This window comes from Pseudomonas sp. SR18 (assembly GCF_023701505.1).
In the GTDB taxonomy this organism is placed as follows: Bacteria; Pseudomonadota; Gammaproteobacteria; order Pseudomonadales; family Pseudomonadaceae; genus Aquipseudomonas; species Aquipseudomonas cyclaminis.
The window spans coordinates 106,392-164,062 of the sequence record NZ_JAMQAU010000007.1; the positions used below are offsets into that span (position 1 = coordinate 106,392).

Genomic DNA, 57,671 nt, shown 5'->3' on the forward strand with positions numbered 1-57,671 from the left:
AGAGGCACTTTTGTACCAAGTGGCAGCAGTTCTTCGCACTCCCGGCCTTAGAAAAATAGCGTTCAACCGCAACTTTGGGGCAAACTCCCGGTTTTTCCGTACTTGGCCAAGGCATGCCCATGACTCCCGCGTCGTCAGTCGATGAAAAGAGCTTTCGTACCCTCCTGAGCCGAAACGTGGCATTACCGCTGGGTGTGGGTGTGCTCAGCGCCGTGTTTTTTGTGTGCCTGATCACTTATTTGCTGACGGTGATCAAGTGGGTGGAGCACACCGATCGGGTGATCAATAACCTTAACGAGTCCTCCAAGCTCACCGTTGACCTGGAAACCGGCATGCGCGGGTTCCTGATCACCGGTGACGAGCATTTCCTCGACCCGTACGAAGTGGCCAAGCCGCGCATCATTGCCGACCTGCGTAACTTGCAGGAGTTGGTGGCGGATAACCCGCAGCAGGTCGACCGCCTCAAGCGCTTGGAGGCCATGCAGGGTGAGTGGAACAATTACGCCCAGTCGATGATTGATATGCAGCGCCAGAGCGGTGATTACCGCAGCGCTGTGAAGGCTGGCCGAGGCAAGCGCCTGACCGATGAGATCCGCAAGGAATACGACGACGCGGTGGCGATGGAGCAACAGTTCCGTCTTTCCCGCAATGAGGATGTCACACGTACCACGATAATCAGTGTCACCCTGTACCTGGCGTTCGTACTCGGCTTGAGTGGTTTTCTGGCGTATATCGGCAGGAAGAATCTGCTTTCTCTGTCAGAGAGCTACGCCACAACCCTCGCGTCACAACAGAAGATTGCACGCCGCCTCGAACAGCAGGCCTGGCTGCGCAACGGGCAGACTGAACTGGCCGAACAAGTGCTGGGCCAACTGACCCTGAACATGCTCGGGCGCAATATCCTGCAGTTTTTTGCCCAATACATGGGCTCGGCCGTTGCGGCGCTGTATGTGCGCGAGGAACACGGCGGCCTGAAACGGGTGGCCACTTATGGCTTCTCCCGCGAGCAGGAGCAACTGGAGCAATCAATCTACAGCGACGAAGGTATCGTTGGGCAGGCCGCGCAACTGGAGCGTCTGATCCGCCTGGATGATGTGCCGGTGGATTACTTCAAAGTCAGCTCCGGCCTCGGCGAAGGCCCTACACGCAGCGTGCTGGTGATGCCGACCAGCGATGACGACCGCGTCAACGGCGTGATCGAACTCGGCTTCCTGCGCCCGCTGGATGACCGCGACATTGAATTGCTGGAGCTGATCGCCGGCAACATCGGCACCTCCATCGAGGCCGCGCGTTATCGCCAGCGCCTGCAAGAAGTACTGGCCGAGACCCAGCAGCTCAACGAAGAGCTGCAAGTGCAGCAGGAAGAACTCAAGACCGCCAACGAAGAGCTGGAGGAGCAGTCACGCATCCTCAAGGAATCCCAGGCCCACCTGGAGACCCAACAGGCAGAGCTGGAACAGACCAACGAACAATTGGCCGAGCAGACCCAGACCCTGGCCGACCAGCGCGACGCGATGGACCGCAAGAACATCGAACTCAATCAGGCCCAGGTGGAACTGGAAGATCGCGCCGAAGAGTTGCAGCGTTCCAGCAAGTACAAGTCCGAATTCCTCGCCAACATGTCCCACGAGCTGCGCACGCCGCTCAACAGCTCGTTGATCCTGGCCAAGTTGCTGGCGGAAAACCCCCAGGACAACCTCAGTGCCGAACAGGTCAAGTTTGCCGAGTCGATCTATTCGGCCGGCAATGACCTGCTTAACCTGATCAACGACATCCTGGATATTTCCAAGGTCGAAGCCGGCAAGCTGGAAGTGCGCCCGGAAAACTCCAGCGTGGCGCGTCTGGTCGACGGTCTGCGCGGGATGTTCGAACCCCTGGCTGCGGACCGCAAACTGGGCTTCCAGGTGGAGGTCCAGGCCGACGCGCCGGCGATGCTGTTTACCGACCGCCAGCGCCTGGAGCAGATCCTCAAGAACCTGTTGTCCAACGCGGTCAAGTTCACCGAGCAGGGCCAGGTCAGCCTGTCGGTGTCCCGCGCATCGGAGGAGGGCATTGCCTTTACCGTGCGCGATTCCGGGATCGGTATTGCGCCGGACCAGCAGGAAAGCATCTTCGAAGCCTTCCGCCAGGCCGACGGCACCACCAACCGCCGTTACGGCGGCACCGGCCTGGGCCTGTCGATTTCCCGCGACCTGGCAACCTTGCTCGGTGGCTACATCAGCGTGACCAGTGAACCCGGCAAGGGCAGCGTGTTCACCCTGATATTGCCGGAGCAGTACCTGGAGCGTGCCGACGACGCGCCGCCGATCGAGCAACCGCGCCACGCCGTGGTAGTGCCTGCCCCGACACCGATCAAGGTGTCGCCGCTGCCGGTCGCCGATGCTGACTTGATCCCGCGCTTTGCCGATGACCGCGACAAGGCACCGTTCACCACCCGCTGCATCCTGGTGGTGGAAGACGAGCCCAACTTCGCCCGGATCCTGTTCGACCTGGCCCACGAACTGGGCTACCACTGCCTGGTTGCCCACGGGGCAGATGAAGGCTACAGCCTGGCCGAGGAGTACATTCCCGACGCGATCCTGCTGGACATGCGCCTGCCGGACCATTCCGGGCTGACCGTGCTGCAACGCCTCAAGGAGCACGCGAGTACCCGTCATATCCCGGTGCATGTGATCTCCGTGGAAGACCGCGTCGAAGCCGCCATGCACATGGGCGCCATCGGCTATGCGGTAAAACCCACCACCCGCGAAGAGCTCAAGGACGTGTTTGCACGTCTGGAAGCCAAGCTGACCCAGAAGGTCAAGCGCGTCCTCCTGGTGGAGGACGACGACCTGCAACGCGACAGCATTGCCCGCCTGATCGGCGACGATGACATCGAGATCACCGATGTCGGCTTTGCCCAGGCCGCGTTGGACCTGCTGCGCACCAACGTCTACGACTGCATGATCATCGACCTCAAGCTGCCGGACATGCTCGGCAATGAGCTGCTCAAGCGCATGGCCACCGAGGACATCTGCTCGTTCCCACCGGTAATCGTCTACACCGGGCGTAACCTCACCCGCGATGAAGAGGCCGAGCTGCGCAAGTACTCGCGCTCGATCATCATCAAGGGCGCACGCTCGCCGGAGCGCCTGCTGGACGAAGTCACACTCTTTCTGCACAAAGTCGAATCCCAGCTGTCCCATGACCGTCAGAAGATGCTCAAGACCGCCCGCAGCCGCGACAAAGTGTTCGAGGGGCGCAAAATCCTGTTGGTGGACGACGATGTGCGCAACATTTTCGCCCTCACCAGTGCGCTTGAGCACAAAGGCGCTGTGGTGGTGATCGGGCGTAACGGCCGCGAAGCCATCGACAAACTCAATGAAGTCGACGATATCGACCTGGTGCTGATGGACGTGATGATGCCGGAGATGGACGGATACGAGGCCACCGCCTTGATCCGCCAGGACCCGCGCTGGAAGAAGCTGCCGATCATCGCGGTGACGGCCAAGGCCATGAAGGACGATCAGGAGCGTTGCCTCGCGGCGGGCTCCAACGATTACCTGGCCAAGCCGATCGATCTGGACCGTCTGTTCTCACTGATTCGCGTATGGCTACCGAAGATGGAACGCATTTAAGTGGAGCACGTTTTTTTGGACAAGAGCAGCGACATCGAGCTGCGCCTGCTGATTGAGGCGATCTACCTCAAGTACAGCTATGACTTTCGCGACTACTCCGGTGCGTCGGTCAAACGCCGCGTGGCGCACGCACTGCGCCAGTTCGACTGCGCAACCATCTCGGCCTTGCAGGAGCGTGTGCTGCACGATCCGGCGGCGTTCATGCAACTGCTGCAGTTCCTGACGATTCCGGTGAGCGAGATGTTTCGCGACCCGTCGCACTTTCTGGCCATCCGCCAGGAAGTGGTGCCGCTGCTGAAGACGTATCCGTCGATCAAGATCTGGATCGCCGGTTGCAGCACGGGGGAGGAGGTCTACTCCATGGCGATCCTGCTGCGCGAAGAGGGCCTGCTGGAACGCACGATCATCTACGCCACGGACATCAACCCGGCCTCGCTCGATAAAGCCAAGCAAGGCATCTTCTCCCTGGAGAACGTGCGCGCCTACACCGCCAATTATCAGCAGGCCGGTGGGCAACGTTCATTTGCCGACTACTACACGGCGGCTTACGATTACGCCATCTTCGACAAGACGCTACGCGAGAACGTGACCTTTGCCGATCACAGCTTGGCGACCGATAGTGTATTCTCAGAAACTCAATTAATTTCGTGCCGTAACGTACTGATTTATTTCAATAAAAAGCTGCAGGACAGGGCGTTTGGATTGTTTCACGAGTCGCTGTGCCATCGCGGCTTTCTGGTGCTGGGCAGCAAGGAAACCCTGGATTTTTCGGCCTACAGCAAGCAATTCGAACCCTTGGTCAAGCAGGAACGGATCTACCGCAAATCATGAACGAAGCGCCAGCCAGCCCGATTCGCGGGATTGAAGCCATTGTCGTCGGCGCGTCTGCCGGCGGTGTGGAGGCATTGCTGAGTATTTTTGGCGAGCTGCCTGAGGGCTTTGGCTTGCCCATCATTGCGGTGCTGCACCTGCCGGATGAGCGTCGCAGCCAGTTGGCCGAAGTGTTTGCCCGACGCCTGCGTATCCCGGTGCATGAGGCGCGTGACAAAGAGCAGATCAAGGCAGGCGCTCTCTATTTCGCTGGCCCTGGTTATCACCTCTCGGTGGAGCTTGATTACAGCCTGTCCCTGAGCCAGGAGGACCGCGTGCATCATTCCCGACCCGCCATCGATTACCTGTTCGCGTCGGCCGCCGATGCCTACGGCAAAAATCTGCTGGCGATTCTGCTGACCGGCGCCAACCAGGACGGCGCGCGTGGTCTGGCCCACGTCAAGCGCTCCGGTGGCATCACCGTCGTGCAAGACCCGGCCGAGGCGCGCATCTCCGTAATGCCCCGTGCGGCCCTGGCCCTGCATACCCCCGACCATATTCTTACGCTGAGCCAAATCGGCTCGTTACTGGCTTTGCTGGAATCTTCCCCATGTTAAGTACTGTCCAGGCCAAACTGCTGATCGTCGACGATCTGCCGGAGAACCTGCTGGCCCTCGAAGCGCTGATCAAGCGTGAGGATCGCCAGGTCTTCAAGGCATTGAGCGCCGATGAAGCCTTGTCCCTGTTGCTGGAGCACGAATTCGCCATGGCGATTCTCGACGTGCAGATGCCCGGCATGAACGGTTTCGAACTGGCCGAGCTGATGCGCGGCACCGAAAAAACCAAGAACATCCCGATTGTGTTCGTCAGCGCTGCTGGCCGCGAACTCAACTACGCCTTCAAGGGCTACGAAAGCGGCGCCGTGGATTTCCTGCACAAACCGTTGGATATCCACGCGGTGAAAAGCAAGGTCAATGTGTTTGTCGACCTCTATCGCCAGAGCAAGGCCATGAAGCAACAGGTCGAAGCCCTGGAGCGCAGCCGCCGCGAGCAGGAGTTGCTGCTGAACCGCCTGCAGGCCACCCAAGCCGAGCTGGAGCAGGCCGTGCGCATGCGTGACGACTTCATGTCAATCGTCGCTCACGAAGTGCGTACGCCCCTCAACGGGCTGATCCTGGAAACCCAACTGCGCAAGATGCACCTGGCCCGGGACAACGCCGCCGCCTTCACCCTGGACAAGATGCACGCGATGGTCGACCGCGATGAGCGACAGATCAAAAGCCTGATTCGCTTGATCGAAGACATGCTCGACGTGTCGCGTATCCGTACCGGCAAGTTATCGATACGCCCGGCGCGGTTTGACCTCGCACAACTGGTCAGCAACCTGGTGGAAAACTTTGCGCCGCAAGTGGCGGCCGCCGATTCGTCGATGCAATTGGTTGCAGACGAGCCCGTCGAAGGCAGCTGGGACGAGTTCCGCATTGAACAGGTGGTCACCAACCTGCTGACCAACGCCCTGCGCTACGGGGCCAAGAGCCCGGTTGAAGTGCGGGTGTACAGTGAGCACGGCGAAGCACGGGTAGAGGTGCGTGATCACGGTATCGGCATCAGCGAAGAGAACCAGAAGCGTATCTTCCAGCAGTTCGAGCGCGTGTCCGCCAGTCAGGTAGCAGCGGGTCTTGGCCTTGGACTGTTTATTTCCGAGCAGATCGTTGCGGCCCATGGTGGCACCATCGAGGTCGAAAGCCAGATAGGCGAGGGCGCGCTGTTTCGGGTGTGCCTGCCCCTCGATACGTCGGCGTGAAATCAATCGTCACTTCGACGCAACCTTCTGCGTGACCCTATGGTCGTACATGCAGCAACTGACCGGACAAAGGCTTCCCATGAGTGAAGATGCACAAGATGTCGTACTGATTGTCGAAGACGACGAATCCATTATGTTTGTGCTGGGCGAATACCTGGCAGGCCTCGGCTATCGGGTGTTGAAGGCGATCAACGGCAAGGAAGCGTTTGAGATTCTGGCGACCAAACCGCACCTGGACCTGATGGTCACCGACTATCGGCTGCCGGGTGGAATATCCGGTGTGCAGATTGCGGAACCTGCGATCCAGTTGCGGCCGGAATTGAAGGTCATCTTTATCAGCGGTTACCCGCAGGAAATCCTCGATTGCAACAGCCCGATCACGCGCAATGCACCGATCCTGGCCAAGCCGTTTGATCTGGATACGCTGCAGGAACATATCCAACGCCTGCTGGCCTGAAACGAAAGGGCCGGCGCAGAGATATCTCGGGCCGGCAAGACCAGCTTCAGTCGATCAAATCAAATACCTCACGCTTCTCGCCTGCAGTAAATTGCTTCACCGGATGGTTGCCCTCAATCAGCTTGAATGTCCCGTCAGGGTGCACATCAATGCCACTGGCAGTAGTGATGGAGATCGAGTCCGGATGCCGGGTCGCAAGGTCCCGCAGCAACGTTTGGCCCTTGTGCTCCTGACTGAGTACCGATGAGAGCCCATAGGCGCTTCTAGTGTTGTCGCCGCCAACGAGGATGAGTTTGGCGCCGCCGTCTCCAAACGCAGTTTGTGCGTCTTTCAATGCGTTGGCTTGCAGATCGTTCAGCGCGCTGCCGCGCAGGTGCATCAGGGTCCGTTTCTGGTAGATGCCTTCCTTGAGATCCGAAAGGATCACGATCGCCGAACAGTCACTGATACCGCGGGTGTTGAGCAGCGTACTGGTGTCTCGGACCGTTGCCGAATCGAACTCGGGGACGAACATGGATTCGGGTTTGCTGGCTGTCGGTGCCGCGACGGGTGCCGCAGGCTGAACGTTAGGGCGCGGCTTGGGTGTGGGAAATAGAGAGTCTGCGTACAAGTCGGTCACCGACTGCTTGTTGACGCTTGCTTTGGTGGCCCATGAATGGTCTTGCACCGACACCTTGAATTCGAGTTTGTTCGGGTTGGTGCTATGGGTGGCGTATTGAACCGGCAGTTTTTTATCGGTGAATATTTTGGTCAAACCACGCTTCATCGTATCGGCATCTGGGAAGGGCACCAGACCGTAGTTGGCATCAAACAGAAAAAATTCTTTCTTGGCGCCAGTGACCCGTACGCCGGCCGTAATTGCGTGATCGGGTGTGCTTAGCATCAGGAATTTGGTTTTGGTCGCGTCGGTCAACTCTGGAACAATATCCAAATAAGAGATTATTCGAGGATTTGCCGTTCCGTGAAACAAGGTCTGACTCGTGACTTGCTTTTGGGTATCGTTCAATGCATCCACAAATTTGCGTGATGCCGGCGTCGCCGGATTGGCAGCTGCCTCGAACAGGTTTCCGATCAGCTTCATTTCCTTGCCATCCTTGATGGCTTCAGCCATGGCATGTGAAAGCGCTGCGCACTGGCCTTGGCTAAGGGGACTGACCTGGCTGAGGTACACCACCTGCGGACAGGGAATCAGCGTCGCGCCGACGGAACTGACGTTTTCGGAAAACCGGCTGGCGCTGTTCAAGCCATGTTGGACAGCCAGCCGTTCGCTCTGTCGAGCAAGTGTGCCCAGCTCTTGTGGCGTCAGCGTGGTTTTGTTGATAGCCAGCGATATGACCTGATCGGACATCATTTTCGACGAATAGCCCGCAATATCGGAAGGGCTGCCGGTGTTGTACCCGTTTTCAAAAGCCGCCTTGTCCGGCCCACTTTTTGTATCCTCAAGCAACTGCTGCCATTTTCTCTTGTTGGCTATGGATTCCGCTGACTGTGGAGCAGACAGGGTCTTCCATTTCTCCAACCCACGGGGATTGGCGCTGACGGCAGGGAGAAAATCATTCAGAGGTGCTCCATAGGGTTGCCGTGCAATGGAGTCATAGCGATACCATTTTCCGTTTTGCGTAACGGCGGCCGATTCCAAGATTTTCCCATTTGACTTGAAGGTGCCTGACGAGGCCTCACCAAAACGCGCGCTGGCTGATGTAAGGTCATAACTGGCTGCGGCCCCCCTGAGCCGCCTTACGCCTTTGGTCACTTTGTTGATGCCTGTACCCGCCAGCTTCGCCCCGCCTTTGACCAGGTCGCCAATGCCATCCAAAGGGTTGAGCATGCTCACGGCTGCCCGCCCTACAATTTTAACCAGGGACAGGGCCCTGGCAGCGATTGCTCCATTCTTTGCAACTTTTGCTGCAACGGAGGCGCCCGCGGTTACGAACCCTAGAATATCCAGGGTTAGGTCACCTATACCGGATGCAAAGTCGCCTTTTGAAAAACTCACAATTGCTGAGCGCAAAGGGATTAAATTCAGCAGGAACTCGCGGTATAGGACATATTCTGGAACTTCGCTCTCGAATGTCGTAGCACCTTTTGAGTAAGCCCTGAGTTTCTCTGAAACACCGGAATACACGTTGTCCGTTACAACGTTGGCGATGGCGCGAGTGCGTGCGCAATTATAGGTGTCATGAGCATTTTGACCGCGAGAAGGGGGGAAGTTAGCTACTTTTGTCGTATATCTAAGATTGCTTGACAGCCTGCAATAGTGGGCCACCTCAATAGGGTCTGCGTCGTCGCCTAAAACAACATCTTTTCTTTGGGAATGCCCCACTAAAAAATTATTTTCCAGATCGTTTCGCCTCTCTATATAGCCTTTCTGCGGATTTATTTCATAGAACCTCACCTCTGATCCGATTTTGCAGCGTGCGACCAACGGTTTGTTGTTGACTGGCTGGCGTCGAGACAAATACCTGCCGCCCGGGTTCGGGTCGTAGATGAGTTCCTCACGGTAAAAGTCAATTTCTCCTCGATCAATAAACTTTAAGTCATCTGCCGGAAGGCGAGAAACAAGGTATTTTACGGTTGTTCTAGTGCCGGCCTTTAAGTTCTCGATGTGCGATTCTATTTTATTTGAATATTCTGTCGAAACGTCAGCAAAACCAGCAGACTTGGAGAAAATGTCCGTGAACTTCAGGGCGCGCACACTTGAGAACCATTCGTTCTTATCGGTTTGTTGCACCACCCTCCCGCGCCTCACAGAGGGTGCGTTGAACAATCGCTTTGAAATATGTAAATCCAATAGCGAGTACGGCCCCGGAAAGTCTTTATGGGGGATGGCGAGCTCTATGAATTTGGTATTGATGAAATCATAAAAATCAGCCTTATCTCCATGCTCCTTGCGATATTGCTCCGTGCTTGCCCCGGGAATTCCAAGCTTGCCCATAAGTGCCTCAAAATAGGGCCGATTCTCGCTAAAACCAAGCGCCTCAAAGAGCTGCTCTGCTCCGACGTCCTTGCGCATAGGCAGGGGGGATTGTTTGGCCTCCAGCGCCTGAAGGAGCTCCTTCATTTGTTTCTGAAACGCCTCCAGCACCAACGTCCTTTGACCCGCGCTGTAATCATCTGAAGGGCTTAACGTGATGAGGCTATTGGCAACCCCCCAGTCCATGAGTGCCTTAAACTTAGTCGCCTGCTCTATCTGTCGTTGCTCAGTGGTAAGGGGGACAATATCGCCCCGACGCAAGATATCCGCGTAGCTCATCATAGAAGTGGCGCCAGGCGTTTCAGCCTCTATGCGCCCCACGGCAGTGCTTAACGTCAGCCACGCCTGTGAGCCGTACGTTACGCTATCGGGAATGTCCTTGATCAAAAACTCCGGCGCCCGCTTTGACAGAAGCAGGTACGCAGCGACCGGGGCCATTTCGCGCGTGACTCTCGAATGGCCGGTGCCACTGGTTGCCCCGAGCAAATGGTCCGCAAGTCGTTGAACGATAGCGGAGGCCGTAAGGCCCGAGTTGCCTGGTTGGGCTAGCTCGAAACCCGCCACTGACGTTCTTGAGGGTACAAGTTTTAGTTCAAAGGCTGCATGGATAGCAGCCAACAGGTAATCGTTGGCACTGGTAGGCGTCGATGCTCCCCGACAGGTTATCTGTAACCCTTCACCCAGTTCTTTCGCTTTAGAGGAACCGAGTATCTGCCCAATGATGAGTCGTGGATTACGCAATTGACTGGGCTCCCAGCGTCGATTGCCGCTCAAATAACCCAACAGCCCACCGGGCCCTGGCTTTACGCGGCCTAGCACAACGATGTAGGGATTGCGCGCTGCATCACTGTCTAGAGGCGTCGGCCAGCTCAAGGCACCGCCAAAATCGCCGTGCGAGGGTGAGCTTGGCTTAGGAGTCGACAGCGCGATCAACAGGTCTTCCAGCTCTTCAGCAGTGCTGGGTAATTGCCAGTTCTGATCGCTGATGTAGTGTTTAAGGCTCACAGTCCTCGCTGAGCTCGTTGATTCGACCTGACCATGCTCCGATGCTGAATGTCTGCTGAAAGTTGTCGTTTCCAGAAAGTCGCCCAGTGCTTGCGAGCCGTCTTTCGGGAATGTGTTCAAGAGCCGAGTCACTTCCTGTTTATTATTCAGGTCGGCGAGTTGATTCAGGTTTAACTTAAGTTCGGCGTCAGAACGTGAGCCACTTTGACTGAAGCCGCTGAAGGCAGTGCCGTCCTCCAAGTTGGCCGCCTGCGTCCGAACTCTGTCTTTAAGGGTGTTGGTCGCGTCCTGTTGAGGCACCGTGATGCCATAAAATTTCGCGATATCGCTCAAAGACGCGGATTTTGGATTGTAGGTGGTGTCGGACGTGGGACTTAAGGCTTCAGCGACCTTCAGGAGAAGCGGGAAGGCTTGAAAGTTGGCAAAAGGGAAGTGAACCGCCTTCCCTGAGACCATGGCGATAATGCATTTATCTTCTGGAGAAATGGTTATCTTGTTCGAGAGGTCGACTTTGTTTTTTGCGGCCCACTGGATGACATCAGGAGTATTTAATATTTTTCCTATTAAAGATCGCCACTTGCCGAATGCTGAGTGTTCCGGGATATCGCGAATCACCTCGTTAAAGGGTTCAATGCCGGACTCACTATTTGCGTAGCGCAATAAAACTGTACGATAAAGCTGGGCCAGCCGTTTGTCAGCCTCTTCAGTGCTGTTAGTGCTCGCCCAATTAAAGGCATGTGTCGAGCCGTCACCGTCCGTGCTCGCCATTACATCGCGTCTGGAAATGGTTTCACCCGTATGCTTCGGGCGCGGTGTGGGCAAGGACGTGCTTTGAATAATCGGCAGGGTTGTCATGAAAACTCTCGACGAATGTAAGTGAGTCGTCTGATTAGATAGACGGCAACTTGTTCTGTGGCGAGAGATGTAGTTAAGGTCCCTGTGCGTATGTTTGAAGTGTTACAAAGCATTAGAAGAGCCACTAACAAGTTACCCTGCATAACTTGCGCCCCCCCCATTATGTTGGGAGGGGTTATGCTCGAATCATCTCCCTGACCTTCGCCGTCAATAGATCGAACGTGAACGGCTTGGTGATCAACTGCATGCCAGGGTCCAGGAACCCGCCGCGTACCGCCGCATGTTCAGCATACCCCGTGATGAACAACACCTTGAGATCCGGTCGAAGCTGCCGGCCGATTTCGGCCATCTGCCGGCCATTCATACCTGGCAGGCCGACGTCACTGATCAGAAGATCGATGCGTTGGTCCGATTCAATGATCGGTAATGCCGTATTGGCATCCCCGGCCTCAACAAAGCCATAACCCAACTCCTTGAGTACTGCGCAGACCAGCACGCGTACGGCGGGGTCGTCTTCGACGATCAGCACGGTCTCCCCCGAATTGGCCAATGGCAGCAGCGCAGGGTTGAGCGGGGCCGCCAGCACGGTTTCACCCAGAAAACGCGGCAGGAACAAGCTGACGGTCGTCCCCAGGCCCACTTCGCTGTGCAGGGTCACGTGGCCGCGGGACTGACGGGCGAACCCGTAGATCATCGACAAACCAAGGCCCGTGCCCTGGCCGATCGGCTTGGTGGTAAAGAACGGGTCGAACACACGGCCAATCACGCTTTCGGGAATGCCGCAGCCGTTATCGCTGATGCTCAACTCAACGTAGTCGCCTGGGGGCAGGGTGCCAAAGGCGGCGGTAAACACGCTGTCCAGATGCCGATTGGTGGTTTCCACCACCAATTTGCCGCCATTGGGCATGGCATCGCGGGCGTTGAGTACCAGGTTGAGCAGGGCGCTTTCCAGTTGATTGGGGTCGGCTTCGGCCGTCCACAGCTGGTCCGTGAGGTGCATCTCAAGGGTGATGCTTTCATTGATGCTGCGTTGCAGCAGTTCGCCCATTGAGCTGACCAGCTCGTTGATATTGACCGGCTTGGAATCCAGCGACTGGCGGCGGGAAAACGCCAGCAACCGGTGGGTCAACCCGGCTGCGCGGTTGGCCGAGGTGACGCCCAGGTCGATCAGGCTGTCGAGGTCGTCCAATTTGCCACGGGACACGCGCCTTCGCAGCAGCTCCAGGCTGCCGATGATCCCGGTGAGCATATTGTTGAAGTCATGGGCGATGCCGCCGGTCAATTGGCCGACGGCTTCCATTTTCTGTGATTGGCGCAGGGCCTCTTCGTTGTGACGCAGTTGGGCCGTGCGCTCCTCGACTTGCTGTTCGAGGGTTTCCAGGGTGCGTTGCAGGCGCAGCTCGCTTTTGCTCAAGTCGATCAGGCGGTCACGCGCCTCATACTGCCGGCGACGGCCGCGCAGGGCAGTGCTGACCAGGCTGATCAGCGTCACGGGGTGGAAGGGCCGCTCCAGGAAGGTGACGTTGCCGAGCAAGCCGCTGAACTGGGAGGAGCCATTCTGCTCGCTGCCGCCATGGTGGGTCATCAGCACGATGGGCATGTCCGACCAGGCCGGCTGCTGGTGCAAGTACTCCAGCAGGGGCTCAAGGTCGACACCGCGCAATGCTTCGGCGGCGATGATCAGCAGGCCTGCACCCTGTTCCAGCGCGTCGCACAGCATTGGCAGGTGGGTCGCGACGATGCCGGTGTAACCGGCCTCGTTGAGCATCATCAGCGCCAGCGAGCTATCGCGCCCTACGGGCGCCAGGATAATCGCGCGCTCGGAGACGCCAGGTAGAGTGGGCACTATCCCTCATCCTTGAGCAGAGGGGAGCCGGCACCCATGTAGGTCGGGATGCCGCGCAGTACGCCCTGGAAGTTGTCCAGAGGCTCGCCAACGGTAAGGCCACGGCTGCCGATGCGGTATTCACGAATGGTTGATTCGTGGGCGCCGGTACGCTTCTTGATGATCGAAATTGCGCGGCGGACTTTGCCCAGGGCTTCGAAGTAACGCAGCAGAATCACCGTGTCGGCCAGGTAGGTGATGTCGACCGGCGCTTGCATATCGCCGACCAGCCCGTGTTGGGCGACGGTCATGAAGGTGGCCGCGCCTCTACGGTTGAGGTACAGCAGCAGTTCGTGCATGTGCAGGATCAGCGCGTTTTCCTCCGGCATTGCTGCCTGGTACCCGTTGATGCTGTCGATCACCACGGTCTTGATGCCTGCTTCGTCGACGGCGCGGCGCACCCGGTGGGAGAACTCGCCGGGGGACAGCTCGGCAGCGTCCACTTGTTCGATCATCAGGTTGCCGGTGGCCTGCAGCGCTTCGAGGTCGATGCCCATGTTTTTCATGCGCTCGAACAGCAGCCCCAGCTCTTCGTCGAAAATAAACAGCGCAGCCTTCTCGCCCCGTGACACGGCGGCGGCGGCAAAGATCATCGAGATCAGCGATTTACCAGTACCGGCTGGGCCGAGGATCAGGCTGCTGGAGCCGGTTTCGATGCCACCACCCAACAATGAGTCCATCTCGCTGATGCCACTGGTGAGCGTCTGGCGGTTGTAGCCACCGCGGTGTTCGGCCGCCACCAGGCGAGGGAACACGTGCACGCCGTCCTGCATGATGGTGAAGTCGTGGAAACCGCCGCGATACTTCTGACCACGGTATTTCACTACCCGCACTCGGCGGCGTTCGGCGCCGTAGTTTGGCGTCAATTCTTCCAGGCGGATCACGCCGTGGGCCACGCTGTGCACGGTTTTATCCAGGGATTCGGTGGTCAGGTCGTCCAGCAGTAATACGGTGGCGTCGTAACGTACGAAGTAGTGCTTGATCGCGAGGATCTGCCGGCGGTAACGCAAAGAGCTCTGCGCCAGCAGGCGGATCTCGGAGAGGCTGTCGACGACCACACGGGTGGGCTTGACCCGCTCCACCACCTCGAAAATCTGCCGAGTGGCTTCGCCCAGTTCAAGGTCAGAGGAATACAGCAGGCTCTGCTGGTGCTCTGCATTGAGCAGGCTTTCCGGTGGGGTCAGCTCGAAGATATGGATGTTGTCGTCCAGGTCCCAGCCGTGGGACTTGGCGCCCTGGCGCAGTTCGTGCTCCGTCTCCGACAAGGTGATGTACAAGGATCGCTCGCCGTTTTTCGCCCCGGCCTGGAGGAAATGCAGCGCCACGGTAGTTTTACCAGTGCCGGGTTCGCCTTCCAGCAGGAACAAGTGGCTGCGCGATAGACCTCCGGAAAGAATGTCATCAAGACCTTCGATGCCGATGGCCGCCTTTTCAGTGAACAGCTCTTTGGATGTAGACAAGAAGTGCCCTCGGGTCACGTACAAGTAGAAGGGCATGTCCGTTGCGACACGCCATGTTTACTTGACCGTGGCACTTTGCAACCGTTCCACATTTGCTTCAATTTGTAAGCTCAGGACGGCTCTACAGACCTTGTTGCAACGCTGGATCATCCGGGTTTTGTTGCTCAAGCTGAGCCAACAGCACCTGGACATTCTGCAACTGCCCGCTCTCTTTCCAGTAGTTGACCAGCAACACTCGCGCCTTGCGATTGGAAGGGTGACGCTGGACGATTTCCTCCAATTGGCGTTGCGCTGCTTCCAGTTCCTGCTGGTCGTGCAGGGTGGTGGCCAGGTCGTAGCGGTAATCCTGATTGTCCGGCTCCAGCTCCACTGCCTTGGACAGGCCGAGCAGCGCATAAGGCCGCTCGCCGTGGTGCAGCAGCCACATGCCGAGGGCGTGTTGCAGGTAGGCGGATTCGGGGTGCGCCGCCAACTGTCGGGCCAGTAATTGGCGGGATTCGTCAGTCTTGCCTTGTTTATCCAACAGCTCGATCTGCGCAACCACGGCTTGCAGGTTGTCCGGCTGCAAACGCATCGCCTGCTCCAGGGCATGTTGCGCCTCAGGCAGCAGGGCGCTGTGGATGTACAGGCGTGCCAGCTGAATCCAGCCCTCGGCGGTTTCGGGCTGAGTCTTGAGGTGCTTTACGAATTCATCCAGTACCTGTTGCAACGGCCCGAAGTACAGGCCAAGGGTGTCCGGCGACAGGCCGAGCAAGGCATTGGCGGCGGCAAAGCGCACGCTTTGTTCGGGGTCATCCAGCGCCGGGCCGAGCAACAGGGTGCGCTGGCCTGTGGGAACCAGGCCGACAATGCTGTGGATCGCCGCTTCGCGGACCACGGGCGAGTCATTGCCCAGGTCCTTATCCGCCAGCTTCAGGGCCTGGGGGCTCGGGTAGTTGTGCAGTTCGGCATGCAGCGCAGCGCGGCGCTCATCAGTCAGGTCCGGGCGGCCCAATTGCTGATACAGCACGCGGGCGGCGCCCGGTTCGCCGTTACGCGCCTGCTTCAGGGCCTTGGAATAACCATGGGCAATGGCAGGCGCCACCGCCACTGGGGCGGAGCGCGAGAAATACCAAGTGATCAGCACAATGAACAACAGGGCGCACAGGCCGACGATGGCGTAACGGCGTGACTTTGGCATGCAGGCGTCCGAAAGCTTGAGCAGCTATTACAAAGGCCGTCAGCTTCGGTCAGACCAGGGCAGGTGTCAAACCGGCTTCAGGTCAGTTGGGTGGCGCAGGCCATCAAGTTAGAAGCTGGCGGGGAGGGCGTCCAATCGCTTGGGCCAACGGCCTGAATGGTGCGGTCTATGATCAATGCACTCTTGGCCAAACCAGTCAGCCATGTTGAAGGCTTTGACCATTGCCGCTGTGCAGCGCGCAAGGGACTATTTGGTCAATACGCTCGCTACTTGGTCCATCGTTCAAGGAAACAATGATGCAGATTGAAAACAAGGTTTTTCTGGTCAGCGGCGGCGCCTCAGGCCTTGGCGCGGCCACCGCTGAGATGCTCGTCGCCGCTGGCGCCAAGGTGATGCTGGTGGACCTGAACGCCGAGGCCGTGGCGGCCAAGGCCCTGCAGTTGGGTGATAACGCTCGCAGCAGCGTGGCCGATATCAGCCAGGAAGCGGCTGCCGAAGCAGCCGTGCAGGCCACCGTCGCGGCGTTTGGCGGTTTGCACGGGCTGGTCAACTGCGCTGGTGTGGTGCGCGGCGAAAAAATCCTCGGCAAGAACGGCCCTCACGGTCTGGCGAGCTTCGCCCAGGTGATCAACGTCAACCTGATCGGCAGCTTCAACCTGTTGCGCCTGGCCGCCGCCGCCATTGCCGAGACCGAAGCGAATGCCGACGGTGAACGCGGCGTCATCATCAACACCGCTTCCGTCGCTGCGTTTGACGGGCAAATCGGTCAAGCCGCGTATGCGGCGTCCAAGGGCGCAATCGCCAGCCTCACACTGCCCGCCGCACGTGAGTTGGCGCGTTTCGGCATTCGCGTAATGACCATCGCCCCCGGCATCTTCGAAACCCCGATGATGGCCGGCATGACCCCCGAAGTACGCGACTCCCTTGCCGCCGGCGTGCCATTTCCGCCACGCCTGGGCAAGCCTGCCGAATACGCCGCACTGGTGCGGCACATCATTGAAAACAGCATGCTCAATGGCGAGGTGATCCGCCTCGACGGTGCCTTGCGCATGGCTGCCAAGTAAGGAGTGCTTCATGACTGATCCCATCGTGATTGTCAGCGCCGTACGCACGCCCATGGGCGGGTTCCAGGGCGACCTCAAGGGCTTGACCGCACCTCAGCTCGGCGCGGCCGCGATTCGTGCGGCGGTCGAGCGTGCCGGTATCGCCACCGACGCCGTGGATGAAGTGCTGTTTGGCTGCGTACTCCCCGCTGGCCTGGGCCAGGCGCCGGCGCGGCAAGCGGCGTTGGGCGCCGGGTTGGATAAGTCCACCCGCTGCACCACCCTTAACAAGATGTGCGGCTCGGGCATGGAAGCGACGATCCTGGCCCATGATTCACTGCTGGCCGGCAGCGTCGATGTGGTGATTGCCGGCGGTATGGAGAGCATGTCGAACGCGCCGTATCTGCTCGACCGCGCCCGCAGCGGCTACCGCATGGGCCACGGCCGCGTCCTGGACCATATGTTTCTCGATGGCCTGGAAGACGCCTACGACAAGGGCCGCCTGATGGGCACCTTCGCCGAAGATTGCGCGCTGCATAACGGCTTTACCCGCGAAGCGCAGGACGCTTTCGCCATTGCGTCGCTGGCCCGCGCCCAGGAAGCGATCACCCACGGCAACTTCGCGGCCGAGATCGTGCCGGTGCAGGTCACTGTCGGCAAAGAACAAAAAACCATCCTGCACGACGAACAACCGCCCAAGGCCAGGCTGGACAAGATCGCCAGCCTCAAACCCGCCTTCCGTGAAGGCGGCACGGTGACAGCGGCGAACTCCAGCTCGATTTCCGACGGCGCCGCGGCGCTGTTACTGATGCGCGAGTCCCAAGCGCACCAGCGTGGGCTCAAGCCGTTGGCGATCATCCACGGGCATGCCGCCTTCGCCGATGAGCCGGGGCTGTTTCCGGTAGCGCCGGTGGGCGCGATTCGCAAGCTGATGAGCAAGACCGGCTGGAGCCTGGATGACGTGGATCTGTTCGAGATCAACGAAGCCTTCGCGGTGGTGAGCCTGGTGACCATGAGCAAGCTGCAAATCCCCCACGCCAAGGTCAATATCCACGGTGGCGCGTGCGCGCTGGGCCATCCGATCGGCGCCTCCGGCGCGCGCATCCTGGTGACCTTGCTCTCGGCCCTGCGCCAAAAGGGCCTCAAGCGAGGCGTTGCCGCAATCTGTATCGGCGGTGGTGAAGCCACGGCCATGGCCGTTGAATGCCTGTATTAAGGACTGCCCCCCATGCTGCCCAATGACGAACAACTGCAAATCAGCGACGCGGCCCGGCAATTTGCCCAGGAACGCCTCAAACCCTTCGCCGCCGAGTGGGACCGCGAGCACCGTTTTCCCAAGGAGGCCATCGGCGAAATGGCCGAACTGGGCTTTTTCGGCATGCTGGTGCCGGAACAGTGGGGCGGTTGCGACACTGGCTACCTGGCCTACGCCATGGCGCTGGAAGAAATCGCCGCCGGTGACGGTGCCTGTTCCACCATCATGAGCGTGCATAACTCGGTGGGTTGCGTGCCGATCCTCAAGTTCGGCAACGACCAGCAAAAAGCCCAGTTCCTCACGCCGCTGGCCAGCGGCGCCATGCTGGGAGCCTTTGCCCTGACCGAACCCCAGGCCGGCTCTGACGCCAGCAGCCTGAAAACCCGCGCCCGCCTGGACGGCGATCACTACGTGTTGAATGGCTGTAAACAGTTCATCACCTCCGGGCAAAACGCCGGGGTGGTGATTGTGTTTGCCGTCACTGACCCCGCAGCGGGCAAACGCGGGATCAGCGCGTTCATCGTGCCCACCGATTCGCCGGGCTACAGCGTGGCGCGGGTCGAGGACAAGCTGGGGCAGCATGCGTCGGACACCTGCCAGATCCTGTTTGAAGACCTGAAGGTTCCGGTGGCCAACCGTTTGGGCGAGGAGGGCGAAGGCTACAAGATCGCCCTGGCCAACCTTGAAGGCGGCCGCGTGGGCATCGCCTCGCAATCGGTGGGCATGGCCCGCGCCGCATTTGAAGCGGCCCGGGACTACGCCCGCGAGCGCGAAAGTTTCGGCAAGCCACTGATCGAACACCAGGCCGTTGCCTTCCGCCTGGCCGACATGGCCACGCAAATTGCCGTGGCCCGGCAAATGGTGCATTACGCCGCCGCCCTGCGCGACAGCGGCAAGCCAGCGCTGGTGGAAGCGTCCATGGCCAAGCTGTTCGCCTCGGAAATGGCCGAGAAAGTCTGTTCGGCTGCCTTGCAAACCCTGGGCGGTTACGGTTACCTGAGCGACTTTCCCCTGGAGCGGATCTACCGCGATGTGCGGGTCTGCCAGATTTACGAAGGCACCAGCGATATCCAACGCATGGTCATCTCACGCAATCTCTAAGGAGCCGATACATGAGTTACGAAACCATTTTGCTCGACGTCCAGGGCCGCGTCGGACTGATTACCTTGAACCGTCCGCAAGCCCTGAACGCGCTGAATGCGCAACTGGTCAGTGAGTTGAACCAGGCGTTGGATGGCCTGGAAGCCGATCCGCAAATCGGCTGCATCGTGCTGACCGGTTCCAAGAAAGCCTTTGCGGCCGGCGCCGACATCAAGGAAATGGCCGAGCTGACCTACCCGCAGATCTACCTCGATGACCTGTTCAGCGACAGCGACCGCGTGGCCAACCGCCGCAAACCGATCATTGCCGCCGTGAACGGCTTTGCCTTGGGCGGCGGTTGCGAACTGGCGCTGATGTGTGACTTCATCCTGGCGGGCGACGGCGCCAAGTTCGGTCAGCCGGAAATCAACCTCGGCGTCCTGCCGGGCATGGGCGGCACCCAACGCCTGACCCGGGCCGTGGGCAAGGCCAAGGCTATGGAAATGTGCCTGACCGGGCGCTTTATCGATGCGGTGGAAGCAGAACGTTGCGGCATTGTTGCACGCATCGTGCCGGCCGATGAGCTGTTGGATGAAGCCCTGAAAGTCGCCACCCTAATCGCCGGCAAGTCAGTGCCGATCAGCATGATGGTCAAGGAAAGCGTCAACCGTGCGTTTGAAGTGAGCCTGTCCGAAGGCGTGCGCTTTGAGCGTCGGGTGTTCCATGCGGCCTTCGCGACGCTGGATCAAAAGGAAGGCATGGCGGCGTTTGTGGCCAAGCGTGCGCCGGAGTTCAAAGACAAATAAGCGTGTGGGGGCGGACGTATTGACACCCTGCGATCTGCGGGGCGCCAACGCAGCCTCGCTTGCGCTCGACAGCTGCTCGCCCGGTGAGAGCAGAGGACTCTCAAAGGCTTATACATAACTCTGTGGTGAGCGGGCTTGTCCCGCGCTGGGCTGCGCAGCAGCCCCAAAACCAGGCAACTTGGTTTTTCTGAAAAAATGCGGTGGCTTTGATGGGGCTGCTTCGCAGCCCAGCGCGGGACAAGCCCGCTCACCACAACAGCCCAGTTGCCATAGATTCAGCATCCACGGGAAGTTATGTAGATACCTATGCCGGTGAGGGTGCGTGAGTCGGTCAGAGCTGGTAGTGCTTGAGCTCCCTGGCAATCACCATCCGCTGAATCTCGCTGGTCCCTTCGTAAATCTGCGTGATCCGCGCATCCCGGTAGTAACGCTCCACAGGGTAATCCTCCAGGTAACCGTACCCGCCATGTATCTGCATGGCTGACGAGCAGACCTTCTCCGCCATTTCCGAGGCAAACAGCTTGGCTTGTGACGCTTCCGACAGGCACGGCTTGCCGGCACTGCGCAGGCGGGCGGCGTGCAGGATCAGCAGGCGGGCGGCGTTGAGGCGGGTTTGCATGTCCGCCAGCAGGTTGGCCACGCTCTGATGTTCAATGATCGGCTTGTCGAACTGCACCCGGTCTCGGGCGTAGGCCAGCGCCGCTTCAAACGCCGCGCGGGCGATACCCAGGGCCTGGGCGGCGATACCGATGCGTCCACCTTCCAGATTCGACAGCGCTATCGCCAGGCCTTTACCGCGTTCGCCCAGCAGGTTGGCTTCCGGGATCGTGCACTGGTTGAGGGTCACCGCGCAGGTGTCAGACGCACGAATACCCATCTTGTGTTCGGTACGGTCCACCACAAAACCCTGGGTGTCGGTGGGCACCAGGAAGGCGGAGATGCCTTTCTTGCCCAGGCTCGGGTCGGTCACGGCAAAGACGATGGCCAGCTTGGCGCGTTTGCCGTTGCTGACGAATTGCTTGGCGCCGTTGATCACCCACTGGCCTTCACGCAGCTCAGCGCGGGTGCGCAGGTTATGGGCTTCGGAACCGGCCTGGGGTTCGGTCAGGCAGAAGCAACCAATCGCCTGGCCACTGGCAAGCTGGGCCAGCCAGGTTTCCTTCTGCGCAGTTGTGCCGTAGTTGAGGATCGGCCCGCAACCTACTGAATTGTGGATACTCATCAGCGCGCCGGTGGCGCCATCGCCGGCGGAAATCTCTTCGACTGCCAAGGCATAGGCCACGTAGTCGACGTAGGTGCCGCCCCATTCTTCCGGGACCACCATGCCCAACAGGCCCAGTTCGCCCATCTTGGCGACCAGGTTGTCGTCGATCCAACCGGCTTTTTCCCAGGCATGGGCATACGGGGCGATTTCACCCCGCGCAAAGTCGCGCGCCATGTCGCGAATCATCACTTGTTCTTCTGTGTATTCAATGTCTTGCATGATTTATCTCGCAACCTGCTCGAACTGTTGGAAGAAGCTTTCGACATGGGCCGCCGCCAACCCATGCAGGGTGGGCGGGTTCCAGCGTGGGGTCTTGTCCTTGTCGATGATCAGGGCACGCACGCCTTCGATCAGGTCGCCGCGCTCGAACCATTGACGGTCCAGGTGCAACTCAAGGGCAAAACATTGTTCCAGCGTCAGCCGGCGGCCCTTGCGCAGCATTTGCAAGGTGACGGCCATGGCCAGGGGGGACCGGGTCTGCATCAGGTGGGCGGTGTTGAGCGCCCACTCATGGCTGTCGGCAACAGTGACGGCTTGTAATTGCTCGACCATGCTGGGTACATCCGGCAAGCCGAAGAAGTGGTCTATCGCCGGGCGCAAGGCCGCCAGCGGCGCATCGGGCAGTTGCTGCACCGCAAGCTTTGCCAGCAGGCCTTGCAAGTCTTTGAGGGGGGAGTCGTGCCAGCGCAGGTGGTCAAGTTTCTGGTCCAGTTCGTCCAGCTTCGCGCTGTCGAGGTACCAGTCGGCCAAGCCGCAATACAGCGCATCGGCAGCACGGATCTGCACGCCGGTAACGCCGAGGTAGATCCCCAGTTCGCCCGGAATGCGCGGCAGAAAATAGCTGCCGCCCACGTCGGGGAAATAACCGATGGCCACTTCCGGCATGCCCAGCCGGCTGCGCTCGGTGACCACACGCAAATCCGCACCTTGCACCAGGCCCATGCCGCCGCCCAGGACAAAGCCGTCCATCAGGGCGAGTACGGGCTTGCGGTAATGGTGGATCGCGAGGTCGAGGGCGTATTCCTCGACGAAGAACTCTTCGTGCAGGGTGTCGCCGTTCTTGAAGCTGTCGTACAGCGAGCGAATATCGCCACCCGCACAGAAGGCCTTGTCGCCAGCGCCGCGCAGGACCACGGCGTACACCGAAGGGTCGTCTGACCAGGCCTGCAGTTGCCGGGTCAGGCTGCGAACCATGTCCAGGGTTATGGCGTTTAAACCGGCGGGGCGGTTGAGGGTGAGGTGGCCGATATGGTTGCGGACGTCGGCGAGTACCTCTTCCTGAGGTGTGTCGGCACGGCTTGCTTCGGATGAAACCTGAGCAGTCATCTCTAACTCCCTGCTTTTATTGTTCTTTATCAAGATGTTCGCGGACGAACCTTCTCGCGATCCTACCAGCGCAAATTTGCGCAGTACAACCCGGAATCATGCAGGTGGTTGTTGCATTTATGCAGGGTGGCTGTGGCCTCGGTCAGGGCGTGCGATTGGCCAGCACTTCGCCGATGCTGCGACGGCGCGCGTGGGTTTCGGCCGCGTGAATCAGTTGCTCAAGCTCTGCAGGTGCCACATCGTAGAACTGTTCCATTTCGGCGAGGGCCAGCTTCAAGTCGACGGCGGTCACGGCAGGGTCCGGAGCCGCATTGGCGTTATTCAAAACGATTGACGGTGACTCGACAGCGCCCTTGGGATAGCGCGTGCGCGTGGCATTGTTATAGGCCAGGGCACAGGCCAACAGCGCGCCGGCGCCGAGCAGCACGGCGCCCAACTCATGCCAGCCCAGCGCCGCAGAGGCCGGGTCGGCCAGCACCAGCGTCATGGCCAGGCCACCGCCGGGTGGGTGCAGGCAACGCAGCCAGCACATCAATACCACCGACATGCCCGCCGCCAGGCAAGCGCCGCCCAATGTGCGCCCGAGCACGCGCGCAACCAGCAATGCCACAACGGCGGCGCACAGGTAGCTGCCGATGATCGACCAGGGCTGCGCCAGCGCACCGGACGAGACCGCAAACAACAGGACTGCCGAGGCCCCCAGCGGGCCAAGCAGGTGCAGTGCGACCTCCATGCCAAACACCTGGGCACAGAGCCAGACACTGAACAGTGTGCCCAGGGCCATGCCAATGGCAGCACGGCTCCATTCGGAGGGACGGGTATTGATTGCAGCGGGGAACCAGCGAGCGAGCATTGAACAGGAATCCATAAACGGCGGGCAAAAAAAAGGCTTGTCTGGTTGCCCGGAAAAGCCCTCTGAAAGTTCCTGCATTTGGGGGAGGAACCTGCGCAGTGTGCCGTGCCCTATAGCGCAGCGCCAATGCATATTAGTGAGGTTTTAATACAAAAATAATGAACTAGATGCGAATGCACTGGGTATTGGGCTTGCCCAGAACGCGGTTATCGGTGTCTTCATTGAACAGCTGCTTCTGCAGGTTTTCCTGCATGCCAGGTTCACCGGCCAGGGGGCCTTTTAGAGCGACGAGGGCATTGCGCAGCGCCATCAGTCGATCCAGCGGCGGAATCGGCAGGTAGCCGATATGCACTTCATCGCGGACCAATGAGGCAGGGGTATTCAGTAAATGATGATTTGGCACGGCATTGTCCTCTCACGAAGCGAGCCGCAGCAGGCGCTGCGCCTTCTAGCGTCCTTGTAGTTATTCATGGCCAGTGGCGGTAGATACTTAACGCACCTGGCGATCGAGTTTAACGTTGGGGTTCGGACGTAGGAAAGTGATATGACACCAGCCTTTACGTATAGGTGCGTAGGAGGTTTCCGCGTGGCAACTCAAGGCTGCGTGGGTTTGACCAGGTGCAGCAGCACATAGGGATTGCGGTCGAACTCACCGGTCAAGGTCGGCGTGAGAGTGGCAAAGCGCGGATCTTTGAGACCTTCAAAGTCCACCTGACTCATCACCAGCCAGGCCGGGCCTTGCAGGGGCGTCAGGTCGGCCGCCTGTTGGGTGAACAACGGCACCTGGTCGCAGTCAAGGTTGACCATGTATTTAATGGCCTTGGCGTCTTTGCCCAAGCCGTGCAAGACCACGGGGGCGCGCTGTTGCATCACCTGTTGGTGAACCCGCAAGGTAAATGTGCGGGTGTCATAGACACTGCGCTCCAGCGGTTCGACCACCAGAATGTACGTGGACCACACTGCCAACACCGCCGCAATGGCCGGACCCACCGGTCGCAGGCGAGGCACGCACCACGCCGACAGTGCCACTGCCTGCAGGACGCCCAGCACACCTAACATCAGCCCCAGCTGGCTCATCTGTTCCGGGTAGCGTGGGCGGGCGAACAGCAGGCCGGCGATCAACAGCGCGGGCAATAGCGTCCATATAACCAGCATCAGCCCGCGCAACCAGGCAAACAGCCGCCCGTGCGCGGTAGAGAAGGGATACGCCGCAATAATCGCCGCCATGGGCAGCATCGGCAGTACATAGCGCGCCTTCTTCGCCTGGGGAATCGACAGGCCAAGCAACACCAGCAAGCCCGCTGCGGCGCAGTACAGCACCAACTGCACGGCCGGGTCAGGTGTGCGCCGCCCGCTGATTGCTACAGCCAGCAGCACCAATAATGCCAATGGGTAGGCCAACGCGTAATTGCCCAAAGAGCTGGTGAAGTAATACAGCACGCCGCTGGAACCTTCGCTGCCATCCATGCGCCCGAGGAACTGCATGCGGATCACGTCCTGCATGAAGCCCTCACCGCCACTGAGCTTGGCCATCAGCAACAGCAGGCCGACACACGCCACCAACAGCGCCAGGGCCACCAGGCCGAAGCTCACCAGTTGGCGCCATTGCCGATTGATCAGGTAATAGCTGCACAGCACGCCGGTAGGCACCACCAGGCCAATCGGGCCGCGTATCGCAAACCCCACGATCAAGAGCAGGAACAGCCAGTGCAGGCGCTTGTCGGCAGCGAAGTGGTCGTGGGCGTAACCGAGGTAGAACACCGTCAAGGTGATGGCGGCGAGCATCTGGTCCAGGGAAACGGCGCGGGTTTCGCTGATAAACGTGGTGCTCAACAGCAACACCGCAATGCTCAACAGGCCCCAGCGCTGGGAGTAGGGCGCCGTCAGGCGATACACCAGAATGACGATCACTGCCGAGGCCAGCGAAGTCGGCAGCCAGGCGGTGAGGCTGGTGACCTGGCCCAAGGGCAGCGACAACAGCCAGGTCATCAGCGTCGAGGTGGCCAGATAATCGGCATACGGCTGGCCGTAAGTGGTGGGGAAAAAGCCCGGCCCATGGCGCAGCATTTCCTGGGCGAACAGCACGAATCGTGAGTCGAACCCGATAATCGCCTGGTGCCAACTGCCGGCGATAAACAGCAATAACGCCAGCAATCCCAAACCGAGGGATTGGCGGCGGATCGTGGTACTCAGCAAAGGCAGTTGGGCTGTGTTCACGTATCAGGCTTCCACGACCTGCGGCACCCACTGCTGCTGCGGAATCGGCAACTGGCACGAGTCGCCCCGGCCAATCGGGAAATACTGGAAGCCCTTGCGCGACAGGCGTTCGCCGTCGTACAGGTTGCGGCCGTCGAAGATCACCGGGGTTTTCAGGCGCTGGTGGATCAGGTCGAAATCAGGGGCCTTGAACTGCTGCCATTCGGTGCACACGATCAACGCATCGGCGCCCACCAGGGTGGACTCCGGCGTACCCATCAGCATCAGCCGCTCTTCGTCGCCGTAGAGGCGCTGGGTTTCCTGCATCGCTTCCGGGTCGAAGGCGCGTACGTTGGCGCCCGCCGCCCACAGCGCTTCCATCAGCACGCGGCTGGGGGCATCGCGCATGTCGTCGGTGTTGGGCTTGAAGGCCAGGCCCCACAGGGCGAAAGTCTTGCCGCGCAGGTTGCCCTGGAAGAACGCATTGATGCGCTCGAACAGCTTGCTCTTCTGGCGTTGGTTGATGGCTTCCACGGCTTCCAGCAGGTCGCTGGAGCAGTTGGCCTGTTTGGCGCTGTGGATCAAGGCGCGCATGTCCTTGGGAAAGCATGAACCGCCGTAGCCGCAACCGGGGTAGATAAAGTGATAGCCGATGCGCGAGTCGGCACCGATGCCCAGGCGCACGGCTTCGATGTCCGCCCCCAGGTGCTCGGCCAGCTCCGCGATCTGGTTGATAAAGCTGATCTTGGTGGCCAGCATGCAGTTGGCGGCGTACTTGGTGAGTTCGGCGCTGCGCAGGTCCATGAAGATGATGCGGTCATGGTTGCGGTTGAACGGCGCGTACAGGTCGCGCATGACCTCGCGGACTTCTTCGCGCTCGCAGCCGATGATGATGCGGTCCGGGCGGCGGCAGTCAGCAACCGCCGAGCCTTCCTTGAGGAATTCCGGATTGGAGACGATATCGAACTCCAAGTGGCGACCCGCGACGTGCAGGGCTTTTTCGATGTGGGCGCGCAAGGTGTCGCCGGTGCCCACGGGGACGGTGGATTTTTCCACCAGAATGACCGGGGCCACCCGATGACGAGCCACGGCATCACCCACCGACAGCACGTATTTCAAGTCGGCCGAGCCGTCTTCATCCGACGGCGTGCCGACGGCGATAAACAGCACTTCACCGTGTTCGACGGCGAGCTTTTCATCAAAGGTGAAATGCAGGCGCCCGCTTTCCAGGTTCTCCTTGACCATCGCGGCCAGCCCCGGCTCGAAGATGCTCACATGGCCTTGCTGCAGCAGCTTGACCTTGTTTTGATCGACGTCCATGCAGATCACATCATGACCGACTTCGGCTAATACGGTGGCCTGTACCAGGCCGACGTAACCACTACCAAATACACTGATTTTCATGGGGCATTCCTGGGGCTTGTAGCACTGGCACGACGAGAGTTGATGATCAGCACACCGAGGATGACAAGCGCCACCCCCAGGGTTTTTGAAACGGAAAAATGTTCGTTGAACACCGGCAGGCTGGCCGCCAGCAGGTACACCAGCGCGTAGCTGATGCTCAGCAGCGAATAGGCGCGACCCAGTGGAAGGTGCTTGAGTGCGCCGAGCCAGCAGAGCATCGACAACGCATAGGCGCAGATCGCCAGGCTCACCACGCCGAGGGCGCCCGGATCAATGCGGGCCGTGAGCCATTCGTTGGGCAGCGGCAAGCGCGTCATGCTCCAGCGCATCCCCAACTGGGCGGCGCTGACCAGGCCGACGCTGCCCAGGGCCAGGGCGAAGCCTTGAGCCCGGCTCATACCTGGCGCCCCAGCAGCACGACGCCGGCAATCACCAGCAGCACACCCAGCCAGTGACGACGGTCGATGGTTTCATGGAACACAAACCGCGCCACCAGGGTGACCAGCACGAAATTCAGGCTGAGCATGGGGTAGGCGATGCCGACTTCCAGGCGCTGCAACACCAGCAGCCACACCAGCAGCCCCAGGCCGAGGCACACCAGCGCCGCCCACAGCCACGGTGAGCGCAGTTTCAGTGCCCAGCCGTCGGGCTGGTCGCGCCAGCCTTCTACAGCAAATTTCTGTGAAACCTGGCCCATACAGGTGAGCAGGCAGGCCACCAGTAACAACAGCAGGGTGATCACGGCGCCACCTGCGGGAAGATCAGAATCATCAGATTGCCTTGCTCATAGCGCTGACCGTCAGTGGGCAGCAATGCAACTTCGGCAATTTCATCGTCACCTTTAACGCGCATCACCACACCCACCGCACCTTTTTTGCGGGCGTCGCTCATCCACTGCTGGACTTGCCGGGTATCCACCTTGTGATGGGCTGCATCCGGATAAGCGAGGCCGTACTTCACTTCGCCGATTGTGTTGTAGAGCGTCACGTCCGGCCGCTGCAAGCGCCACGACAGCGCCGAGGCCGCACCCAGGTCATTGCTCAGCAACGCGGTGGCCGGCTGCAGCTCCTGCAGGTGATCGATGATGAATTGATCCGGCGTCTTGTTGTAGACCACCGAGTGCGGCAGTGCGGCCGGCAGCAGGGCAACCATCAGCCAACTGCCCAGCGCCGGTGCCGCCCACAGGTGCAGCGGCCGTGCGGCCTGCAACAGGTTGACGATGATCCAGCTGAACAGAAAGGCAAACACCAGCACCAGGCTGAGGGTTTCCTCGCCGTGTGCGTACACCGGCTTTTTCAGTTGAACCCACGTCAGCGCCAGTAATACCGCGACGCCAATCAGCAGGTTCAGCCAACCGTTGATCCGCAGCACACGGCCACGGCCGGCAGCGAGTTTGTCCGCCAGGGTCGAGCCCATCAGCAGGGCCAGGGGCAGCAGGCACGGCATGATGTAGGACGGCAGCTTGCCTTTGGCCAGGCTGAAGAACGCCAAAGGCATCAGCAGCCACAGCAGCACGAAGCCGATTTTTGCACTGCGCTTGTCCTGCCACGCCTGTTTGAGCGTTGACGGCAGCAGGGCCACCCAAGGCAGGCAGAACGCGACCAGCAGCGGCAGGTAATACCAGAACGGCTCGGCGTGCTGGGCATCGTCGCCGGCAAAGCGCTGGATATGCTCGTGCCAGAAGAAGAAATTCCAGTAGTCCGGCTCTTGCAGGTGCACAGCCAGCGCCCAAGGCAGGCTGACCACAATCGCCACCACCACGGCAACCACGCCGAACTTGAGTAACTCGCCAAAGCGTTTCTGCCAGATCGCGTAGGGCAGGGCGATCAACACCGGCAGCAGCCACGCCAGGAAACCCTTGGTCATAAAGCCCATGCCACAGGCAAAGCCCAGCAACGCCCATGAACCCAGGCGGCCATTACGGGTGGTGCTGGCGAAGCAGAACCACAAGGCCACGCCGGTCAGGTTGACCCAGAAGGTGAACTGCGGGTCGAGGTTGGCATAGCCGCCCAACGCCGCGATGCTGACAAAACTCATGTACAGCACGCTGCTGACCAGGCTCTTGTGCGGGTCATTCCACAGCCGACGCGACACCAGGTACACCAGCAGGATGCTCAGGCCGGTACTCAGGGCCGAGGCGAAGCGAACGCCAAACAGGTTCTGCCCGAAGATCGCCTGGCCCAGCGCGATCATCCAATACCCGGCGGCGGGTTTTTCGAAGTAACGAATGCCCATGAAGTGCGGCGACGCCCACTTGCCGGTCAGCAGCATTTCCTGGCTGATCTGCGCGTAGCGGGTTTCATCCGGAATCCATAAGCCATGGGTGGCCAGCGGCAGCAGGTAAAACACGCCGAATGCCAACAGGAGCAGGGGCAAGGCCCAGCGGCGGATCATGCCTGCTGTACTCCCAGCCAACCCTCGCGGCCGCTCAACGCGCCGCGTACCAACTGTTGCTGGGGCAGGGTGGTCACGTCCGCAGGCAACAAATCGCCCAGGGGGGTGAAGTGGATGCCGCGCTGCCCAGCCTGGGCAAGCAACTGGCGAAAGTCATTGGCCATCAGAATCCCTTCTACTTCTGCGTGGATTGTGTAGACGTTGAGCTTCGACTCGGCAAACCGGTCGAGGATGAAGCCATTGAAGTCTTTGGCAGCCACCACCGGCCCGACGACTTCGTCGAAGGTCGGCAGGTCCACCGGAATTTGTGGGGTGCCCGCGCTGCCATCGGCCAAGGTCGGTCGAAACAGGCTGGTACCCCGGCAATCGCTGTTATAGCGAAAGTTGAAACCTTGCTTGGCTTGCACCACGCGCTCATCGGCACGCCAACCGGCGGCCGCCGAGCAATCGACGCGTTCACCCAGAATGTCGCTCAGGGTGTCGACGCCACGCCGGATCTGCTCGACCAACTGTGCCTCGCTCCAACGCCCGGTATTGGCCTGCCAGCCGTGGTGATCCCAGGCGTGCAGGCCGACTTCATGCCCGGCGGCCTTGGCCTGGCGCATCAGGTGCCCCAGGTCACGGCCAATCGGCTTGCCTGGCCAGGCGGTGCCGGCCAGCAGAATATCCAGGCCATACAGGCCAACGGCGTTGGAACGCAGCATCTTCCACAGGAATTGCGGGCGGATCAGGCGCCACAAATGGCGCCCCATGTTGTCCGGCCCGACACTGAAGAAGAACGTCGCCTTGACCCCGGCTTCATCCAGGGTTTCGAGCAGCTGCGGCACACCTTCACGGGTGCCACGGTAGGTGTCGACGTCAATGCGCAAGCCAGCCTTCATTACTTTTTGTCCGCGATTTCGAGCATGGCTTCACGCAGGAAGAAATCCAGGGTGTTGCCGATGGTTTCGCTCATTTCCACGGTCGGCTCCCAGTTCAGCAGGCGCTTGGCGTTTTCGATGCTTGGCTTGCGGTGTGCCACGTCCTGGTAACCGGTGCCGTAGAACGCCTTGCTCTCGACGTCGCGGAAACCGGCGAACGGCGGGAAGTTGCCGCGCAGCGGGTGAGCTTCGAACTGACGCAGCAGCTCTTCGCCCAACTGGCGGATGCTGGCTTCGTTTTCCGGGTTGCCGATGTTGATGATCTGGCCGTTGCACGCATCGTTGTCGTTATCAATGATGCGGGCCAGGGCTTCGATGCCGTCGGCGATGTCAGTGAAGCAGCGCTTCTGCTCGCCGCCGTCGAACAGACGGATCGGCGTGCCTTCCACCAGGTTCAGGATCAGTTGGGTGATTGCACGGGAGCTGCCGATACGCGCCGAATCCAGGCGGTCGAGGCGCGGGCCCATCCAGTTGAACGGACGGAACAGCGTGAAGTTCAGGCCCTTGGCGCCGTAGGCCCAGATCACGCGGTCCAGCAGTTGCTTGGAGACCGAGTAGATCCAGCGCTGTTTGTTGACCGGGCCGACCACCAGGTTGGAGGTGTCTTCATCGAAGTACTGGTCCTGGCACATGCCATAGACTTCGGAGGTCGACGGGAAGATCACGCGCTTGTTGTACTTGACGCAGTAGCGCACCAGCTTGAGGTTTTCTTCGAAATCCAGCTCGAACACGCGCAGCGGGTTGCGGGTGTATTCGATCGGCGTGGCGATGGCCACCAGCGGCAGGACCACGTCGCACTTCTTGATGTGGTACTCGATCCACTCGGTGTGGATGCTGATGTCGCCTTCCACGTAGTGGAAGTTGGGGTGGCTGCGCAGGCGCTCGATGGCGTCGGAGCCGATGTCCAGGCCGTAGACTTCGTAACGGTCGTCACGCAGCAGGCGCTCGGACAGGTGATTACCGATAAAGCCGTTGACGCCCAGGATCAGTACGCGGGTGCGGCGCGGCGTGCGGCCGGACTCGGCGCCGCGCAGCACGGAGCCGTCCACCAGGCCCAGTTCATTGGCCAGTGAAGGGCCGGCCAGGTACAGGCCGTTGTCGTTGCGCTGGCCAAACTTGACCACCAGGGAGTCTTCACCGCAAGCGATGCGCAGCGGGTTGACACTGATCACACGGCCCGGCGCCAGGCCTTCGTTGCCCTTGACCACCTCGGCTTGCCACACGATCAGCTTGTGCTCGCCCACGGCACAGAAGGCGCCCGGATACGGTTGGGTCACGGCGCGAACCAGGTTGAACAGGGTTTCGGCCGGTTGTTTCCAATCCAGCTTGCCGTCTGCCGCGGTGCGGCGTCCGAAGTAAGTGGCTTGGCTTTCATCCTGTGCGGTTTCGCTCAGCTTGCCTTGGGCCAGTTGCGGCAAAGCATCGCGCAGCAGGTTGCTGGCTGCTTCACGCAGCTTGGCGTGCAGAGTGAGGCCGGTGTCGCTGCGGTCAATGGTGACTTTCTGTTGGGCGAGGATCGCGCCGGCATCGGCACGCTTGACCATGCGGTGCAGGGTCACGCCAGTTTCGGTCTCGCCGTTGACCAGTACCCAGTTGGCCGGAGCACGACCACGGTATTTGGGCAGCAGCGAGCCGTGCAGGTTGAACGCGCCTTTGCTGGCGGTGGCAAGCAAAGGCTCGCTCAGCAGGTTGCGGTAGTAGAAGGAGAAGATGTAGTCCGGGTTCAGCTTGGCGATGCGCTCAATCCACAAGGGATGGTTGGCGTCTTCCGGGGCATGTACCGGGATGCCATTGCGGGCGCAGAGTTGGGCGACGGAGCCGTAGAAGTTGTTTTCCTTGGGGTCGTCGGCATGGGTAAACACGGCAGCAATTTCGTAGCCGGTATTGAGCAGCGCTTCAATGCCTGCACACCCAATATCGTGGTACGCGAATACAACAGCTTTTGAACTCATGACTGGACCTGATCGGCAGAAGTGGAAGTATGGGAAGACGCCAGGCCGTCAACGACGACCACGGGAGCCGGTGCTGCCGGTTGGTTGCGCAGCACTTTTTCGATAAAGAAACGCGGGCGGGCGCGCACATCGCTGTACATGCGGCCCAGGTATTCACCCAAGAGGCCCATGCCAATGAACTGGCCGCCGGTGAACACGAACAGCACTGCGAACAGCACGAACAGGCCGTCGCCCGCCCAGTCGGCACCGAAGGCCAGGCGCAGGACGATCAGCGCGAAGGCGAACAGCATGCCCAGGGCCGCCAGGCTGAAGCCGACAATGGACAGCAGGCGCAAAGGGGTGGTGGTCATGCAGGTCAGCAGGTCGAACATCAGGCTGATCAGGCGCATGGCGCTGTATTTGGACTCGCCGTGTTCACGCTCGGCGTGGTGCACCAGGATTTCGGTGGTGTGGCGCGCGAAACCGTTGGCCAGGATCGGGATAAACGTACTGCGCTCGCGGCAGGCGAGCATGGCATCGACGATGGTGCGGCGGTAGGCGCGCAGCATGCAGCCGTAGTCCGTCATGGCCACGCCGGTGGAGCGCTGCACGGCAAGGTTGATCAGGCGTGACGGCCAGCGGCGAAAGGCCGAGTCCTGGCGATTGTTGCGCACGGTGGCCACCACGTCGTAGCCGAGGGCGGCTTGTTCCACCAGGCGCGGGATTTCTTCGGGCGGGTTCTGCAGGTCGGCGTCGAGGGTAATCACCACTTCGCCCCGGCATTGTTCGAAACCAGCCATGATCGCCGCATGCTGGCCGTAGTTGCGGTTGAGGATCACGGCCACTACGTGGCTGCCGTCTTCAGCTGCAGCGTCTTCGAGCAGTTGGGCAGAATTGTCACGGCTACCGTCATCCACCAGGATGATTTCGTATTCGTAGGCCAGTTGCTTGCAGGCTGCGGTGGTGCGACGCAGCAATTCGGGCAGGCTTTCTTCTTCGTTGTAGACCGGGATAACGATCGACACGCAATGAATAGGGTAGGGTTTCAAAGAATCATGACCTCGGGGTAAGTACAACTTGGCGCGTGAAAACAGCAGCAATCATTGGGCGAAAAGGCAGCCCGCTGATAAAAAGGCGGCGCTAAAGATGAAGCATAATCAACAGGTTAGTCGCTAATGCGCGGATTGCCATGAAGTGCTGTGTTTAAGATTAAGCGTAAAAATGTGGAACAGATATGAAAGGCAGATGAAAAACTCGTTTATTTGACAGGCAGACAGCTAGGGTTCAGCTAGTCAACTAAGGTGGGCTGGGGCGATATCGGAACTGTCTGTAAGGCGTTTGGTTCCGGTGTGACACGCACATCCCGGCGTGGCGTTTTATTCAACAATCTTCTCTGCAATACCCGCCAAGTGCCGGTAAAGTAAGCGCTCTCTTGCCAGGGTGATCGGATGAATAGCGTGCAGCTTTTACGCGGCCAGTTGCGGCCGGTATTGATGGGGTTGTTGATGAGCGTGGCGTGTGCCGCGAGCGTACGCGCCGATGAAGGCGTCGCGCTGACCAGCATCGATCAGGTGCCGGAGGGCGTGGAAGTGCGTGGCAAGCAGATCGCCGCCTATACCTGGGACGACCGCCAGGGCAAGAACCTGCTGGTGCTGGCTGAACAGGTCAGCGAGCGGGATGACGACGGCACCCAGTCGGCCTTTGTGTATGCCGCCCAGTACCTGATTGACGGCAACCGGCCCAAGCGCGTGTGGATGCTCTACGACGATGTACAGCATTGTGAGTTCGACGCCTCCCTGCGCTTCGATCAGGGCGCAACCAAGGTCACCGACCTGGCCGGCGATGGCATCACCCAGGCCACTGTGGGCTATTCGCGCACCTGCACCAGCGACGTCAGCCCCAATGAGTTCAAGCTGATCATGCACGTGGGCAAATCGCAGAAGTACCGTTTGCGCGGTGTCGACCGCTACGGCGCCGCGTGGTGGGATGAAGAGGCCGGGGCACTGCGCGGTATGCCGCTGCCCAAGGATTGCAGCATCGCCGGGCAACAAGCGCTGGTCAGCCAGTACAAGGAGCAGGGCACCGAATTGCCATTGCCGGGTTGCTATGGCGATGAGAAGGATTTCGCCAAGGCGCCCGAGGCGTATCTCACGTTCATGCGCCAGCATTGGTTCGCACTGATGCAGAAGCAGGACGCCGAGTGGAGCCAGGCCCAGACCCAGCCCCAGGAACCCACCGAGGATGAAGAAACCGCCCCGTGATTTGGTAAGAGGGGCCGCCCTGCGCTAGACTCGACCCTCGCCAATTCACTAAATACCTCGATTAAACAATGGCTTGTTCGAGGTATTTAATCCAAAGGCTGATCTATTTTGTCTGAGTCTATCCGCAACCCACTGACCCTCTACCTCACCCGTTTGGCACCTTCCAGCCAACTGACCATGCGCTATGTGCTGCAGGACGCTGCCGACCGCCTGGGCTTCGAGGACATCAACCTTGAAGACATCGACTGGCACCTGCTGCAACCTGAACATGTCATCGCCCTGGTGGCGGCCTTGCGCGAAGACGGCTACGCGCCGAATACCTCATCGTTGTACGTCAACGCGGTGCGCGGGGTGATGAATGAAGCCTGGCGCATGAGCCTGATCAGCCAGGAACATTTGTTGAAAATGCGCACGGTCAAACCCGCGCCCGGTACACGGCTGGGCCAAGGCCGCAACCTGCGGCGCACGCTGATCCGCGAAATGATGGAAGTCTGCGCCGCTGACCCTCGACCACAGGGGCTGCGTGATGCAGCGGTGATCGGCATTCTCTACGGCTCTGGGATGCGCAAGTCGGAATCGGTCAACCTTGACCTGTCACAGATCAATTTCGACGAACGCAGTTTGCGGGTAATCGGCAAAGGCAACAAAGAACTGGTCAAGTACGCGCCGGACTGGGCTTTTGCCAAGCTGCAGGCGTGGTTGGCGTTTCGGCGCGAGCAACTGAAAGAGGGTGAGCAGGACGACAGTTTCCTGTTCAATCGCATCCGTCGGGGCAGCCATATCACTCGGGAACGCATCACCAAACATGCGATTTACTACATTGCCCGGCAACGCGGGGAGCAGGTGGGGGTCAAGATCATGCCCCACGATTTTCGCCGTTCGTTCATCACGCGGGTGATCGAGGAACATGACCTGTCGATTGCGCAGAAACTGGCGCATCACACCAATATCCAGACCACCGCCAGCTACGACGTGCGTGACGACAACGAACGCCGTCGAGCCGTAGACCGGTTCGACCTGTAGTGAGCGGGCTTGCCCCGCGCCGGGCCGTGAAGCGGCCCCAAAACCTACCGACGCGGTTCCACTGAACAATCTCGGCAGCTTTAGTGGGGCTGCTTCGCAGCCCGGCGCGGGGCAAGCCCGCTCACCACAGCAAGCTCTCCCTCACCACAAGGATCATGGTCGGCCTTAGAGGATGGGTTTGCCCCCAGTCACCGCATAGCGTGAACCGGAGATGTAGCTGGCTTCATCCGAAGCAAGCAGCACATATATCGGCGCCACTTCCACCGGTTGGCCCGGACGGCCCAGCGGGGTTTCCTCGCCGAAGTGCTTCACATCGTCATCGGTCATGGTCGCCACGATCAACGGCGTCCAGATTGGCCCTGGCGCGACGCTGTTGACACGAATGCCTTTGCTGCCCAGAAGCTGAGCCAGGCCACCCGTGAAGTTGGCAATCGCGCCCTTGGTGGCGGCGTAGGCCAGCAGCGTCGGTTTGGGCATGTCGGAGTTGACCGAGCTGGTGTTGATGATCGAACTGCCGGCCTTCATATGGGGCAGGGCGGCCTTGCAGATGCGAAACATCGCCGTGATGTTGATATCGAAGGTCTTCACCCATTCCTCGTCCTCGATCTCTTCGAGGGTTTCGTGGGTCATCTGGAACGCGGCGTTATTGACCAGCACATCGATGCGGCCGAACTGTTTGACGGTGTTGTCGACCACTGCCTGACACTGGGTTTTCTGCGCAAGGTCGCCGGGCAGCAACAGGCACTGTCGACCGGCTTCTTCCACCCAGCGGGCCGTTTCCTTGGCGTCTTCGTGTTCATCCAGATAGGCGATGGCGACATCGGCACCTTCGCGGGCAAACGCAATGGCAACTGCGCGACCGATGCCGCTGTCGGCCCCCGTAATCAGCGCGATCTTGTTGGCCAGTCGGCCGGAGCCTTTATAGCTTTGCTCGCCACAGTCGGGGTACGGGTCCATTTTCTTCTGAGCGCCGGGGACCGATTGGGCTTGGGGGGCGAAGGGCGGACGTGGATAGTCAGTCATTTCAATCTCCATAGGTTCCTAAGGGTGCTATAGAGTTAGTAATTTCGTGGCCGGCGATAGTTGTGCCGGATCCCGCCCAAGCCCGACGAATGGTTGGCGCCGAGCCCTGCCGCAGGCCATCAGGCGGAGGGTGGGGCGCTCGCCAGGTGGGCGGGCAAACGGCGCAATGTCCAGATAACCGTGAGCATCGCCGCGACCGCGCAGAGCGCAATGCCGATGATCATTGGCGCCGGCGTGTGGTCGGCAAAGACACCGACCAGTGTCATGGACACAGCGCCCGTGATCATCTGAATCGCGCCCAGCAAGGCAGAGGCCGAACCCGCCACGGCGCCGTGATCTTCCAGCGCCAGAACGCCGGCCGCCGGCAACAGCAAGCCAAGGAAGCCGAAGCCGATAAACAACAGGGTCATCATCAAGGCCAGGCTATCCACCCACAACGTGGTGAGCGCCAGCAGGAGCATGACAGCCGCCACCGCGGTGACCGACCCGCGAATCAACGGCACCAGGCCGAAGCGGGCACTCAGGCGTGCGGTCAGTTGGCTCATGGCGAAAAATGACGCTGCATTCAGGGCAAAACACAGGCTGAATTGCGTGGGCGTCAGGCCGAAATACTCGATGTACACAAAGGGTGCGCTGCCGATAAACACAAAGAAGGTAGCCAACCCGAAGCCGCTGACCACCGACAAACCGATAAACACTGGATCACGCAGCAGTGTCCCGTAACTGCTGAAGGCGTTGCCCAGGGTCTTGCCCAGGCGACGCTCGGGCGGGTGCGTTTCGGGCAATTGCACCGCCGTCATGACCATGCACAACAAGGACACCACCGCCAGCACGGCAAACACTTCGCGCCAACTCCAGAGCGCAATCACCACGCTGCCGGCCAGCGGGGCGAGGATTGGCGAGACACTCATCACCAGCATCAGCAACGACATGAGGCGCGCTGCTTCATGACCGGTGTACAGGTCGCGCACGATGGCCCGTGGGATCACCATGCCGGCGCAGGCACCAAACGCTTGCAGCGCCCGAAAACCAATCAGCACTTCGATGGTCGGCGCCAGGGCGCAACCGATACTGCCAATGGCAAAAATCAGCAGGCCGGCATATATCGGTGGTTTACGGCCGAAGACATCGCTGATCGGCCCGTAAAACAGTTGGCACACACCTACAATCACGAAGAACACAGTGAGGCTCATCTGCACGGCGGCGGGCGAAGCGTGCAGGCTGGCACCCAGGGTTGGCAACGCGGGCAGGTAGATGTCGATGGCGAACGGGCCGACGGCGGTGATCAGGCCCAGCAGCAGGGCCAAATGGGCAATACTTCGAGACATGGGCAGTTCCGGGCGGAGCAAGGGACGGCCAGCTTAAGGGATCCGTGCAGATCCGCAAACTTAGGCTTCACTAACCAGCAACTGTTGCCGATAACGTTCATAGCGGTTGGGCTCCCAACCGGCGGTCCAGGTATGGGGATACCCGCATGACGATCAAATTACGCTTGATGCTGTTGATAGCGACCGGAATGCTCACTGCCCTGGTCATGAGCCTGGCCAGTTACCTGGGCAACGCGCGCATGGGCGAGGCGGTGCAGGCCAACGAAGTGAGCATGACGGTGCTGCGCAACCATATGGAAGCCGACATGATGCACGACGCCCTGCGCGCCGACGTGCTGTCGGCCATGCTGGTGGGCTTGGGGAAAAGCACCAGCACCAAGGCCGAGGTCACCAGTTCGCTCAAGGAGCATGCCGAGCACTTTCGCCAGGTACTGGGCGACAACCTCAAGCTGCCGTTGGATGAAGCTCTCAAAGCCAGCCTGGAAAAAATCAAACCCAGCCTGGATACCTACGTCAGTGCCGGTGAGCGCATCGTCGCGCTGGCCTTGGAAAATCCCGAAGCCGCTCGCGCAGAACTGGACAGTTTCAACACCGCGTTCAGCCACTTGGAAGACCAAATGGCGGCCCTGAGTGAACTGATCGAAACCAAGACCCAGCAGACCGGCGAGGGCACGCGTCAAACCATCAGCACCGCCAACTTCACCCTGGGCACGGTGTTGATTGCCAGCCTGTTGCTGTTGTTGGCTCAAGGCCGCTGGGTCATCCTGAGCATCATGGGGCCGCTGCAAACGGCTAGTCGCATCGCGGCGAGTATCGCCAGGGGCAACTTGAGCGAACCGATTGTCGAACCCAAGCGCAAGGATGAAGCCGGCACGCTGATTCTGAGCCTCGCCACTATGCAGCGAGACTTGCGCGGCATGATCGAAGTGGTGCGCAGCAACGCCCACGGCGTCAATGGCATGAGCGAACAATTGAGCCACGGCTGCCATGAAGTCGCCGGCAGCAGCCAGCAACAAAGTGCGGCCGCCAGCACCATGGCGGCAGCAGCCAGTGAAATGACGGCGAGCATCGAAGAAATCACCCGCCACGCCGGCCGCGCCCTGGACATGGCCAACCAGGCTGAAGCCTTGGCCAAGGATGGTGGCCGAGTCATTCACCAAGTGGTCAAGGACATGGATGGCATTGCCCGTTCGGCGCAGCAATCGGCCCAAGTGATCCGTACGCTGGACAAGGAGTCCGAGGCGATTTTCAGCATTATCCAAGTCATCAAAGGCATTGCCGACCAGACCAACCTGTTGGCCCTCAACGCCGCGATTGAAGCGGCGCGTGCAGGTGAACAAGGCCGGGGGTTTGCCGTGGTCGCCGATGAAGTGCGCAGCCTGGCGGGCCGCACCAGTGCCTCGACCCAGGAAATTGCCAGCATGGTCGCACGTATCCAGCAAAACACCCGGGAGGCGGTGACCAGCATGGAGGAGGGCGTCACACAAGTGGACAAAGGCATGGCAGTGACGGCGGAAGTCGAACGGGCAATCCGCGAGATTCTGCAGGCCACGTTGAACACCACAGAGTTGGTGAATGACATTTCGCGCACTATTGGCGAGCAGAGCCTGGCCAGTAATGAGATCTCGCATCAGGTGGAAATGATCGCCGGCATGTCGGAAAACAACAGCCGCGTGATTGGGCAAACGGCGTCGACCACGGATGAACTGTCCAGTCTGGCGGGTAAATTGTCGCAATCGGTAGACCGTTTTCAGCTTTGACGTGGGCAGGGCCGGAACGCTGTTTATATAACTCAACTAAATAGATATTTAGTTGAGTTATATCATTATTGAATAACTGAGGCGGGGTCCGGCTAGGGGGCTTTCTTGGCGACCTCACCGAAAACAACGCGCATATTGACGAAATAACCGACGATTCCCCAGTGCTTGTCGTCGTCACGCACGATCACTTTCTCTTGGACAGCGGTCGTGGCAAACGTCGAGGCGAACTCGATCACTGGGTAATTTCCGGCGGGTGCGTCCGGCATCTGATCGATAAAGCCGATGGCGTTGCTGTTGCGGCGTGCCGGGATCGTTTGCAGTGACCTTGGGGATATTGTTGTTGAAGCTGTTATCGCAGCCACTGAGCAAGCAATGCGAGCGAGAACACCAAGCCTGCAAGCAGCTTCATGCAAAAATCTCCAAGACACTGATCGACATCCGGTGCGACGAGTAAAGATGACACTTGAAGCAGTGCCATCAGGCCGGTGAAAAAGGCTGGCGTGGTGCGTGAATTCTTCAGCCCTACGCCTGGCAGTCAGACACATATAGTTACGCATAATGTATATTATGTTAAATTATGTTTCTATATTGCGTGCTCCACTGATTGACTCACACCACTCTCTGAATCTCAGCCACCACCTGCATCGTTGCCTCTTCGATCGTTCCTTCATTACGGCACAACACCCAGCCATGTTCGGCAGCCGCCTGCTCAAACGCCTGGGTGCTGGCAACATGTTCTTCCAGCGCATGCATGACCGTACTGCTTAACCCGCGTCGTCGTGCTGCCGCTCGCGCCCATGAGATCTCAGGCGCGGTGACGACGCCGACGTGCAGGTCTGGCACTCGCACGTTTCGATCAAGGTTCAACTGAAGAATCTCTGCGAACGGCACGGTCCGGCGAAACGCTGCGTCCGATGGGTACCAACGATCAATCAATATGAGGCTGTCCCGTGGCTGTTTGGGCAGCACGTGCTGAGTGATCCACGCCCGACTCTCAGCAAAACGCTCGCAAACCCTCAGTTCCAATTCCCGACTTGGATGTCTGACGAGTTCGTTGACGAGGGCCATCGTTTGCGCTCGATGTGGGTCACTTTTGCTTTCGCAAAGCCGGATCACCTTCAGGCTGTCTGCCCTCAATACGGTCGTGACGGCCTCCAAAAGCGTAGTTTTGCCAACGCCCTTGGGCCCATCCAGGGTAATAAACAGCTGAGAACTCATTCTTCATACATCAGTTGAAAACCGATGCGCACTCTAGCATCACTCGCGCACGAACCTCGGAATCGCAAGGCCCAGGCTTTCGCGCAACGTCGTGCCTTCATACGCCGTGCGATACACACCTCGCGCCTGTAACAAAGGGATCACTTCCTGGGTAAACCGCGTGAACTGCTGCGGATGCCCTATATAGATGTTGAACCCATCCACAGCCCGTGCTTCGAACCATTCGGCCATTTTCCGTGCGACGGTTTCAGCCGATCCCACAAAAGCGCCCGGACGCAACTGCCGGCCAAACTCCACGGTCTGACGCAACGTGAAGCCTTTTTCCCGTGCATGGTCTGCAATGCGTTTGGCGGCAGTAAAGAAGCTGCTGCGTGCCGCTTCCAGACTTTGCTGTGGAAACGGCGCATCGAGGTCGTACTGGCTGAAATCATGCCAGCCGAAATTGCGCCCAAACTCCTTCAGTGCGAGCTCAAAGCTATGGTCGGTCTGATGATAGTGCTGCTCGATTTCCCGCGCGTGTGCATCGGTGTCGCCGACATAAATCTCGGCGCCCGGCATCACCAGCAATTGCTCCGGGTCGCGCCCCTGTTGCACCGCCCTGCCCTTTATATCCTGATAGAAAGCCTGGCCCTGCTCGATACTCGCAGCATGGGTGAAGATCACATCCGCCGTCGCAGCACCCAGCTCGCGGCCCTGCTGCGAATCACCGGCCTGGAAGATCACCGGTTGGCCTTGCGCTGAACGTTGGATATTCAACGGGCCGACCACCGAAAAGTGTTCGCCCTGGTGGTTCAGGCTATGCAGCTTGCTGGGATCCAAAAACTGCCCGGTCGCCCGGTCGCGCACGAATGCATCCTCCTCGTAGGAGCTCCACAACCCCTGCACTACCTGGACGTGTTCGGCTGCGCGGCCGTAGCGTGTGTCGTAGTCGTAGTGTTCATCCCGGCTGTAATTGCCCGCAGTGCCGGCGTCGCCGCTGGTCACCACGTTCCAACCTGCACGACCTTTGCTGATCAGGTCCAATGAAGCCAGGCGCCGCGCCACGTTGTACGGCGAGTTGTAAGACGTGGTCAGCGTGCCGACGAGGCCGATATGGCGGGTGCTCACGGCGAGCGCCGATAACAGGGTCAGTGGTTCCAGGCGATTGAGGTAATGGGACGGCGAGCCCGGCGTGATGAACTGGCTGTCGACGATGAATATGAGGTCGAACAGCGCCGCTTCGGCCTGACGCGCAATGTCGATATACCAGTCGATGTTGACGCTGGCATCCGCTGGCAGCTGCGGGTCAAGCCACAAGTTGTGGCGACCCGGCCCGCCGCTGCCCATGGTCAGGGCGCCCAGTTTGAGTTGTCGTTTGGTCATTGCAGAGGCTTCCTGTTCACGGCTGTTTATTGGCAACGGCAGGCTGCAAGGACGCCGCGAACGAGTCATCGAACAGGCTGGCGGCCGAGTAAGACTTGACCAAGCCCTGGCCGGTAAAAAAGTCCACGGTCTTTTGCGCCTCAACGGAAGATTGGGCGGTCACGGGCTCTACGGTGGTGCGCGCACGGGCAAACCAGGTGCGGGCGATATCCGCGTCCGCTCGGGTACGTTTGGCCCACGCATCGGCGTAAGCATCGGTGTTGGCCGGCGCTTGGCGAGCCCAGTCACGCGCCTTTTTCAGGCGCTGCAGAAAATCGTTGATGGGCGCCCGTTTGGCGTCCACGGCACTGGCGTTGGCGGCAATGAAACTCTGTGCTGGAATCAAGCCTTCAGCCGTGGCGAGCACCCGCGCACCTTGGCGTTCCTGTTGTGTCACGTAAGGTTCCCAGGTCGCGATGACGTCAACCGAGCCGCCTTCCAGCGCATGGGAGGCGTCCAGCGCGCTGAGGTAGCGCAGCTCCAGCGAGTCGCGGGCCACGCCGGCTTTATCCAGCGCCGTCAGCAGCAGTTGCTGGCTCCAGGAGCCTTTCCAGATCGCCGCACGCTTGCCCTTGAGATCGGCAAGGCTCTTGATGGGCGAATCCTTGCTGACCAGGATGGCCACGCCGTCGAGGCTTTGCCGGCTGACCGCAATCACTTTGATCGGCGCGCCCAATGCGCCCAGAAACAGCACCGGCGCATCCCCCAGCAGGCCTATATCCAGGCTGCCGACATTGAGCGCCTCAGCAACCGGCGACCCGGCGGTAAATTGCTTCCATTCCAGGGTATAGGGCAAATCATCAAGCACCCCCGCCGCTTCCATCACGGCCTGGGCGTTGTAGCTTTGGTCACCAACCACCAGCGTTTGCGCCGTCGCGGTCAGGCTCAGCAAGGCGGCGGCCAACCCGGCCGTCAGTGTTGTCAGGTAACGCACGTTCGTCTCCAGATGCCTTGTCAGGCAGTTCAAGTCGATCCGTGCGTACGGTCTCGGTCGTGTTAACAGGAATAATCTGCGCCATACGATGAGGTGCGCCACGGCAGCTGTAAAATACCCATAACGCATAACGTAATTCTATAATAATGTCTTACGTGCATTTTTAGGTGAGCGTGCTACATCTGTTTCGCGCATACCCCATGCTCAAACGTCATAATCCCCGGCCCGCCTGCATGGTAATCTCGCGCGACCACGAATAGACATAAGTCGTCATATGACGATCAGAGCCAGGAAAGAACATGCCCAAAAAATCTCACTCAGCGCTGCGCCGTAACTTCCGTGAATTGCTTGCCAAGCCGAGCTGCGTTGAAACCGCTTCCGTATTCGACCCCATGTCCGCACGCATCGCGGCAGACCTGGGGTTTGAGGTGGGTATCCTGGGAGGGTCAGTCGCGTCGTTGCAGGTCTTGGCGGCGCCCGATTTTGCGTTGATTACCTTGAGTGAGTTCGTTGAGCAGGCCACGCGCATCGGGCGTGTGGCCCAACTGCCGTTTATTGCAGATGCCGACCACGGCTACGGCAACGCCCTCAACGTGATGCGCACCGTCGAAGAACTAGAGCGCGCCGGCGTGGCCGCATTGACGATTGAAGACACCTTGCTGCCGGCGCAATTCGGGCGTAAATCCACTGACCTGATTTCCATCGAGGAAGGCATCGGCAAAGTCCGCGCCGCCCTGGAAGCCCGTGTCGACCCTGAGCTGTCGATCATTGCCCGGACCAATGCGGGTGTATTGCCCACCGAAGCGGTGATCGAACGCACCCTGGCCTATCAAAAAGCCGGTGCGGATGGGATCTGCATGGTGGGTGTGAGCGACTTCGAACACCTGGAAAAGATCGCAGAAAAGCTCACCGTTCCCTTGATGCTGGTGACTTACGGCAATCCCAAGCTCAACGACGCCCAGCGTCTGGCCAGCCTGGGCGTGCGCGTGGTGGTTGCCGGGCATGGCGCCTATTTCGCGGCGATCAAAGCCACTTACGACAGCTTGCGTGCCCAACGCCAGTTGACCCACAGCACCTCCAACCTCAGCGCGACCGAACTGACGCACACCTACACGCTGCCCGAAAGCTACGTGGCGTGGGCTGAAGAGTTCATGGACGTCAAAGAGTAGGTAGCAGTCCCAACGCGGGCTGTGCGACGATTCGACAAGCCCGCTCACCACAAAAGCTGATCTGCTCCCCGCTATCAGCCAACCCAACCTACGGCAGCCTTGGGAATCACCTCCGACTCATCCAGCTTCGACGCAAACATACTCACCGCCTGCACCGCATCGCTGGTGCTGGTGCGAATCTGCAAGATCACCGAACCTGCCTGGTCCGCCAGTTGAACGCCACGTTGCGCGCCCTCCTGGGTGGCATTCATGCTGGTCACTGCGTCGCGGGTTTCGGAGAGGATCATGCCGATCATCTCGGCGATTTCCGCCGTGGAGCGGCTGGTTCGGCCAGCCAGTTGCCGGACTTCGTCGGCCACTACCGCGAAGCCCCGGCCTTGGTCGCCGGCCCGTGCGGCTTCGATGGCGGCGTTGAGTGCCAGCAGGTTGGTCTGGTCGGCAATGCCACGAATAGTGTTGACGATCGCGGTGATTTGCTCGGAACGATCGCCCAGTTGCCCGACCAGGCGCGCCGAGGAGCCGATGTTTTCAGCAATCCGGCGCATCTCCGTGGCAGTTTCCTGAATGACCTGGGTGCCGTGCTCGGCAAACCGTTCGGTTTCGGACGAGATGTGGTAAGCCCGCGAGGCGCCACGGGAGTCTTCTTCGAACTTCTCCACGCGTTCGGTGATGTCACTCGCGAACTTGACGATCTTGAGCAGCTTGCCGTCGCCGTCGTAGACCGGGTTGTAACTCGCTTCCAGCCACACGACGCGGCCATGTTTGCCAAGGCGTTTGAATTGCCCGGTGAAGAATTCGCCGTTGTTCAAGCGGCGCCAGAAGTCGGCGTACTCGTGGCTGTTGATCAAGGTGGGTTCGCAAAACAGGCGGTGATGTTTGCCTTTGAGCTCAGCCAGCGAATACCCCATGACGTTCTGGAAATTGGCGTTGGCGTCCAGTACCTGGCCGTTCAAGTCGAATTCGATGACAGCCATTGCCCGGTCCAGCGCCGCCAGTTTGCTGCGGGTAGCCGCTTCCTGTTCGACGCTGGCGGTGATGTCCAGCGCGTACTTGACCACTTTCAATACCCGGCCACCCTCATCCAGGACCGGGTTGTAGCTGGCCTCAAGCCAAATGGTCTTGCCTTGGGCGTCCACCCGCCTGAACTTGCCCGACACAAACTTGCCCGCCTTGAGGTCCGCCCAGAACTGGCCGTAGGCCGGGCTGCTGGTGAGCGCCGGCAAGCAAAAATCACGATGGGATTTACCGGCCAGCTGCTCGCGGCTGTAACCCAGCGTCCGCAGAAAGTTGTCGTTAGCGCTTAACACCTTGCCATTGAGGTCAAATTCGACAACGGCCATGGAGCGTTCGAGTGCTGCAATCAGTCCCTTGTATTCGGTGACTTCGGCCGTCCTGGCTGCCAGTTCTGTTTTAAGCGTTGTATTGAACATGACGTGAACCTCAACCGTGTGCAGAAGCTATCTCTAACTCGCTATCGGCGGCTGAATACGCGACTTTACGCGGCGTTGATATTTATTTTCTGGCGTCAAAAAGCTGCTCCCGCGGGTTTGCCCAAGCGGCTGATTTCGGGGACCATGGGCGCCTTTACGAACCGTCCAACGAGAGGCACCCATGGCCAACCACGACCTGTCCTACACCCCCGATCCTGATGCCGATTCCATCTCCTCCGACGTGATCGGTTTCAACGGCATCCTGGTCTCCACCCAGATCCCGACCCGCGCTGACGGCAGCCTGGAGCTGGGCGATATCACCCTGCAATGCGAATGCACCCTGCAAGCCCTGAAAGTCGCGCTGGAAAAGGCCGGCAGCTCCATGGACCGGGTGATGCACCTGACCATCTATCTGACGGATATGGCCGATCGCGCCGCGTTCAACGAGGTCTACAAACGCTTCTTCGCCAAGCCGTGGCCCGTGCGTGCGGCGGTTGGCGTAGCTGCGTTGGCGGTAGAAGGCATGCGCGTGGAAGTGACCGCGATGGCCGCCAAGGCCTGAGTGCGTGCCGGTCAGGCATTTCACAGCTACAATGCGCGCCTCAACCGTGACAAGCCTGACTAAAAAAACTATGTCCATGCCCAAGCATCACCTGGAATTGCTCAGCCCTGCCCGCGATGTCGCCATCGCGCGCGAGGCGATCCTGCATGGCGCTGACGCCATTTACATCGGCGGCCCCAGTTTCGGCGCTCGCCATAACGCCTGTAACGACGTGAGCGATATCGCTCAGTTGGTAGAATTCGCCCACCGTTACCATGCGCGCGTCTTCACCACCATCAACACCATCTTGCATGACAACGAACTGGAACCCGCACGCAAGCTGATCCATCAGCTCTACGATGCCGGTGTCGACGCGTTGATCGTCCAGGACCTGGGCGTAATGGAGCTGGATATCCCGCCCATCGAGCTGCACGCCAGCACCCAGACCGATATCCGCACCCTGGCCCGCGCAAAGTTTCTCGACCAGGCCGGTTTCTCGCAGTTGGTGTTGGCCCGTGAGCTGAACCTGCAAGAAATCCGCGCCATTGCCGACGAGACCGATGCCGCCATCGAGTTCTTTATCCACGGCGCCCTGTGCGTGGCGTTCTCCGGGCAGTGCAACATCTCCCACGCGCAAAATGGCCGCAGCGCCAACCGTGGCGATTGCTCCCAGGCCTGCCGCCTGCCGTACACCTTGAAAGACGATCAGGGCCGCGTCGTGGCCTTTGAAAAACACTTGCTGTCGATGAAAGACAACAACCAGAGCGCCAACATCCGCGCCCTGGTCGAAGCCGGTGTGCGTTCGTTCAAGATCGAAGGCCGCTACAAGGACATGGGTTATGTGAAGAACATCACCGCCTATTACCGCCAGCGCCTCGACGATGTGCTCGAAGACCGCACGGACCTCGCCCGCGCATCCAGCGGCCGTACCGTGCACTTCTTCCTGCCTGACCCGGAAAAAACCTTTCACCGTGGCAGCACCGACTATTTCGTCAGCGACCGCAAGATCGACATCGGCGCCTTCGATACCCCGACCTTCACCGGCCTGCCGGTAGGGACCGTGGAAAAAGCCGGCAAGCGCGACCTGCAGGTGGTCACCCATGAGCCGTTGTCCAACGGTGATGGCCTGAACGTGCTGGTCAAACGTGAAGTGGTGGGGTTCCGCGCCAACATCGCCGAGCCCAAGGGCGAGTTCGAGGAAGACGGCCAGAAGCGCTACCGCTACCGCGTCGAGCCGAACGAAATGCCCGCCGGCCTGCACCAGTTGCGGCCGCACCATCCGCTGAACCGCAACCTCGACCATAACTGGCAACAGGCACTGCTCAAGACCTCAGCCGAGCGCCGTATCGGCCTGTCGTGGGTGGCGCGCCTGCGTGAAGAGCAACTGGAAATCACCGCGACCAGCGAAGAAGGCATCAGTGCTGGCGTTACCCTGCCCGGCCCGTTCGGCGTGGCCAATAAGCCTGAGCAAGCGCTGGATACCCTGCGCGACCTGCTTGGCCAACTGGGCACCACCGAGTACCACGCAACGGATATCAAGCTGGACGCGCCCCAGGCGTTCTTCATCCCCAACTCTCAGCTCAAGGCATTGCGCCGTGAAGTGATCGAAGCACTGACGGCTGCCCGTGTCGCCGCCCACCCCCGTGGTGGACGCAAGGCCGAAACCGCCCCGCCGCCGGTGTACCCGGAAGCGCATTTGTCGTTCCTGGCCAACGTTTACAACCAGAAGGCCCGCGACTTCTACCACCGTCACGGCGTCCAGATGATCGACGCGGCGTTTGAAGCCCATGAAGAAACCGGCGAAGTGCCGGTGATGATCACCAAGCACTGCCTGCGTTTCTCGTTCAACCTGTGCCCTAAACAGGCCAAGGGTGTGACGGGCGTGAAAACCAAGGTCGCGCCGATGCAATTGATCCATGGCGACGAAGTGCTGACACTGAAGTTCGACTGCAAACCGTGCGAGATGCACGTGGTGGGCAAGATCAAGGGGCATATCCTTGGCCTGCCGCAGCCGGGCAGCGTGGTTGAGCATTTCAACCCGGACAAAATCATCTTCCAGGGCACACACTGACACTGCGGGAGCGGGGCCACCACCAGCCCCGCTGCAACCCGGCAGCCGCCAGCAGAATCGTTGCCACTCCCAGCCATTGCAGCCAACCCAGTTGGTGTCCGAATGCAATCCAGTCGACACCTATCGCCGCTATCGGGTAGATAAACGATAGCGCGCCGGTCATGGCCGTCGGCAGTTTCTGGATCGCGCCGTACAGCAACACATACATCAACCCGGTGTGGACCACACCGAGGGTGACCAACGCCGGCCAGGCATAGCTCGTCTGCGGCAAGCTGTTCCAAGGCACCAGCGGGGCCAACAGCAATGCGCCGGTGATCACCTGGATCAATGCCAGCAAATGCGGCGGCACGCCCTTCAAGCGCTTGATGATCAACGCCGCGACCGCATACAAAAACGCCGCACCCAACGCCAGCGCGACGCCCGCCATATAATCCCCGCCACTGCCTTGTTGATCGCCATGAGCCGTGACGATTGCCAGCATCCCCAGGAACGCCACGCTCAGCCAGGCCAGCTTCTGCACGGTGATCCGTTCGCCAAGAAACAGCGCCGCCAGCATGACCAATATGAACGGCTGCACGTTGTACACCGCCGTACTGATGGCGATGGACGCACGGGAATAGGATTCAAACAGCAGCAGCCAATTACCGACGATGGCCACGCCGCTGAGCATCGCCAACCCCAGCTTGGCCCAACTGAGCAGGTCCAGGCGCAGGTAACCCAGCAGCGCACAGACCAGCAGTAACGTCAGCCCGCCGATCACGCAGCGCCAGAACACCACTTCGATCACCGACACGCCCGACACCAGCACAAACCAGCCAATGGTGCCGGAGATCAGCATGGCGGCGACCATTTCCCACAAACCGCGACGGATGGATGTGTCCATGATTGAAGCTCCTCAAGTGAGGCTCAATTATGGCAATCTGCTGGGTGGCGGCTCCAGCGACTAAATCAGGCCAGATGCCCGGATCACCTTTACTTATTAGGCGAATACCATGATTGACACTATCGACCAGCAACTGATCACGGCGCTGATGGACGACTCGCGATTGTCGCTCAAGGTGTTGGCGGGCATTACCGGGCTGTCCTCGCCCAGCGTCAGTGAACGCCTGCGCCGCCTGGAAGAGCGCGGCGTGTTGACCCACTACACCGTAGACGTGGACCCCAAGCACTTCGGCTATCTACTGCAAGCCATCGTGCGCATCCGCCCCCTGCCCGGCCAATTGCAGGAAGTGGAACGCCAGATCCAGGCGATCCCCGAGTTCACCGAGTGCGACAAGGTGACGGGCGAAGACTGCTTTATCGCCCGCCTGCATGTGCGCACCATGGACCACCTCGACAGCTTGCTCGACCGCCTCAACGTCTACGCCGAAACCAACACCGCCATCGTCAAGAAAACCCCGGTGAAGCGGCGTTTGCCGCCGTTGGCGGACTAGATGCCAAGTACTCACTTCGTCGCGTAGCCGCTGTCGAGCGCAAGCGAGGCTGCGTCAGCGCAGTGTCAGGCACACCGCACACTCAGCCCCGCCAAAGCTCGGGGGATATTGATTGCTTCAACTACGCAGCGCCTGCGCAGCCCTCAGTAAGCCTCGAAATTGCACATACCGCGCCTCCAGCACTGGCTGTTGTGACTCGTCGGGCAGGTAGCGCGCCTTGACCGGCATGCCCTTCGCCAGCAACTCCTCGCCCTGCCCTACCGCCAGCAACCCCAGCTTCGCCGCCCCGATACACGCGCTCAGCTCGCTGCCGTGCAGGGTATGAATTTCCCGCTGAAGGATATTGGCCAATAACTGCGCCCAATACTCGCTACGTGCACCACCGCCCACCAGCGCACAGGCGCCCACGCTGGCACCAGCCGATTGCACGGCGCGCAACGCATCCAGCAAGCCAAAGCCAACGCCTTCCATCACCGCATATCCGAGCATGGCCGGTGTGCAGTCGTGCCCCAGGTTCATGAAACCGCCACGCAACAAGGGATCGTTATGGGGCGTGCGCTCCCCGGCCAGGTACGGCAAAAACAACGGCGTGTTCAGCGGCACCGCCTGGGTGATCGGCAATTGCGCATGGACCTGATCGAGCAACGTTTGCTCATCCGCCGTTCCGGTCAGTCGCGTGACCCAACGCAGGCAACTGGCGCCCGCGAGCATGGCGCCCATGGTGTACCAGCGCTCGGGCAACGCATGGCAGAAGCTGTGAACTGCGCTGGCCGGGTTGCCAGCGGCATGATCGGTAATGGCCACAATCGCCGCGCTGGTGCCCAGGGTGATGAAACCGTCACCGGCGTTGATTGCACCGATCCCCACAGCGGCCACCGGGTTATCACCGCCACCACCGGCAATCACAACGTCTGCTGAAAAACCGAGGTCACTCGCGGTCACACGCGCACTCGGCGCACCACCTTCCACCAGCCTGGGCATCTGCGCAGGCGTGAGGCCCGTTGCGTGCAGCATCGGGGCGAACCACTCGCGGCGCGCCACATCCAGCCACAGCGTACCGGCGGCATCCGACATCTCGCTGATGCGCTCACCACTCAGGCGCAGACGCAGGTAGTCCTTGGGCGACAGCACGCAGTCAATCGCCTTGAACACGTCAGGCTCATGCCGCTGCAACCACAACAGCTTGGGTGCGGTCAGCCCGGCCATGGGCAAACTGCCGGTGACGTCGGCAAACGCCGACCCCAGTTGCTCGGCTTCGGCCACAGCGCGGGAGTCATCCCACAGGATCGCCGGGTACAGCACGCGGTCGTCATCACCGAGTAAAACCGCACCGTGCATCTGCCCGGACAACCCGATACAGGCCACACGGGCAAACGCCTCATGCCGACGCAATTGGTCCAAGGCCTGTAGACAGGCCTGCCACCAGTCTTCAGGGGCCTGCTCGGACCAGCCGCTGTGGCGCCGCGACACACTCAAGCGCACGCCGGCATGGGCCAGCACGGCACCGTCGGTGTCCATGAGGATGGCCTTGAGTTCAGAAGTGCCGAGATCAATACCGAGGGAAACAGGACCGTTCATACGTGGGTTATTCCAATCAATCACAGCCGCAGGAGTTACGTAATTGCAGGGTCGGCGCCAGTCGTACGCTCTGCGGCGGCGAGCTGGGCGAAGCCATGCGTTGCAGCAATAAGTCCACCGCACGTGCGCCGAGGGCCTGGACCGGCTGTGCGATCAGGCTCAAGCGCGGCACGAAGAAATCCGCCCAATCGAAATCATCGAAGCCCACCAGGGCCATCTGCCCCGGCACCTCGATCTGCGCCTCCCGCAGTGCCTGCATGGCACCGAGGGTCATCAGGTTATTGCCGGCCATGATTGCCGTAGGCGGCGCAGCCAGGCGCAGCAACTGCACGGTGGCCTGGCGTGCCGGCTCGGTGTTGGAGCCGCCGTTGACCAACAATTGCGCATCAAACACCAGCCCCGCCGCCTGCAACGCCGCTTTATACCCGGCCACACGCTCATCCGTGGTACTGAACCCGGCACGCCCGGCAATAAAAGCGATACGGCGATGCCCATGGGCAACCAGGTGTTCAATAAGGGCCTGGGTCGGCTGCGCATTCTCCACCCCGACCTGATCGAACTGCTCACTCATCATGCGATCCACGAGCACCGCCGGAATCTCGTTGGCCTGCAAGTACTCCAGGGCCATCGAGCCGTTGGACGGCGCCAGCACAATCCCGTCGACGCGCCGGTGATGCAGCGCCGTGACCACCCGCAACTCCTGCTCCGGGTCATCATGGGTATCGACAAACAGCATCATGTAGCCGTGTTTGGCGCACTCGGTTTCAATCGCGTGCACGGTTTCGCTGAAGTAATGGTTGGACAACGCCGAGATCGCCACGCCAATGGTGTTGGTACTGGAACGGGCCAGCGAGCGCGCCAGGGTATTGGGGATATACCCCAACGCCTGGATCGCCCGCTGCACCGCCTGCACCGTGGCCGGGCTGACTTTGCGGGTGCCGTTCAACACATGGGACACGGTCGAGGTCGACACCCCCGCCCGGCTTGCCACGTCATCCATGGTGACCACGGCGCGGTTCCTTTCAAAAGATCAATGTTTACTCGACCAGCCGCTGTACGTACCGACGTTGTCGCGCGTGATGAGTTTGGGGGTGAGCAGGGTAACCGCTTCGGCCGGGGCTTTGTCATTGAGAATGTCATTGCCCACATTCACCGCGGTCTGGGCCATGGCCCAAGGGTCCTGGCTGGCAGAGGCCTGGATCTGGGTGTCGGTCTTCAAGGCGTTCTCGATATCCGGCGCGCCGTCCACCGAGGTAATGATGATGCCGCTGCGCTTGAGCTGCTTGGCCGCCAGGTCGCTGCCGATAGCCTGCGGGTCGTTGATCGCGAACAGCCCGTCGATTTTGGCGAAGCGCGTGAGGTAACCCTGCATCACATTCAAGCCGCCTTCGCGCGAGCCCTTGCCGTCCTGGTCGTCGGACAGCACCTTGATCTCCGGCGCCCCGGCCAGCGCCGCCTTGCAGCCTTTGACGCGGTCGGTCACGGCGGTGACTTGCGGGCCGTTCTGGATGATCACATTGCCTTTGCCCGAGAGCTTGTCCACCAGGTACTGGCAGGCGAGCTTGCCGGCTTCGACGTTGTCGGTCTGCACGGTAGCGTTCACGCCTTTTGCGTCGACGTCCACCGCGACCACGACGATCCCGGCATCGCGGGCCTTCTTGATCGCCGATGCCATGGCGGAGGGGTCCACGGCGTTGATCAGAATCAGGTCGACCTTGGACGAGATGAAGTTATCGATCTGTGAGAACTGCTTGCTCAGGTCATAGTCGGCCGACACCGAGGTGACCTTGACGCTGGGGTTCAGCTCCTTGGCGCGGGCGGTTGCGCCGTCGGCCAGGGTCACGAAGTACGGGTTGCCCAACGAGCCCATGCTGATGCCCAGGGCTTTGAGTTCACGGGCCTCCACGGCTTGGGATATCAGGGCAGCCAACGCAACGACGGGGAACAGGTGTTTAAGCTTCATGGTGATCTCTCTTGTGATTGTTGTATGAGTGAAATCAGGTCCGCGCACCGGACTGGCGATAACGATCCAGCGCCACCGCGCCAATGATCACGATGCCCTTGATGATGTACTGCCAGATATCCGAGACGCCCAGCAGCACCAGGCCATTGGTCAGCACCGCGATAATCAGCGCACCGATCAAGGTGCCGCCAATGGTGCCCACGCCGCCGGTAAAGCTGGTGCCGCCGAGGATCACCGCCGCAATCGCATCCAGCTCATAGGATTGCCCGAGTTGCAGGCCATTGGCCGCGAACAGCCGCGAGGCGCTCATCACCGCACCGAGCCCGGCCAACGCACCGGACATGGCATAGACAAACAGCAGCACCTTCCACACCTTGATCCCGGACAGCCGCGCCGCCTCTGGATTGCCGCCCACCGAATAAATCTGCACGCCCATCACCGTGCGGCGCAGGATGAACCACGACAGCGCCACCACCGCCACGGCGATCACCACCAGCCACGGCACACCCAGGATCGAGTCGTTGCCGATAAATGCAAACGGCAAGTCGGGGTTGAACACCGTCTTGTCGTCCGCCAGCAACCGCGCCAACCCACGCATGGCGGTGAGTGCACCGAGGGTGACGATAAACGGCGGCAGGCGCATAAAGGCAATCAACCCACCGTTGACCAGCCCCAGCAGCAGGCCAAAGCCAATCCCGGCGGCAATCCCGAACATGCCGAACTGCGGCGACATCGACGCCTGCAACGCCACCACAGCGGATGCCGCCAGAATCGCGCCCACCGACAGGTCGATGCCCGCCGTGAGGATCACAAAGGTCATGCCCGCCGCCAGCACCACGTTGACCGAGGCCTGCTGGGTGATGATCGACAGATTCTGCACCGTCAGGAAGTTCTCGCTGGCCAAGGCAAAGCCCACCAGCAGCAGGATCAGCACCGGCAACATGCCGACCGTGCGCATCAGTTCGCGGGCGCGCTCTGCCTTGCCTGTTGTTGCAATCATTGAATCAGCCATGGGCAACCACCTGATCGCCACCGGTGGCGAGGTCAATAATACGTTCCTGGGATATAGCGTGGCCCGAGGCCCCGCCGACTTCGGCCACCAACTGGCCTTCGCGCATGATCAGCACCCGGTCGCAGGTGCCGATGATTTCCGGCAGCTCGCTGGAAATCACCACGATGCCCACGCCGGCCTGGGCCAGTTGGTTGATGATGCGGTAAATCTCGGACTTGGAACCGATGTCCACGCCCCGGGTAGGTTCGTCGAGGATCAGCACGTGGGGCTTGACCTCCAGCAGCCGGGCCAGCAACACCTTCTGCTGGTTGCCGCCGGACAGCGCGCCCACGTTGACCTTGCCCGACGCCACGCGAATCGACAGTGACTTGATGGCAGCATTCGCGCGTTGCGCCGCATGCCCGCGATCGAGTACGCCACCTGCGTGGGCATCCGGCACGCAAGCGCAGACGTTGATGTTGTCGGCCACGCTCATGTCCAGGAACAGGCCCTGGGCCTTGCGGTCTTCGGTGAGGTACACCACGCCGGCGCGAATCGCGTCTGCCGGGGTGCGCAGTTGGGTGACGGTTTTGCCCACCACTTCCAGGGTGCCGCTGGTGCGTGGGTCGGCGGCAAAGATCAAGCGCGCCAGTTCCGTGCGCCCTGCTCCGACCAGCCCGGCGATGCCCAGCACTTCACCGGCGTGTACGTCGAAACTGCAGTTGCGCACGCGCTTGCCATCGGCCATGTCGCGCACACGCATCACCACGTTGCCGGGGTTGTAGGCGGCGTGTTCCTTTTTATAGAAGCCGGAGAGGTCGCGGCCCACCATCATCTTTACCAGCACCTCGGCCGACAGCGCGTCGCGGGTCAGTTCGCCGATGTACTGGCCGTCGCGCAGCACCGAGACGCGGTCGGACAACTCATAGATCTCGGCCATGCGGTGGCTGATATAGATGATCGCCAACCCCTGGCTGCGCAGTTGCTTGATCAGCGCGAACAGGCGGTCGGTCTCGCGGGACGACAGCGGCGTGGTGGGTTCGTCCATCACCAGAATCCTGGCGTGGGCGTGCAAGGCGCGGGCGATTTCCACCAGTTGGCGCTCGGCTATCGACAGGCTGCTGACCTGGGTGGTCGGCGTGAACTCCGCGCCCAGGCGTTGCAGCACTTCGACGCAGCCCGCCTGCATGGCCTTGCGGTCGATGGTCCAGCCTCGGCGCAGTTCGCGGCCCAGGTAGATGTTCTCGGCCACGCTCAGGTTCGGGCACAGGCTCAATTCCTGATAGATCACGGCGATGCCGAGGGCTTTGGCGGTGGCGGGGTTGTAGGTGGCGATGGCTTGGCCGGCAATGCGGATTTCGCCGCCGGGATCGGCCTGGTAGGCGCCGGAGAGGATTTTCATCAGCGTCGATTTGCCGGCGCCGTTCTCCCCCATCAAGGCGTGGATTTCGCCGGGGTAGACCTTCAGGCCGACACTTTTGAGCACGCGCAAACCGTTGAAGGTTTTGCTGATGCCCTGCATCTCAAGCAAGGGTTCAAGGCTCATCAATGAGCTCCTGGTTTTATTATTTTTGTGGTCGAGCGAGGAAGACTCTAATTCAGATACATTTGCTTACGCAAGCGCTTGCCTGCGCCTTTTATCGATTAGTGAAACGTTTCATCAACGCACAAAACTAAAAACACCCAAATGCAGACGTATCACACCAAACGGATACGGTTAGCCATCAAAGCGCCATAATCTCTGCTATTGTCCAAGCACCTCATCTCCTCCTCGTCGCGTCATTGCGATCTTCTGTGAGCATGCTCTGCGCCCTCGCCTGCTGACGAAGGCGGGCCTGAAGTTCACGGAACGCGCTAACGATGGAAACACCTGGAATCACGCCGCCGCAGTCACGCGCGGAAAAAATCGTCGAATTCAAACGTCAGAAAACCCTGCTCAAGACCGGTGCCCTGCAAGACGCCATCTTCAACAGTGCTTATTTCTCCAGCATCGCCACCGACGAAAAAGGCGTGATCCAGATCTTCAACGTCGGCGCCGAACGCATGCTCGGTTACGCCGCAGTCGATGTAGTCAACCGCATCACCCCCGCCGATATATCCGACCCTGCTGAGCTGATCACCCGCGCCGCCGCCCTCAGCCAGGAGCTCGACACGCCCATCACGCCTGGCTTCGAGGCGCTGGTGTTCAAAGCCTCGCGGGGCATTGAGGACATCTACGAGCTGACCTACATCCGCCAGGACGGCAGTCGCCTGTCCGCCATGGTGTCGGTGACGGCGTTGCGCAATCGCAATGACACCATCATCGGCTACCTGCTGATCGGCACCGACAACACTGCACGCAAACAGGAAGAAGCCGAGCGCAAAGGCTTTGAGCGCGCCCTGGAAGAAAAGAACCTGGAGCTGGAACACGCCAACCTCATGAAGTCCGAGTTCCTCGCGACCATGTCCCACGAACTACGTACGCCGCTGAATGCGGTGATCGGTTTTTCCGAGGCGTTGAAGGACGGCCTGGTGGGCGATATGAGCGAGATCCAGCGTGAATACATCGGCGATATTTTCACCAGCGGCCAGCACTTGCTGTCGCTGATCAACGACATCCTCGATTTGTCCAAGGTCGAGGCCGGGATGATGGACCTGGAACTGGAGCCGGTGGAACTGGCCGGCCTGCTGGCCAACAGCCTGCTGATCGTGCGCGAAAAGGCCGCCCTGCAGCGTATCCAGCTCAAACTCGACAGCCAGGACGACCTGGGCACGTTGGTGCTGGACCTGCGCAAGACCAAGCAGATCGTCTACAACCTGCTGGCCAATGCGGTGAAGTTCAGCGCACACGGCAGCGACGTGACCCTGGCGGTACGGGAGGTCGGCCGCGCGCAAGTCGGCGAGGTCCCCGGCGATTGGCCGGTACACGGCTTTGCCCTGCAACCCAGCGTGCACCAGCGATTCCTTGAGCTGAGCGTAAGCGATAGCGGTATCGGCATCGCCCCGGATGACATGGGCAAGCTGTTCAAGGCCTTCAGCCAGATCGACA

General features: G+C 60.2%; 46 protein-coding genes and 1 pseudogene (1 of these 47 only partly in view). 18 read left to right on the forward strand and 29 right to left on the reverse strand.

Annotated features, from left to right (window positions below; all coding sequences use genetic code 11):
• Positions 1-119: 119 nt before the first annotated feature.
• The 5 genes from NDJ82_RS12795 to NDJ82_RS12815 all read left to right on the forward strand — a co-directional run bounded on the left by NDJ82_RS12795 (position 120) and on the right by NDJ82_RS12815 (position 6,688).
• On the forward strand, positions 120-3,617 hold the full coding sequence (locus NDJ82_RS12795) for a response regulator (protein WP_191947827.1): 3,498 nt from the start codon (positions 120-122) through the stop codon (positions 3,615-3,617).
• On the forward strand, positions 3,618-4,448 hold the full coding sequence (locus NDJ82_RS12800) for a CheR family methyltransferase (protein ID WP_224793894.1): 831 nt from the start codon (positions 3,618-3,620) through the stop codon (positions 4,446-4,448).
• A complete protein-coding gene (locus NDJ82_RS12805) occupies positions 4,445-5,044 on the forward strand; it encodes a chemotaxis protein CheB (RefSeq protein ID WP_158878252.1) in 600 nt (199 codons plus the stop codon). The genes NDJ82_RS12800 and NDJ82_RS12805 overlap by 4 nt, the downstream gene beginning before the upstream one ends.
• Entirely contained in the window at positions 5,038-6,231 is a 1,194-nt protein-coding gene (locus NDJ82_RS12810; protein ID WP_099583006.1) for a hybrid sensor histidine kinase/response regulator, read from the forward strand. Before NDJ82_RS12805 ends, NDJ82_RS12810 begins: the two co-directional genes overlap by 7 nt.
• Before the next feature lie 79 nt (positions 6,232-6,310).
• Complete coding sequence (locus NDJ82_RS12815; protein WP_112195288.1) at positions 6,311-6,688, forward strand: response regulator; 378 nt, start codon at positions 6,311-6,313, stop codon at positions 6,686-6,688.
• A gap of 46 nt (positions 6,689-6,734) precedes the next feature.
• Here NDJ82_RS12815 and NDJ82_RS12820 read toward each other — a convergent pair whose 3' ends face one another.
• The 4 genes from NDJ82_RS12820 to NDJ82_RS12835 all read right to left on the reverse strand — a co-directional run bounded on the left by NDJ82_RS12820 (position 6,735) and on the right by NDJ82_RS12835 (position 16,047).
• On the reverse strand, positions 6,735-11,522 hold the full coding sequence (locus NDJ82_RS12820) for an Mcf1 protease effector domain-containing protein (RefSeq protein WP_250925627.1): 4,788 nt from the start codon (positions 11,520-11,522) through the stop codon (positions 6,735-6,737).
• Between the two features lie 175 nt (positions 11,523-11,697).
• On the reverse strand, positions 11,698-13,368 hold the full coding sequence (locus NDJ82_RS12825) for an ATP-binding protein (protein ID WP_099583000.1): 1,671 nt from the start codon (positions 13,366-13,368) through the stop codon (positions 11,698-11,700).
• The gene (locus tag NDJ82_RS12830; protein WP_250925628.1) at positions 13,368-14,867 is read right to left on the reverse strand and encodes an ATPase domain-containing protein; all 1,500 of its coding nucleotides are present in this window, start codon (positions 14,865-14,867) and stop codon (positions 13,368-13,370) included. Before NDJ82_RS12830 ends, NDJ82_RS12825 begins: the two co-directional genes overlap by 1 nt.
• Positions 14,868-14,988: 121 nt before the next feature.
• A complete protein-coding gene (locus NDJ82_RS12835; RefSeq protein WP_250925629.1) occupies positions 14,989-16,047 on the reverse strand; it encodes a tetratricopeptide repeat protein in 1,059 nt (352 codons plus the stop codon).
• Between the two features lie 296 nt (positions 16,048-16,343).
• Between NDJ82_RS12835 and NDJ82_RS12840 the strand changes: the two genes are divergently transcribed.
• Genes NDJ82_RS12840 through NDJ82_RS12855 form a run of 4 tightly spaced genes read left to right on the forward strand, consistent with a single transcriptional unit; the run spans position 16,344 to position 20,231 of the window.
• Entirely contained in the window at positions 16,344-17,111 is a 768-nt protein-coding gene (locus tag NDJ82_RS12840; protein WP_099582997.1) for an SDR family NAD(P)-dependent oxidoreductase, read from the forward strand.
• Positions 17,112-17,121: 10 nt separating this feature from the next.
• Entirely contained in the window at positions 17,122-18,306 is a 1,185-nt protein-coding gene (locus NDJ82_RS12845; RefSeq protein ID WP_191947824.1) for an acetyl-CoA C-acyltransferase, read from the forward strand.
• 12 nt (positions 18,307-18,318) lie between these two features.
• Positions 18,319-19,446, forward strand: a complete 1,128-nt coding sequence (locus tag NDJ82_RS12850; protein ID WP_099582994.1) for an acyl-CoA dehydrogenase — start codon at positions 18,319-18,321, stop codon at positions 19,444-19,446.
• Positions 19,447-19,457: 11 nt separating this feature from the next.
• The gene (locus tag NDJ82_RS12855; protein WP_017528040.1) at positions 19,458-20,231 is read left to right on the forward strand and encodes an enoyl-CoA hydratase; all 774 of its coding nucleotides are present in this window, start codon (positions 19,458-19,460) and stop codon (positions 20,229-20,231) included.
• Between the two features lie 331 nt (positions 20,232-20,562).
• On the opposite strand, the gene NDJ82_RS12860 is transcribed toward NDJ82_RS12855, so the two are convergent.
• From NDJ82_RS12860 to arnC, 12 genes are all read right to left on the reverse strand, one after another.
• A complete protein-coding gene (locus NDJ82_RS12860) occupies positions 20,563-21,714 on the reverse strand; it encodes an acyl-CoA dehydrogenase family protein (protein WP_250925630.1) in 1,152 nt (383 codons plus the stop codon).
• Between the two features lie 3 nt (positions 21,715-21,717).
• Entirely contained in the window at positions 21,718-22,821 is a 1,104-nt protein-coding gene (locus NDJ82_RS12865) for an enoyl-CoA hydratase/isomerase family protein (protein WP_112195274.1), read from the reverse strand.
• Between the two features lie 142 nt (positions 22,822-22,963).
• Positions 22,964-23,674: an HPP family protein gene (locus NDJ82_RS12870; RefSeq protein WP_250925631.1), complete on the reverse strand. Its 711-nt coding sequence runs from the start codon at positions 23,672-23,674 to the stop codon at positions 22,964-22,966.
• A 163-nt stretch (positions 23,675-23,837) separates the two neighbouring features.
• Positions 23,838-23,996, reverse strand: coding sequence for a hypothetical protein (locus NDJ82_RS27515; protein ID WP_502941239.1), 159 nt, complete (start codon positions 23,994-23,996; stop codon positions 23,838-23,840).
• A gap of 272 nt (positions 23,997-24,268) precedes the next feature.
• Positions 24,269-25,891, reverse strand: a complete 1,623-nt coding sequence (locus NDJ82_RS12880; protein WP_250925632.1) for an ArnT family glycosyltransferase — start codon at positions 25,889-25,891, stop codon at positions 24,269-24,271.
• A 3-nt stretch (positions 25,892-25,894) separates the two neighbouring features.
• A complete protein-coding gene (locus NDJ82_RS12885) occupies positions 25,895-27,274 on the reverse strand; it encodes a UDP-glucose dehydrogenase family protein (RefSeq protein WP_099582982.1) in 1,380 nt (459 codons plus the stop codon).
• A complete protein-coding gene (gene arnF / locus NDJ82_RS12890; RefSeq protein WP_099582980.1) occupies positions 27,271-27,672 on the reverse strand; it encodes a 4-amino-4-deoxy-L-arabinose-phosphoundecaprenol flippase subunit ArnF in 402 nt (133 codons plus the stop codon). The genes NDJ82_RS12885 and arnF overlap by 4 nt, the downstream gene beginning before the upstream one ends.
• Positions 27,669-28,016, reverse strand: coding sequence for a 4-amino-4-deoxy-L-arabinose-phosphoundecaprenol flippase subunit ArnE (gene arnE, locus NDJ82_RS12895; protein WP_099582979.1), 348 nt, complete (start codon positions 28,014-28,016; stop codon positions 27,669-27,671). Before arnE ends, arnF begins: the two co-directional genes overlap by 4 nt.
• Positions 28,013-29,668 (reverse strand): lipid IV(A) 4-amino-4-deoxy-L-arabinosyltransferase, encoded by a 1,656-nt coding sequence (gene arnT, locus NDJ82_RS12900; protein WP_250925633.1) that lies wholly within the window; start codon positions 29,666-29,668, stop codon positions 28,013-28,015. Before arnT ends, arnE begins: the two co-directional genes overlap by 4 nt.
• Positions 29,665-30,549, reverse strand: a complete 885-nt coding sequence (gene arnD, locus NDJ82_RS12905; protein WP_191958514.1) for a 4-deoxy-4-formamido-L-arabinose-phosphoundecaprenol deformylase — start codon at positions 30,547-30,549, stop codon at positions 29,665-29,667. The genes arnT and arnD overlap by 4 nt, the downstream gene beginning before the upstream one ends.
• Positions 30,549-32,540 (reverse strand): bifunctional UDP-4-amino-4-deoxy-L-arabinose formyltransferase/UDP-glucuronic acid oxidase ArnA, encoded by a 1,992-nt coding sequence (gene arnA, locus NDJ82_RS12910; RefSeq protein WP_191958515.1) that lies wholly within the window; start codon positions 32,538-32,540, stop codon positions 30,549-30,551. Before arnA ends, arnD begins: the two co-directional genes overlap by 1 nt.
• Complete coding sequence (gene arnC / locus NDJ82_RS12915) at positions 32,537-33,568, reverse strand: undecaprenyl-phosphate 4-deoxy-4-formamido-L-arabinose transferase (protein ID WP_099582972.1); 1,032 nt, start codon at positions 33,566-33,568, stop codon at positions 32,537-32,539. The genes arnA and arnC overlap by 4 nt, the downstream gene beginning before the upstream one ends.
• Before the next feature lie 399 nt (positions 33,569-33,967).
• On the opposite strand from arnC, the gene NDJ82_RS12920 reads away from it, so the two are divergent.
• A complete protein-coding gene (locus NDJ82_RS12920) occupies positions 33,968-34,780 on the forward strand; it encodes a M949_RS01915 family surface polysaccharide biosynthesis protein (RefSeq protein ID WP_250925634.1) in 813 nt (270 codons plus the stop codon).
• A 108-nt stretch (positions 34,781-34,888) separates the two neighbouring features.
• Positions 34,889-35,803, forward strand: a complete 915-nt coding sequence (locus tag NDJ82_RS12925; RefSeq protein WP_191958516.1) for a site-specific integrase — start codon at positions 34,889-34,891, stop codon at positions 35,801-35,803.
• A 165-nt stretch (positions 35,804-35,968) separates the two neighbouring features.
• On the opposite strand, the gene NDJ82_RS12930 is transcribed toward NDJ82_RS12925, so the two are convergent.
• The gene (locus NDJ82_RS12930) at positions 35,969-36,826 is read right to left on the reverse strand and encodes an SDR family oxidoreductase (protein ID WP_112195255.1); all 858 of its coding nucleotides are present in this window, start codon (positions 36,824-36,826) and stop codon (positions 35,969-35,971) included.
• Between the two features lie 119 nt (positions 36,827-36,945).
• Positions 36,946-38,154: a multidrug effflux MFS transporter gene (locus NDJ82_RS12935; RefSeq protein ID WP_250925635.1), complete on the reverse strand. Its 1,209-nt coding sequence runs from the start codon at positions 38,152-38,154 to the stop codon at positions 36,946-36,948.
• A 146-nt stretch (positions 38,155-38,300) separates the two neighbouring features.
• Here NDJ82_RS12935 and NDJ82_RS27670 point away from each other — a divergent pair.
• Positions 38,301-39,056 (forward strand): annotated as a pseudogene (locus tag NDJ82_RS27670) (MCP four helix bundle domain-containing protein); the annotation flags it as partial.
• 132 nt (positions 39,057-39,188) lie between these two features.
• Complete coding sequence (locus tag NDJ82_RS27675) at positions 39,189-39,914, forward strand: methyl-accepting chemotaxis protein (RefSeq protein ID WP_400524674.1); 726 nt, start codon at positions 39,189-39,191, stop codon at positions 39,912-39,914.
• Between the two features lie 92 nt (positions 39,915-40,006).
• On the opposite strand, the gene NDJ82_RS12945 is transcribed toward NDJ82_RS27675, so the two are convergent.
• From NDJ82_RS12945 to NDJ82_RS12960, 4 genes are all read right to left on the reverse strand, one after another.
• Positions 40,007-40,327, reverse strand: a complete 321-nt coding sequence (locus NDJ82_RS12945) for a DUF4019 domain-containing protein (RefSeq protein ID WP_250925636.1) — start codon at positions 40,325-40,327, stop codon at positions 40,007-40,009.
• Between the two features lie 196 nt (positions 40,328-40,523).
• Positions 40,524-41,132 carry a dTMP kinase gene (locus NDJ82_RS12950; RefSeq protein ID WP_250925637.1) on the reverse strand — a complete coding sequence of 203 codons (609 nt, stop codon included), beginning with the start codon at positions 41,130-41,132 and terminating at the stop codon, positions 40,524-40,526.
• Between the two features lie 39 nt (positions 41,133-41,171).
• The gene (locus NDJ82_RS12955) at positions 41,172-42,494 is read right to left on the reverse strand and encodes an LLM class flavin-dependent oxidoreductase (protein ID WP_250925638.1); all 1,323 of its coding nucleotides are present in this window, start codon (positions 42,492-42,494) and stop codon (positions 41,172-41,174) included.
• Between the two features lie 16 nt (positions 42,495-42,510).
• On the reverse strand, positions 42,511-43,467 hold the full coding sequence (locus NDJ82_RS12960) for an ABC transporter substrate-binding protein (RefSeq protein ID WP_099582938.1): 957 nt from the start codon (positions 43,465-43,467) through the stop codon (positions 42,511-42,513).
• A 299-nt stretch (positions 43,468-43,766) separates the two neighbouring features.
• On the opposite strand from NDJ82_RS12960, the gene NDJ82_RS12965 reads away from it, so the two are divergent.
• Complete coding sequence (locus tag NDJ82_RS12965) at positions 43,767-44,636, forward strand: oxaloacetate decarboxylase (protein ID WP_099582933.1); 870 nt, start codon at positions 43,767-43,769, stop codon at positions 44,634-44,636.
• Between the two features lie 74 nt (positions 44,637-44,710).
• Here the strand turns inward: NDJ82_RS12965 and NDJ82_RS27430 are convergent, their stop codons facing one another.
• Positions 44,711-46,066, reverse strand: coding sequence for a methyl-accepting chemotaxis protein (locus tag NDJ82_RS27430; RefSeq protein ID WP_284738593.1), 1,356 nt, complete (start codon positions 46,064-46,066; stop codon positions 44,711-44,713).
• A 181-nt stretch (positions 46,067-46,247) separates the two neighbouring features.
• Between NDJ82_RS27430 and NDJ82_RS12980 the strand changes: the two genes are divergently transcribed.
• Both NDJ82_RS12980 and NDJ82_RS12985 read left to right on the forward strand, forming a co-directional pair.
• Positions 46,248-46,628 carry a RidA family protein gene (locus tag NDJ82_RS12980; RefSeq protein ID WP_099582929.1) on the forward strand — a complete coding sequence of 127 codons (381 nt, stop codon included), beginning with the start codon at positions 46,248-46,250 and terminating at the stop codon, positions 46,626-46,628.
• Positions 46,629-46,698: 70 nt separating this feature from the next.
• Positions 46,699-48,678, forward strand: coding sequence for a peptidase U32 family protein (locus NDJ82_RS12985; RefSeq protein ID WP_250925639.1), 1,980 nt, complete (start codon positions 46,699-46,701; stop codon positions 48,676-48,678).
• On the opposite strand, the gene NDJ82_RS12990 is transcribed toward NDJ82_RS12985, so the two are convergent.
• Positions 48,656-49,561, reverse strand: a complete 906-nt coding sequence (locus NDJ82_RS12990) for a DMT family transporter (RefSeq protein ID WP_250925640.1) — start codon at positions 49,559-49,561, stop codon at positions 48,656-48,658. The two genes, NDJ82_RS12985 and NDJ82_RS12990, sit on opposite strands and share 23 nt — an antisense overlap.
• A gap of 109 nt (positions 49,562-49,670) precedes the next feature.
• On the opposite strand from NDJ82_RS12990, the gene NDJ82_RS12995 reads away from it, so the two are divergent.
• The gene (locus tag NDJ82_RS12995; protein WP_099582924.1) at positions 49,671-50,111 is read left to right on the forward strand and encodes an Lrp/AsnC family transcriptional regulator; all 441 of its coding nucleotides are present in this window, start codon (positions 49,671-49,673) and stop codon (positions 50,109-50,111) included.
• Positions 50,112-50,228: 117 nt separating this feature from the next.
• On the opposite strand, the gene xylB is transcribed toward NDJ82_RS12995, so the two are convergent.
• The 5 genes from xylB to NDJ82_RS13020 are packed head-to-tail and all read right to left on the reverse strand — an operon-like array spanning position 50,229 to position 56,189.
• Positions 50,229-51,689 carry a xylulokinase gene (xylB, locus tag NDJ82_RS13000; protein WP_250925641.1) on the reverse strand — a complete coding sequence of 487 codons (1,461 nt, stop codon included), beginning with the start codon at positions 51,687-51,689 and terminating at the stop codon, positions 50,229-50,231.
• Between the two features lie 16 nt (positions 51,690-51,705).
• The gene (locus tag NDJ82_RS13005; RefSeq protein WP_099582921.1) at positions 51,706-52,698 is read right to left on the reverse strand and encodes a LacI family DNA-binding transcriptional regulator; all 993 of its coding nucleotides are present in this window, start codon (positions 52,696-52,698) and stop codon (positions 51,706-51,708) included.
• Positions 52,699-52,719: 21 nt separating this feature from the next.
• Positions 52,720-53,652, reverse strand: a complete 933-nt coding sequence (locus NDJ82_RS13010) for an ABC transporter substrate-binding protein (protein ID WP_250925642.1) — start codon at positions 53,650-53,652, stop codon at positions 52,720-52,722.
• A gap of 34 nt (positions 53,653-53,686) precedes the next feature.
• Positions 53,687-54,664 carry an ABC transporter permease subunit gene (locus NDJ82_RS13015; RefSeq protein WP_099582919.1) on the reverse strand — a complete coding sequence of 326 codons (978 nt, stop codon included), beginning with the start codon at positions 54,662-54,664 and terminating at the stop codon, positions 53,687-53,689.
• The gene (locus NDJ82_RS13020) at positions 54,657-56,189 is read right to left on the reverse strand and encodes a sugar ABC transporter ATP-binding protein (RefSeq protein WP_250925643.1); all 1,533 of its coding nucleotides are present in this window, start codon (positions 56,187-56,189) and stop codon (positions 54,657-54,659) included. Before NDJ82_RS13020 ends, NDJ82_RS13015 begins: the two co-directional genes overlap by 8 nt.
• Positions 56,190-56,503: 314 nt before the next feature.
• Between NDJ82_RS13020 and NDJ82_RS13025 the strand changes: the two genes are divergently transcribed.
• Positions 56,504-57,671 carry the 5' portion of a sensor histidine kinase gene (locus tag NDJ82_RS13025; protein WP_250925644.1) on the forward strand. The gene runs 182 nt beyond the window's last position, so only the first 1,168 of its 1,350 coding nucleotides appear in the window; the start codon lies at positions 56,504-56,506; its stop codon lies beyond the right edge, outside the window.

Excerpts from the sequence above, each read along its gene's own strand:
- arnF (WP_099582980.1), bottom strand. The coding sequence starts at position 27,672 with ATGAGCCGGGCTCAAGGCTTCGCCCTGGCCCTGGGCAGCGTCGGCCTG.
- NDJ82_RS12845 (WP_191947824.1), top strand. The coding sequence starts at position 17,122 with ATGACTGATCCCATCGTGATTGTCAGCGCCGTACGCACGCCCATGGGC.
- NDJ82_RS27430 (WP_284738593.1), bottom strand. The coding sequence starts at position 46,066 with ATGTTCAATACAACGCTTAAAACAGAACTGGCAGCCAGGACGGCCGAA.
- NDJ82_RS12930 (WP_112195255.1), bottom strand. The coding sequence starts at position 36,826 with ATGACTGACTATCCACGTCCGCCCTTCGCCCCCCAAGCCCAATCGGTC.
- NDJ82_RS12995 (WP_099582924.1), top strand. The coding sequence starts at position 49,671 with ATGATTGACACTATCGACCAGCAACTGATCACGGCGCTGATGGACGAC.
- NDJ82_RS27675 (WP_400524674.1), top strand. The coding sequence starts at position 39,189 with ATGGCGGCAGCAGCCAGTGAAATGACGGCGAGCATCGAAGAAATCACC.
- NDJ82_RS12840 (WP_099582997.1), top strand. The coding sequence starts at position 16,344 with ATGCAGATTGAAAACAAGGTTTTTCTGGTCAGCGGCGGCGCCTCAGGC.
- arnA (WP_191958515.1), bottom strand. The coding sequence starts at position 32,540 with ATGAGTTCAAAAGCTGTTGTATTCGCGTACCACGATATTGGGTGTGCA.
- NDJ82_RS12835 (WP_250925629.1), bottom strand. The coding sequence starts at position 16,047 with ATGCCAAAGTCACGCCGTTACGCCATCGTCGGCCTGTGCGCCCTGTTG.
- NDJ82_RS13020 (WP_250925643.1), bottom strand. The coding sequence starts at position 56,189 with ATGAGCCTTGAACCCTTGCTTGAGATGCAGGGCATCAGCAAAACCTTC.
- NDJ82_RS12920 (WP_250925634.1), top strand. The coding sequence starts at position 33,968 with ATGAATAGCGTGCAGCTTTTACGCGGCCAGTTGCGGCCGGTATTGATG.
- NDJ82_RS12950 (WP_250925637.1), bottom strand. The coding sequence starts at position 41,132 with ATGAGTTCTCAGCTGTTTATTACCCTGGATGGGCCCAAGGGCGTTGGC.
- NDJ82_RS12885 (WP_099582982.1), bottom strand. The coding sequence starts at position 27,274 with ATGAAAATCAGTGTATTTGGTAGTGGTTACGTCGGCCTGGTACAGGCC.
- NDJ82_RS12935 (WP_250925635.1), bottom strand. The coding sequence starts at position 38,154 with ATGTCTCGAAGTATTGCCCATTTGGCCCTGCTGCTGGGCCTGATCACC.
- xylB (WP_250925641.1), bottom strand. The coding sequence starts at position 51,689 with ATGAACGGTCCTGTTTCCCTCGGTATTGATCTCGGCACTTCTGAACTC.
- NDJ82_RS12820 (WP_250925627.1), bottom strand. The coding sequence starts at position 11,522 with ATGACAACCCTGCCGATTATTCAAAGCACGTCCTTGCCCACACCGCGC.
- NDJ82_RS12865 (WP_112195274.1), bottom strand. The coding sequence starts at position 22,821 with ATGACTGCTCAGGTTTCATCCGAAGCAAGCCGTGCCGACACACCTCAG.
- NDJ82_RS12810 (WP_099583006.1), top strand. The coding sequence starts at position 5,038 with ATGTTAAGTACTGTCCAGGCCAAACTGCTGATCGTCGACGATCTGCCG.
- NDJ82_RS12815 (WP_112195288.1), top strand. The coding sequence starts at position 6,311 with ATGAGTGAAGATGCACAAGATGTCGTACTGATTGTCGAAGACGACGAA.
- arnT (WP_250925633.1), bottom strand. The coding sequence starts at position 29,668 with ATGATCCGCCGCTGGGCCTTGCCCCTGCTCCTGTTGGCATTCGGCGTG.
- NDJ82_RS12985 (WP_250925639.1), top strand. The coding sequence starts at position 46,699 with ATGTCCATGCCCAAGCATCACCTGGAATTGCTCAGCCCTGCCCGCGAT.
- NDJ82_RS13015 (WP_099582919.1), bottom strand. The coding sequence starts at position 54,664 with ATGGCTGATTCAATGATTGCAACAACAGGCAAGGCAGAGCGCGCCCGC.
- arnD (WP_191958514.1), bottom strand. The coding sequence starts at position 30,549 with ATGAAGGCTGGCTTGCGCATTGACGTCGACACCTACCGTGGCACCCGT.
- NDJ82_RS12980 (WP_099582929.1), top strand. The coding sequence starts at position 46,248 with ATGGCCAACCACGACCTGTCCTACACCCCCGATCCTGATGCCGATTCC.
- NDJ82_RS12990 (WP_250925640.1), bottom strand. The coding sequence starts at position 49,561 with ATGGACACATCCATCCGTCGCGGTTTGTGGGAAATGGTCGCCGCCATG.
- NDJ82_RS13010 (WP_250925642.1), bottom strand. The coding sequence starts at position 53,652 with ATGAAGCTTAAACACCTGTTCCCCGTCGTTGCGTTGGCTGCCCTGATA.
- NDJ82_RS12955 (WP_250925638.1), bottom strand. The coding sequence starts at position 42,494 with ATGACCAAACGACAACTCAAACTGGGCGCCCTGACCATGGGCAGCGGC.
- NDJ82_RS12855 (WP_017528040.1), top strand. The coding sequence starts at position 19,458 with ATGAGTTACGAAACCATTTTGCTCGACGTCCAGGGCCGCGTCGGACTG.
- NDJ82_RS12805 (WP_158878252.1), top strand. The coding sequence starts at position 4,445 with ATGAACGAAGCGCCAGCCAGCCCGATTCGCGGGATTGAAGCCATTGTC.
- NDJ82_RS12795 (WP_191947827.1), top strand. The coding sequence starts at position 120 with ATGACTCCCGCGTCGTCAGTCGATGAAAAGAGCTTTCGTACCCTCCTG.
- NDJ82_RS12860 (WP_250925630.1), bottom strand. The coding sequence starts at position 21,714 with ATGCAAGACATTGAATACACAGAAGAACAAGTGATGATTCGCGACATG.
- NDJ82_RS12870 (WP_250925631.1), bottom strand. The coding sequence starts at position 23,674 with ATGCTCGCTCGCTGGTTCCCCGCTGCAATCAATACCCGTCCCTCCGAA.
- NDJ82_RS12850 (WP_099582994.1), top strand. The coding sequence starts at position 18,319 with ATGCTGCCCAATGACGAACAACTGCAAATCAGCGACGCGGCCCGGCAA.
- NDJ82_RS12965 (WP_099582933.1), top strand. The coding sequence starts at position 43,767 with ATGCCCAAAAAATCTCACTCAGCGCTGCGCCGTAACTTCCGTGAATTG.